Raw genomic sequence first — 57,671 nt, forward strand, 5'->3', positions numbered from 1 at the left:
CCATCAATGTGCCTGACACGATGAGTTCGCCAGCAAGCCGGCTCCTACACGTGTACAGCGCGCAGTCAGCCCACTCATTTGGACACCCATGGAATTCATCCGTACACGCATCGAAACCCAAGTCATGAGCATGACCGGTCTGGCCCTTGGGCAGCTGGATATGGAGAACCCCAAGGGCGATCCTGGACTGTTCGGGCCGAAGGCGGTGTGCTGGCAGGTGCATGGCGACTTTCCCAGCATGCTCATTGGCGGGATCTGCGCGCTGATGCTGCAGATGCTCCATCCGCGTGTGCTGGCCGGCGTCTGGGATCACTCGAACTTTCGCGAAGACATGCTCGGCCGACTGCGACGCACGGGCCAGTTCATTTCCGGCACGACTTTCGGCTCGACCCACGACGCCAACTGGCTGATCGACAAGGTGCGCCACATTCATTCGAAGGTCAGCGGCGTCGCGCCGGACGGCAGCAGCTACACCGCTGATGATCCTGAGTTGCTGACCTGGGTGCATGTCGCTGAAGTCAGCAGCTTCATGGCCGCGCATCTGCGTTATCTCAATCCTGAGCTGTCGCGCGAGGATCAGGACCGGTATTACGCCGAAACCGCCATCGTCGCCGCGCGTCTTGGTGCGCGTGACATCCCCTGCTCAGCGGCTGAAATTGACGACTATTTGCAGCGAATGCGTGCGCAATTGCTGTGTGATGAGCGTACGCGGGAGGTGCATCGTATTCTGCGTAGCGCCCCGGCGCCGAGCCGTCTGGCCAAACCGATGGGCAATCTGATGATGCAGGCCGGGATCGAGCTGCTGCCTGAGTGGGCCAGCGGGATGTTCGATATTCGGATGACGAACTTCAGGCGCTCAATGATTCGCCGCGGGGTGAACCGCACCGCGCCGATTTTGCGCTGGGCCGTGCGCAATGCATCGGTGCATCGGGCCAGACGGAGGATGGGGATTGCCTGAATCTCGCTGTGGGAGCGAATTTATTCGCCAGAGGCCAGTACAGCCGATACGAATCCGTCGCCCATGCCGTCGTCTCGCGAATGAATTCGCTCTTATAGGGTTCGCTGCTCTGCTCTCTTAGGTCCAACACAATTCCTCTGTGGGAGCGAATTTGTTCGCGAGAGGCCAGTACAACCAATACGAATCCGTCGCCCGTGCCGTCGTCTCGCGAATGAATTCGCTCTTATAGGTTTCGCTGCTCTGCTCTCTTAGGTCCAACACAATTCCTCTATGGGAGCGAATTTATTCGCCAGAGGCCAGTACAGCCAATACGAATCCGTCGCCCATACCGTCGTCTCGCGAATGAATTCGCTCCCATAGGGTCAGTGTCGTTCTTATAGAGTCGGCGCTGCGCCTGCATGCAAAACGACAAAGGGCTTAAATTACCACCGTCATTCATGCCACCATGTGCGCCCTTGATTCTGCTACCCCGGACCTACGCCCTCTTCATCTTCTGACCCGGTCCCGGCGCGCAAACCAAAAAAAGTGAGGATTCGTACCATGCAAGACGTCGTAATCGTTGCCGCTACCCGCACCGCGGTCGGCAGTTTCCAGGGTTCGCTGGCGAATATTCCTGCTGTCGATCTCGGCGCTGCGGTTATCCGCCAACTGCTGGCGCAGACCGGTCTGGACCCTGCACAGGTGGACGAAGTGATCATGGGACAAGTGCTCACCGCCGGGGCGGGGCAGAATCCTGCGCGTCAGGCGTCGATCAAGGCCGGGCTGCCATTCGCTGTGCCTGCGATGACCTTGAACAAGGTCTGCGGCTCGGGTCTCAAGGCGCTGCATCTGGGCACTCAGGCGATCCGCTGCGGCGACGCCGAGGTGATCATTGCTGGCGGCCAGGAAAGCATGAGCCTGGCGAATTACGTGCTGCCGGGCGCGCGCACCGGTCTGCGTATGGGCAACGCGACCATGGTCGACACCATGATCAGTGACGGCCTATGGGATTCCTTCAACGATTACCACATGGGCATCACCGCCGAGAACTTGTCGGAAAAGTACGAGATCAGCCGTGAAGCGCAGGATGCCTTTGCTGCCGCCTCCCAACAGAAAGCCAGCGCGGCCATCGAAGCCGGGCGCTTCGCCGACGAAATTACCCCGATCCTGATTCCACAGCGCAAAGGCGATCCGATTTCCTTCGCCACTGACGAGCAGCCGCGGGCAGGCACCACTGCCGAATCGCTCGCCAAGCTCAAGCCTGCGTTCAAGAAAGACGGCACCGTGACGGCCGGTAACGCGTCGTCGCTGAACGACGGCGCGGCGGCGGTGATTCTGATGAGCGCCAAGAAGGCCGAGGAACTGGGCTTGCCGGTGCTGGCGCGCATCGCGGCCTACGCCAACGCAGGTGTCGACCCGGCGATCATGGGCATCGGCCCGGTCAGCGCGACACGTCGTTGCCTGGACAAGGCTGGCTGGTCGCTGGACGATCTGGACCTGATCGAAGCCAACGAAGCCTTCGCCGCGCAATCGCTATCGGTGGCAAAAGACCTGGGTTGGGACATGGCGAAGGTCAACGTCAACGGCGGCGCCATCGCCATCGGACACCCGATCGGCGCATCGGGCTGCCGCGTGCTGGTGACCCTGCTACACGAAATGATCAAGCGCGACGCGAAGAAAGGCCTGGCAACTCTGTGCATTGGCGGCGGCCAAGGTGTGGCGCTGGCGTTGGCGCGGTAATTTCCCCTACGCCTTGATCGTTCCCACGCTCCGCGTGGTAACGGAGGCCCAGGACGCTCTGCGTTTGCTGATGATGACGCGGAGCATCACGGGCAACATTCCCATGCGAAGCGTGGGAACGATAAAAATACAGGCGGCATGCCACGCGCGTGGAAAACGATCGTGATTGTTCCGACGCTCCGCGTGGCAACGGAGCCCAGGACGCTCTGCATCTGATATTGATGACGCAGAGCGGGGAACGATCAAAGGCTGCGCCCGGCGCAACGTCTGGAACCACCATCACACCGCCTCCTACCTTACTGATAAACTCGCACGCCTTTATTCCTGCCCCAAGGCGCCGAGCATGTCTTCCTTGAATCAGGCGCTCAGCGTCGCCCTCGACAATCGCCAATCCCTGCTAGCCGAACTGCACGCCCAAGGCACGGATTGTTATCGCCTGTTCCACGGTAGTCAGGAAGGCGCGAGCGGTTTGACCGTCGACCGCTACGGTCCGCAACTTCTGGTACAAAGTTTCCACAGCAGCCTTGACCGCGACGCGCTGCTGGCTCTGCACGCCGCCATCAACGCACGCCTAGGCCTTGATCTGATGCTGGTTTACAACGACCGATCCCACGGCAATTCCCGGATTGATCGCACCGACGCCGTCTATAAAGCCGACGAAGCCGCGCTGCAAGATCTGATCGGCCACGAATGGGGCCTGAACTACCGGGTTCGCGGACGTCATGCCGGGCAGGACCCGTTGCTGTTTCTCGACCTGCGCAATGCGCGCGGCTGGGTTAAGGACCATGCCAAGGGCAAAAGCGTGCTCAACCTGTTCGCCTATACCTGCGGCGTTGGCCTTAGCGCCGCAGCAGGCGGTGCGCGCGAGGTGTGTAATCTGGATTTCGCCGAAGGCAACCTCGCGGTGGGCCGTGAAAACGGCGAACTGAACCGGCAACTGCCACAAATGCAGTTCATCCAGTCCGACTATTTCCCGGCAATTCGCCAATTGGCGGGTCTGCCCATTGCCTCCCGCCGCGGCCAGAAACTTCCGAGCTACGCGCGCCTCGACCAGCGTCAGTTCGATCTGGTTCTGCTCGATCCACCCGCCTGGGCCAAGAGCGCGTTCGGCACTGTCGATTTGCTGCGCGACTATCAAAGCCTACTGAAGCCGGCGCTGCTGACCACTGCCGAAGATGGCGTGCTGATCTGCTGCAACAACCTGGCAAAGGTCAGCATGGATGACTGGCGCGATCAGGTATTGCGTTGCGCGAGCAAGATCGGCCGGCCTGTTCGCGACTGTCAGGTGCTCACACCCGGTGCCGACTTTCCGTCGATGGACCAGCAGCCCCCGCTCAAGACCTTGATCTTGCAACTTTGATCACGCACCGGCTGCAAGGAAGTTTCCTACAAGCATTAAGGCGAGCGACTTCGGAACCAGATTGACGTGCCATACTCAAAGGCACCTCACAACGAGAGAGTTGGCGACCTACATGCCCAAAGGATTGAAACGCGCCATCGGCGCCTTGCTGGCCGTCTTCGCAATTTACAGCTTGCTTGGATTCCTAATCCTGCCGGGCATTGCGCTGCGTGTGATCAACCAACAGCTGGCAAATTACGCCACGGTTCCGGCAAAACTCGACCGTCTCGAACTCAATCCCTACAGTCTGAAAGTGACGCTGTGGGGCCTGAACATCGGCGCACCTGGCAAGGAGCAGATCGCTTTCGAACGGCTTTACGCCAATCTGCAGATCGACAGCCTGTGGACCAAAGCCCTGCATCTTGAGTCGGTGGAGTTGAACAAGCCCAAGACCGAGCTGCTGTTTTCCAAGGACGGCAAGCTCAACCTGGCCGGGCTGTTCAAGCTGCCACCGAGCGAGCCGGCCAAGCCTGACGAACCGCCTAGCAAACCGTTCCCGCTGCGTATCGACGAAATCAAACTCGCTGACGGTTATGTGCACTTCCAGGATTTACGCCCCAGCGAGCCGATCGAGTTTCTCTACGACACACTTAATTTCGAGCTGAAAAACCTCAGCACACTCCCCGAAGACAACGCCGACATGACATTGGTGGCGGCAGGCCCGGAAGGCGGCCAGATCGACTGGGTTGGGCGCATCAGTCTCGTGCCGATCACCTCCGAAGGCACCCTGAAAGTCACTGACGGCAAGATGAAAGTCTGGTGGCCCTATGTGCGCGACGCCCTGCCGTTGGTGCTCAAGGATGGCGTGCTCAACCTCAATACCCATTACAAACTGAATCTGGCAAAAGAAACCGAACTGTTGCTGGACAACACGTCCCTCAAGGTCGCGCCCTTCGCCATCGACGCGCCGGATGGTCGACCCCTGGTGCGCCTGAACAATCTCGAAGTCAGCGAGACGTCCATCGACCTTGCCAAGCAGTTGGTTACTGTAGGAAAGATCCGCAGTCAAGGTTTGGAAACCTGGGCCGCTCGCGAAGCCGATGGCGAGCTGGACTGGCAGAAATTGTTCGCCAGTCAGCCATCCAAATCCGAACAGAAAAAAGCCGACGTCGAGAAACAGCAACCCGCCACCGCATCCGGTGCTGAAGCCAATGCAAGCAAAGAGTCGGCAGCGCCGAGCAAGCCTTGGCAGGTCCTGCTGCGTGATACCCAGCTACGCGATTACCGGGTACATCTAGCGGACAAGGTGCCCAAAGAACCTGTGGCGCTGGAGGTCGGCCCGCTCAATCTGGACCTGACCCACTTCGACAGCCTCAACAAGTCGCCTTTCAATCTCAAGCTCGACACCGGCTTGGGCAAGCAGGGCAAGCTGACGGCCGAAGGCGAGGTCAATCTTGCGCCGGTGAGCGCCAAACTCAATGTCACCACTCGCGACATCGACCTGCGTATGGCTCAGTCCTACGTCACGCCGTTCATTCGCCTGGAAGTGCGCAGCGGGATGCTCAACACCGACCTCGCTGTTGACCTGAAGAGCACCGAGCCACTGGCACTGGGCATCACCGGCAAGGCCCAGGTCGATCAGTTGCACACGCTCGACACGCTCAAATCGCGGGACTTCGTGAAATGGCAGCGGTTGAATGTCGACGGCCTGAACTTCCAGCTCGGCGACAGTCTTAGCATCGCCACCATCAATATCGACCAGCCCTACGCACGCTTCATCATCGCGAACGACCGCACCACCAACATTGATGACTTGCTGATACCGCAGCCAGCGGAGGGCGATTCTGCTGCGTCCAAAACAACCCCCAAAGCGAAAGCCGCCGCCGACAAACCGATGGGTATTCGTATCGGTGAAGTGAACATCAATAACGGCTCGGCCAACTTCGCGGACTTCAGCCTTACGCCCAACTTCGCAACGGCCGTGCAGCAACTCAACGGCAAGATAGGCACGCTGGACAATCGTCAGGACAAACCCGCCCCTGTGAATATTCAGGGCAAGGTCGATCGCTATGCGCCGGTCACCATCAAGGGCGCGCTCAATCCGTTCAACCCATTGGCCAGCCTGGACATCGCCACCAGTTTCCGCCGTGTCGAACTAACGACGCTGACTCCCTATTCCGGCAAGTTCGCCGGTTATCGCATTCGCAAGGGTCGGTTGAATCTGGACCTGCATTACCTGATCACCAAAGGCCAGTTGAAGGCTGAAAACAAGGTAGTGGTCGAGCAACTGCAGTTGGGTGAGAAGGTCGACAGCCCGGACGCCGTCAACCTGCCGTTAAAGCTGGCGATTGCCCTGCTCAAAGACGTCGATGGCAAGATTTCCATCGAGCTGCCCGTGACCGGCGATTTGAACAATCCGCAATTCAGCGTCATGCCGATTGTCTGGCAGACGTTGCGCAATCTGGTGGTCAGGGCCGCGGCTGCGCCGTTCAAGTTCATCGGTGGTTTGATCAGCGGCGGTGGCTCGGAAGATCTGGGCACTGTCGCATTCGCGCCGGGTTCGGATGACTTGAGCGGCGAGGCACAGGCCTCGCTGAACAAGCTGGCCGCAGCATTGAAAGAACGCCCTGCCCTGCGCCTGGAGATCGAAGGCACCAGCGCCGAAGCCAGCGACGGGCCGCTGATTGCCCAGCAACGGCTTGAACGCGAATACCAGAGCACCTACTACAAGATCCTCCAGCGTCGCGGCGACAAGGTCCCGGCTCAGGCAAGTGATCTGAAAGTGCCCGATGACGAAAAACCACCGATGCTCGAAGGAATTTACCGCACCCGCCTCAAGCAGCAACCACCAGCCGAATGGGTCGATCTGGGCAAAGAAGAACGCCAGAACAAGCTGCGCGAGGCGGTGCTCAAATCCTGGAGCTCCAGCGAGCTGTTGCTGCGTCAGTTGGGTCAGGCACGCGCCGGAAGTATCAAGGACTATCTGGTGGACAAAGGGCAATTAGCGGATGATCGCGTGTATTTCGTTGACGCGTCGCTCGGCCAACCGGAGAAAGACGGCCGCGTCATCAGCCCCCTGCATCTGGACAGCGAGTAACGACTTTTGAAGAGTGTATTCACCAGGACCGTAGCCATTCTCAGTCTGGCAGCGTTGAGTGGCCTGGTTCAGGCAGATACCTTGCGTTGCGGCAGTCAATTGATCAGCGTCGGCGACCGGATGTTCGAAGTGCAGCAGAAATGCGGCCAGCCGGTCAGCCAGGACATCGTCGGTTACAAGGAAACCGTCAATCATTTCCGGCAGGTCGATCAGGTCCAGGTTCAGGAATGGATCTACGGCCCGAACAGCGGGATGTATCAATACCTGAGGTTCGAAGGTGGGCGGTTGGTGCGGATTGATAGTAGGCGCGGAAACTGACACGAGCTCAGCTCCCGCCTATCACCCTAATCTATGGGGGTGAGCTTGTTCACCAAGGTGAAATCCAGAAGGTAAATCAGTGCTAAATGTACGCGCCTTTCGCGAGCGGGCTCGTCCCCGAGGCCCCTGAAACAATCTCAGAGCTGACGGAACTAGGCACAAGGCGTAAAATGGCACCTTTTGATAAGCGAAGAACTGCTTGAAATCCCGACTTACGGAAAAGGATGAGGGTAACGGCCTAAGCCCCATGACAGCCCAAAGCCTTCGAGAGACTGAAGCTTCGAGTGATTGCAGCGTCGATGTCGCAATAATGATGTGCACCTATAACGGTGCCGCTTACTTGGAGGAACAACTCGAATCATTTAATGGCCAATCCTTCGGGAATTGGACGCTGTACGTATCTGACGACGCATCCACTGATGCGACGCGTGACATTCTGGCCGATTATCAGCAGCGCTGGGGCGAGGAGCGGCTGAGGATATTCGACGGACCGCGCCAAGGCTTCGGAAAGAATTTCATCTCACTACTCAAGCGACCTGAAGTCCAGGCACGCTACTATGCGTTTAGCGATCAAGACGACGTATGGTTTACCGACAAGCTGGAGCGGGGCATTGATCGCCTTGAGCTGTTGACGAAAGAGACTCCAGCGATTTACGGCTCCAGGACACGCTTGACCGATGCCGTTGGCAACATCATTGGTTTCTCCCCCTTGTTTTCTCGACCGCCTTCCTTCCAGAACGCACTGGTTCAGAGCCTTGCAGGCGCCAACACCATGCTGATCAATCAGGCGGCTCGCGAAGTACTACTTCAGCTGCCAGATGATGCTGCTGTAGTTGCACATGACTGGCTAGCCTACATTCTGGTAACAGCCTGCGGGGGAGAGGCTGTCTACGACCCAGAACCGACGTTGGATTACCGTCAGCATGGCGGCAATCTCATCGGCGCAAACACGAGCTTCAAAGATCGTGTTACCCGCTTTCGAAAGATGCTTTCTGGCCGATTTGTCGAGTGGAATGATACAAACCTGCGGATTTTGAAGGTGATGACTCCCCTATTGACTCACGAAAGCCGAATTACCATCGGGCATTTTGAAGTTGGCCGTCGATCAGGCCTGCGAGGGCGACTCTGTGAGCTTCGTAAATCAGGGATTTATCGCCAAACAATCGAAGGCAATCTAAGTCTGTTCTTGGCAGCCTGCCTCGGACGGATCTGATCTGATCTGTGGCCTAGCGCATCTTCTAGTGATTAAAAAAGGATCGGTAGCGTGGGTCCGCTTTTCGCATACACCGCCCCGCGTATGACAACTCGGCCGCAGAATGCCCTCAGGGTTGGCTTATGTTAACGTGCAGGCCTTTATTTTCGCCCCCCCCGTGCCATGTGCAGGGAACAGTGGGAGCACCTTTATTTAAAAAAACGTTGCCAGTGAGAGCTCAGCGTTCCACGTCGCTGGATATCGGCGCCGCAAAAATAACTGCAGCACCAAACATTTTATGGGCCGGCCTTTTCGCAGAGGCCTTTCCAGCCGCCGCCATCGTCGGCAGTGGTCTGCATCTCGGAGAACCTGATAGATGAACGCAATACCCCTCGCCATCCCGGACGTTATCGTCTTCGAACCTAAAGTTTTCGGTGACGATCGGGGCTTTTTCTTTGAAAGCTTCAACCAGAAAGTCTTCAAAGAAGTGGTAGGCGGCTCAGCAGAGTTTGTTCAGGACAACCACTCCCGTTCTATCAAAGGCGTTTTGCGAGGCCTGCACTATCAAATCCAGCAGGCGCAAGGAAAGCTGGTCCGTGTAACTCATGGCGAAGTGTTCGATGTAGCCGTCGACTTGAGGAAAAGCTCCGACACGTTCGGCAAATGGGTCGGCATACGCCTCAGCGCCGAGAATAAAAAACAGCTGTGGATACCGCAAGGTTTTGCCCACGGCTTCGTCGTGCTGTCAGAAAGCGCCGAATTCTTATACAAAACAACTGACTACTGGGCGCCTGAACACGAGCGTAGCCTGGCTTGGAATGACCCGACTATCGCGATCGAATGGCCACTCAGCGAGCCACCTACCCTGTCCAGCAAGGATCAGAAAGCGGTTAGATTCGAAGATGCCGAGGTGTTCGCGTAGTGAATCCTCATTTATCTCCAGCTGCAGGCCCTTTGCGACTGGCAGCGAGCCTATGGAAGAACCGATCGTTAATTTCTCAAATGACTAAACGTGAAGTCATAGGCCGCTATCGCGGTTCGGTGATGGGACTCGCCTGGTCCTTCTTCAACCCAATCCTGATGCTTGCTGTTTATACCTTCGTTTTTTCCGAGATATTCAGTGCCCGCTGGGTAGGCGTCGATACTGGCAAAGGTGGCTTCGCTATCCTCCTGTTCGTAGGCATGATCGTGCACGGGCTTTTCGCGGAGTGTGCAAATCGGGCTCCCTCGCTGGTCATGAGCAACAGCAACTACGTCAAGAAAGTCGTGTTTCCGCTAGAGATTCTGCCCATCATCACCTTGGGTTCCGCTCTGTTCCACAGTTGCATCAGCCTGGTGGTCCTGCTAATCGCCCAAGTACTCATTGCGCACACGATGTATTGGACCGCCTTGCTGTTTCCTCTGATCCTGATGCCGCTCATTCTTGGCACTCTGGGCATTACCTGGTTCCTCGCATCGCTTGGCGTGTACCTGCGAGACGTCGGGCACGTGATTACCGTACTGACCACAGTACTACTATTTCTGTCACCGGTTCTTTATCCAGTGGCAGCCCTGCCTGAGGTCTACCGGCCATGGCTGCAAATGAACCCGCTTACATACATCATTGAAGAAAGCCGAAGCGTTTTGCTATTCGGAAATATGCCGCAGTGGGGCAGCCTCGGGATCGCCGTCCTGATTGGCCTGCTGGTCGCAGCACTGGGTTTCTGGTTTTTCCAAAAGACGCGTAAAGGATTCGCTGATGTCATCTGATAATCCGGTAATCAGCGTTAAAAACGTCTCGAAGTGCTTCTACACCTATGACAAGCCACACGATCGCCTGAAGCAGGCTTTTGTCCCAAGACTCCAGCGCCTGTTTGGTAAGCAAGCTACGACATATGGCAGGGAGTTCTGGGCGTTGCGTGACATCAGTTTCGATGTCAACAAAGGCGAAACGGTGGGTATTGTCGGGCGAAACGGCTCAGGCAAATCGACGTTACTTCAGATTATCTGCGGAACGCTGAACCCTACGCTGGGAGAAATCGAGACCCGAGGTCGCGTTGCCGCGCTGCTTGAGCTGGGCTCAGGTTTCAACCCCGAGTTCACGGGTCGGGAGAACGTCTATTTGAATGCCGCGGTGCTCGGCCTGACGCGGGATGAAGTCAATGATCGATTCGATGCGATCGCCGGGTTCGCCGATATCGGAGAGTTCCTGGATCAACCGGTCAAGGCCTACTCCAGTGGCATGGCTGTGCGCTTGGCGTTTGCAGTTCAAGCCCAAGTTGATCCGGAAATCCTTGTTGTCGACGAGGCACTTTCGGTAGGTGACGCTCGCTTCCAGGCTAAATGCTTCGAGCGCCTGCGCCAGCTGAAGGAAAACGGGACCAGCATCCTTTTGGTCACTCATTCCAGCGAGCAAGTTGTCACTCATTGCTCGCGCGCTATTTTGCTGGAACAAAGCAGGCTCGAGATGATTGGGGAGTCCCGCCCCGTCATCAACCGCTACACCGATCTGCTGTTCGGCCGAGACAAAAGCGCGACGACAGCAAAGAGCCTGGACCTCGCCGAAGCAGAGCGACTTGAGGCCGAACCTGCCGAGATAGACAAAATAACGTTGTGTTTTGACGCGGATGTCTATGCCAGCCGAATGGGTTACAACCCCCATGAATACCGCTGGGGTGATCAAGGCGCCACGTTACTTGACTTCCACATGAGCGCTTCGGGGCGAGAGTTCCCAAACAGCGTCGAGTCAGGAGAAGAGATCACTCTGACTCTGGCGATCAGCTTCAACAGGATGATCGTCAACCCTATCATCGGCTTTACGATCAAGACAAAGGAAGGCGTCACGGTTTACGGCACCAACTCCTACATGCTCGATTGCGACGGTGTAAGCCAGATCGGCCAGGCTGGCAGTCAGGCCAAGGCCTATTTAAAGTTCAAGAACTCACTCGCGACGGGGGACTACTTCATCTCCATCGGTATCGCCTCACGAGAGGGTGAAGAGATCGTCCCCCATGACAGACGTTATGATTCGATTCATTTCGTCGTAGAACCCACTCCGAAGCTCCTGGGTTTGATAGACCTTGGCGCCACCATGGAAATTGATCCGGTAAATGTTAATGCTTGAGCTCGACAAATATGGGTATACCCACGATGCAGAAACGGAGGTTTGGGTGCGTCCGGACTTCGCGGGCATCGCCTACAGCGACGGCGATAACGCGGAAAATGAGCTGGCTGAAATCATCCGGAACGCACAGGACGTATCGGTCCTGTCCGCCGAGCTACCGCAGTACTGCACTGACTGGGCAAAGCTCTATCACCTGAGCCCGAGTCGCGGAAATCTCTTTCGTCCGTTTGAGCATCTGCTCAAGGGGAAGTCTGTTCTTGAAATCGGTGCGGGTTGCGGCGCAATTAGCCGTTACCTCGGCGAAGTAGGCGCCGAGGTACTGTCCCTTGAAGGCAGCCCGCGCCGGGCCGCAATTGCCGCGAGCCGCAGCCGCGATCTGGACAACGTCACGGTACTGGCTGAGCGATTTGACGACTTCAAGATTGAGCAGCAGTTTGACGTTGTTACACTGATTGGCGTGCTTGAGTACGCCAGCATGTTCAGTGCTGACCCAGACCCAGCGTATGGAATGCTCAAGCGTATTCGCCAACTACTAAAACCCGATGGCCACTTGTTTATTGCCATTGAAAACCAGTTGGGTCTGAAATACTTCGCCGGTGCGCCAGAGGATCATCTAGGCATCGCCATGTATGGCATTGAAGGCCGCTATAGCCATGGTCAACCCAAAACCTTTGGCAAGAACGAACTGGAACAGCTTATTGCTCGCGCCGGGTTTGCCTCGTCAAACTTCCTGTCGCCGTATCCGGACTACAAGCTGCCTAACTCGCTAATCACCGAAAAAGGCTTCAATTGTTCCGACTTTGACGCAGCCGCCCTGGCATGGCAAAACACGCGCAAAGATCCTCAACTGCCAGCCCGCACCCATTTCAGCCTGGAAATGGCATGGCCAGTAGTGATCAACAACCATCTGGGCATGGAGCTAGCTAACTCTTTCCTGGTCGTAGCCACTGCTGCTCGCGAACAGATTATCTCGGAAGACGTACTTGCGTACCATTACAGCACCGGTCGCAAGGCGGAATATTGCAAAGAAGCCGTATTTGTTAAGACGTCAAACGGGATAGAGGTTCGATCGGCCAGGTTAGCTGGCGTGTCAGCGGCCGAGAATACTGTCAATTCCATCGGTGAAACCTTCAAGCATATTCTTTCGATGCGGCAAAATTACGCTGCCGGACGGGTGCTGAGCGCCGAGTTTCTAGAGGCGTCCCTCACCGAAAACTGGACGGTTGAAACCTTCATCCCCTTTTTCAAACGTTATCTGAACAGCCTCCAGCAACTCCTTGCCCTTGAAGGAGCGCCTACCGACGTTGATCGGTTAAGCCGCGTCCTGCCTGCGCGCTATCTTGACGCAGTGCCGCAGAACATTATTCTCGACCCCTCCGGCAACCCGCAGCTCATTGACATCGAATGGGAAATGATCGGAGGCGTTGAGCTAGGCCACCTTTTGATGCGCGGCCTGCTTTTGCTTATGGCCACCGCAACCCCCTTTAGCGCGAGCACCACGGCAATCAGCCGGAAGGATTTCATCACTCGGTTGCTGGCTAGCGCTGAACTGGCGATCAATGAGCAGGATCTCGAGCGCTACATGCAAGCTGAGGCATTTTTTCAGGAAAAGGTGTCCGGCCGCGATGCAAAAACTTTCCTGAACTGGTCGCCTGATGCCACGATCCCTATCGCCGGAAAACGTGGCGAGAAAGCGCCGAGGCTGGCGACCCTCTACTTCAGCGAAGAAGACGGCAGTTTTTCAGAGCGCCGCTCAGTGAGCCAACTCGCACGGGACGGCGAGCAGACGCTGGTCTTTGACATTCCTGCGCACCTGCCAGCAAAAGAAATCCGATTTGACCCGGTGAATGACTGCCAATCGTTTTCTATTAGCGCGATGAAACTGTATTCAGGAAAGGATCTGATATGGACATGGCAGGATTGTGCCAGCGCTCCCCTTAAGGCTATCGGGGCAATCACCATCGGGCGCCACGGAAGGAGCAGCGTCTCCATTGCTGTCCACGATGACCCATGGGTAATCATTCCCTACGAATTCTCCGCAGATACCAAGCGTTCTCAGTTGGCATTGCAGATTTCTTTTGCGCTGCTGACGGAGCTTGATGTGGCGCGCCTAATGGAAGAAGAATTCCAACGTCGCCTCGAAGATTCAACGCTTCAACTTCTGGAAAAAGATACGCAGATCCGCGATCTGAATGGGCAACTGCTGGACAAAGATACTCATATCCACAATTCGAATCTGCAGCTCGTGGACAAAGATACCCATATCCATAACTTGAACCTGCACATCATCGCTATGTATTCATCCACCAGCTGGAAACTATCTGCGCCGTTACGACGTTTCGCACGCGTCGCCCGACGAGCGAGACTGGCTTATGGGCTACTGCGCTCCATCATCCGAAGAGGCGGTGGCCTCGCCAGTACAGCAAAAAAAGCCCGTGCCGTATGGCAAGTTCACGGGCTCGCGGGCGTCATAGCACGTGCTCGCTGGGCCAACGGCGCAACCAATGATGCGTTCCCCGGCAAAGAAACCCGTGAAGTCATTGACCGTCATGACTACCAGAAGTGGGTCGAGTATTACGACACGTTATCCGAAACTTTGAGCCAGGCGATCACCGAAGAGATAACCACATGGGAAAAAAATCCGGTTATCTCCATCATTATGCCTGTGTATAACCCGCCGTTAGATTTGCTGCGCGAAGCGGTAGAAAGCGTGAGCGAACAGCTATACCCACATTGGGAACTATGTTTGGCGGACGATGCGTCTACGAAACTAGAAGTCATTGAATACCTTAGTTCGCTTGAAGCTCAAGACAAGCGCATCAAGGTGGTTTTCAGGAAGGAAAACGGCCATATCTCTCATGCGAGCAATTCGGCATTGAAGATCGCCAGCGGACAGTACGTTGCCCTCATGGATAACGACGACTTAATACCGAAGCACGCATTGTACTGGGTGGCTCGTACCATTAGGGATAATCCCAATGCCGGTATCATTTATTCCGACGAGGACAAAATTGATGCAAAGGGCATTCGAAGCTCGCCCTACTTCAAGTCCGACTGGAACGAATTCCTGTTTCGCTCACAAAACATGGTTTGCCACCTGGGCGTTTATCGTCGCGATCTAGTCGATGAAGTTGGTCAATTCAGAGCTGGATTCGAAGGGGCTCAGGACTACGACCTTGCCCTGCGCTGCGTCGACAAGCTTGAGCGCAATCAGATCATCCACATTCCCCGCGTCCTGTATCACTGGCGGATCCACCCTGGCAGCACGGCTATGGCCGGAGATGAAAAGCCTTATGCTGCCCTTGCCGGGGTCAAAGCTCTGGACGAACACTTGGAACGCAAAGGCAATATTGGTGCGACCGAATTGTTACCCATGGGCATGTATCGCGTGCATTACAACCTGCCAGAGTTTCTGCCACTCGTCACGTTGGTCATCCCAACCCGGAATGCCCATGCCCTGGTTAGGCAGTGCATCGACAGTATCAAGAAACTCACGACCTATCCCCGGTACGAAATCATTCTTGTAGACAATGGCTCGGACGAACCCGAATCGCTGAACTACTTCGCTGAGATTGGTCGAGAAGACAACGTCCGCGTATTGCGCGATGACGGGCCGTTCAACTACTCCGCCTTGAACAATAATGCGGTGAAACTCGCCAATGGCGAGCTGATCGGCCTTATTAATAACGACATAGAGGTCGTTACGCCGGGCTGGCTTGAAGAGATGGTATCAATCGCCCTACAACCCAAGGTAGGCGCGGTGGGCGCAAGATTGTGGTACCCAGACGATCGCCTGCAGCATGGCGGTGTAGTCGTTGGTGTAGGCGGCGTGGCGGGCCACTCACATAAATACCTTCCCAAAGGTGATTACGGCTACTTCTGCCGCGCCGCGTTGACCCAAGAGTTTTCCGCGGTCACTGCTGCGTGCCTGGTCATCAAAAAATCTATTTTCGAAGAAGTGAACGGACTGGACGAGGTAAACTTGAAGATCGCATTCAACGACGTCGACTTCTGTCTACGAGTCCAAGAAGCGGGCTACCTGAATGTCTGGACGCCTTTTGCCGAGCTGTACCATCATGAGTCCGCAACTCGAGGTCTTGAAGACACCCCCCAAAAGAAAGAGCGTTTCTCCAAAGAAGTGCTTTATGTGCAGTCGCGCTGGCCGCGGCTGCGTGATGACTATACGTACAATCCCAACCTTACATTAGATCATGAGGACTTTGGACTGGCTTGGCCGCCAAGGATTCAGAATTGAAAGGATGCTTGGTCAAGCCAACAGAGCAAAAGATACAATTCTAAAGGGACGGCGTTGTGCTTAACTCGAAAAAAACGGAAAACTACGGCTTATCCAGCAATGGCTATCAATGGTTACTGGCAGTTGTCTATTTGGCTGTAGTCGCGCTCTGGTCGGCGGGAATCGCATTCAATGACGCTCCAGATGAGTCTACTCATTTTTACCTGCTGGAATACCTTAACGCGTATCACGCTCTGCCAGCCCCGACCGAGCCCAGTCAAGCGTTTACCGGTTCAATTTCAGGTCATACCTGGCAACCGGGAGACTTCTGGTATCACGGCTTGCCTTTTCCTCATGTTTTAGGCGCAATTATCAGCTTACATAGCTTGAGCTGGCTGTTTCCAAGCGACCTGGCATACCTCGCCGCTCGGTCTTTTAACTGGATTTTAGCGGGTGTGTTCATTTGCGCGCTCTTTCGCATTTGCCGTACCGCAGGTATGTCAAATAGAATGGCAGCGCTGGGTGCAGCTATCGTTTGCGCCATTCCACAAGTCACTTTTGTCTTTTCCTACTTCAATAGTGACGCTTATGGGTTGGTTAGCGTCGCCTTGCTACTAAGCTCGCTACTTGGTTTCTTGAAAAGACAATCCGAGAAAAACGCGGCATTTTTGGGCGCCGCGTTGGGATTAATGTTCCTCGCCAAGTTATACCTATGGCCCGCTCTTGTATTTGTGCTTCTAATGCTTGCAGTTAACCAGTATCTGGAAAAGAGCATCTCTTGGAAGCGCGCCACAATATTGATTTTCACAGCTCTGGTCGTATCGACGCCGATGCTTCTGGTGACCTATACCACATATAACGAAATTTCAGGTATATCCGGGCAGATCGACTTCGTTGCTATGCATAAGTCTAATCCGGCGGCCGGGTACGGTACTTGCTACCTGAGGTGTGCTGATCAATTAATCAATCTACAAAACTTTGAATCCTGGATCACGCTCACATTGATGAGCTATTTCTCAACGACTGGATGGATGAACATATTCATTCCAGCAGTATACTATCTGATAGCCGCAGTGCTTTTCACGCTGCTACTGATAATCGCCACAGTGAAAACCATGTTTTCTTTCTCGGAAAACATCCGGCAGGTTTTCTTTCTGAAAAGACTGCTTCCTCTTATCATGATGTTAGGTCTGTTCCCTTCTATCATCGTACTTAGCCTGCTTGCGTCGCAGAACTCACTACCTCAGCCGCAGGGACGCTATCTTTTCGTAACCATACCATTCATAGCTCTACTAATAGCCGTGGCAACGTCGCGAAATGTGTTCGACGCCGACTCGACGAAGGGTCCAGAATCCCTGCAATCAAGCAATATTTCTCTAGCCGCTTTAACGGCAACCTTGATGTTTATGACTTGGACAAACGCCGTCTCTTGGCGCACTAACACGCTTACGTCCTCTAACTTTCCGAATTCGGCGATTGGTCAAGGTGCTATCAGCGCCTTGGAAAAAAGCGGCGTGCAGATAAATTCGGTGCCATCCACCCTTGGTGCCGAGCATTTTGCTGAGCGTCTATCGATAAAGGATAACGTTTTCTATCTGAAAGCCCTGCAGCCCACTTTTATTGGGGCAACAGGAAGCATCGATGATGCTAGGAAAACATCGGACGGCTTCTATTTGAGAGGTTGGAGCCTCCTCGAGCAGGCCAATGGTACCGCGCAGTACGTCATTGCTGTTGAAGCTGGAAAAGTCGTTGGGGCGCTTAAAATTGAACGCAAGCGGCCAGATGTCGCAGCGGCGCTGAACACGAAGTCGGCGCTTTTCAGTGGCTACGAAGGCTTTATTAATACTGCGTCGCTGTCCGACCGCTGCGGTATGAAGCTCTACACAGTCAGTTCAACCCTAGAAATTTTTGCGATGCCTGATGTGTGTCCTCTCCTCAGTCATTCATCTCACCAGTAACGGAGTCATTATGAACAACATCCCTCTCTTCTCCGCGGCGAAGGCAAATGCGGGACTTGACTTCACGGCATCAATAAAAGCGGTATTGGACAGTCACTGGTACGTTCTGGGCACCGAGGTTACGCGGTTCGAGGAGGAATTTGCCTCATATGTAGGCGTCGATCACTGCATTAGCGTTGCCAACGGATCTGATGCTCTCGAATTGGCACTCCGGGGGTTGGGCGTAGTCTCTGGTGACCGGGTTGCTACCGTTGCGAACGCGGGCTTCTACGGCAGTACAGCAATTCACGCCGTAGGGGCGACGCCGGTCTATGCTGATGTCGATCCGGTTACTTTAACTTTGTGTAAAGAATCGCTGTCCGCGGTGATCGCTGCGACACAGCCAGCGGTGATTATCATTACACACCTCTACGGCCAACTCGCCAATGTCGAAGAGATCGTGCAATTGGCGTCCGAAGCTGGCATTCCGGTGCTTGAGGACTGCGCTCAATCCCACGGAGCTCGACGCAATGGAAAGCAGGCCGGAAGCTTCGGCACCATAGGATGTTTCAGCTTCTATCCCACCAAAAATCTGGGTGCGCTTGGCGATGGCGGAGCAGTGGTGACCAGCGATGAGAAGCTTGCGACCCGTGTCCGCCAACTTCGGCAATACGGTTGGGAAAAAAAATATCAGGTCGCTCTCCCAGGCGGTAGAAACAGCCGTCTGGACGAAATCCAAGCGGCGATACTTCGTATCAAACTGCCCCTCCTGGACCGCTGGAACGAGCAGCGCCGGTCGATTGCGCAGCGTTACAATGCAGCGTTTGCCAAGCTGGACCTCGATCTACCTCCTTCGGTCGCCGAAGATTATGTAGCCCACCTTTATGTAGTGCGTGTTAAAGATCGAGCCGGATTCGCTGCTGCGCTAAAGGATAAGATGATCAGCACCGATATTCATTATCCAATCGCAGATCACAGGCAGGCAGCGTATGAAGCAGAGCAACAGTACGCTCTGCCCATCACTGAATACGCGTGCAAAACAGTCATTTCGTTGCCTTGCTTCCCAGGCCTTGGCGATGAAGAGGTCAACCGGGTCATCGACGCCGTGACGGCCTATTTTCTTAAGGAGATATGACTTTGCTTACGTTGGTCATCCCCGTTTATCGCAATGAAAGCAATCTGCCTGACTTACTCATAGCCGTGGGAAAACTAGATCAGAAGCTGGACGGTGAGCTGGAGGTGGTCTTTGTGGTAGACGGCAGCCCTGACCGTTCCTATGAAATTCTCAGGGAACAATTGCCCGTTCGCCCCCTCAGGTCAAAGCTGATTCTGCTGTCAAAAAACTTTGGCTCCTTCATGGCGATCCGCACGGGCTTGAAACATGGTAGTGGTGATCGATTTGCAGTCATGGCAGCGGATCTCCAGGAGCCACCTGAACTCGTCCTTGAGATGAACCAGGTGCTGCTGCGTCTCGACACCGACGTAGTCGTCGGCGTTCGTGAAGGACGCCAGGACCCGTGGGCCACCCGGACCGCATCAAGAATATTCTGGGGCCTCTATCGTCGTTATGTGATACCGGAAATCCCGCCTGGCGGAGTAGACATGTTCGCCTGTAACAAAGCTTTCAGGGACACATTGCTCACATTGGACGAGCGACACAGCTCGCTGATTGCACAAATTTTCTGGCTGGGTTACCGCCGAGAGGTCGTTACTTACTCCCGTCAGGAACGGGTCCACGGAACGTCGGCTTGGACACTGCGCAAAAAAGTCAACTATCTGATGGACAGTGTCTTCTCTTTCACTGACTTGCCGATCAGACTGCTCACCCGGGTCGGCGCCCTTGGATCGGCGTTGGCTGTTCTATTTGGGATGTTCACGGTGATTGCCAAACTGAACGGCATGATTGAAGTGCCGGGCTACGCGATGATCATGCTTGCGATCACCTTCTTAGGATGCCTGAACCTTCTAGGGCTAGGTATCGTGGGTTCATACGCATGGCGCACTTACGAGAATACAAAAAATCGGCCATTGGCAATACCAATGCGGGTAGAAGATTTTGGAGGTAGCCATGAGCAACACTAGGAATTTTTTCGTCCATAGCCATGCGCTTTGTGAATCAGCGAATATTGGTAAGGACACCCGAGTCTGGGCGTTCGCCCATATATTACCGGGAGCGATATTGGGCAGTGAATGCAATGTTTGCGATAACGTGTTTATCGAGAACGATGTAATCATTGGTGATCGAGTAACAATAAAATGTGGTGTACAAGTCTGGGATGGCATCACCATCGAAGATGACGTTTTTATTGGCCCGAATGCGACATTCACTAATGACCTGTTTCCACGCAGCAAGGTATACCCGCAAACCTTCGCGTGGACAATCATTCGAAAAGGGGCTTCGTTGGGTGCAAACTGTACCATCCTTCCTGGGTTGACCATTGGCATCAACGCGATGATCGGGGCCGGCGCGGTCGTGACCCGGTCTATTCCGCCGAATGCAATCGTTGTAGGCAATCCAGCTAAGATTATCGGCTATGTTGATGCAAAACCAGCGACGGTCGGTACTGAGCCGCAACAAAACCTCGGCCAAGAGGGGGTAATTGGAACATCGGTTCACGGCGTAACGCTGCACGGGATGAAAGAAGTGGCCGACATTCGCGGGAGTCTATCTGCAGGGGAATTTGAACGCTCTGTTCCATTCAAGTGCGAACGGTACTTTCTCGTCTACGATGTTCCTACAGCTGAAACCCGAGGCGAACACGCACATCGGGTCTGCCACCAGTTCCTCGTCGCGGTCAAAGGCTCTGTTCATGTCGTAGCAGACGATGGAGTGAATCGCGAAGAATTTGTACTGGATAGTCCAAATAAAGGCATCCACCTGCCGCCGATGACTTGGGGAATTCAATATCGCTATTCGCAGGATGCGGTACTTATGGTGTTTGCCTCGCACTACTACGATGCGGACGACTACATTCGTAACTACGACGAATTCAAGTCGCTCGTGAAAAGTGTCGACTAAGGCCCAGCAAACGATGATAGACGTCTCAAAATTATCAAAACTGCATCTTGGCCGATTCCTGATATCAGGCGGCTTTAATACCGCCCTGACTTACGGAATATATCTAGTCTTACTCACGTTCCTCACCTATAGAATCAGTTACACCATTTCATACCTAGCAGGAATTGTTCTCGCTTATGGTTTAAATAGATTTTTCGTTTTCAAAAGCCATCGCGGTTTAAAATCAGCCCTAATGTTACCACTCATTTACGCATTACAATATTTTCTAAGTTTGACAATTCTATGGTGGTGGGTTGAAAAAGTGCAATGGGATGATCGGATAGCCCCTTTAGCGGCCATTGCGATTACTTTGCCGATTACCTTCATGCTTTCGAAAATGGCGTTCTCAGAAAAAAGAACAGACGAAAGTAACGTTTAATCGCATTGGGCTAATCTTCATTTTGGTATTGCTTAAACCACCTAACCACGATCAATAGCGGAACGAACGTATGAGACCTTATAAAAACTGAACATGTTGCGAAACTACGCTCTGACGAGCGTGACGCAGTTCCGGCAATGTCGGCGCGCTCAGATCAGAGCGCTAACCTGACATTAGCCTGACCGAGAATAGAGAGCGCTGTTCTTTATCAACTTACACGATGTAGCCAAGCAGCAGCGCCGCGACATTGAAAAATCAGCGGACGCGCTGCTATAGCCTTATGTCAAAGAGCAGAAACTTCTACGTCGCCATGCTCCAACAGCCTTTTCAAGTACTGCCCATACCCAGTTTTTTTCAACTTATCCGCTTGAGCGCCAACCTGTTCCGCTGTTATCCAACCATTGGTATACGCAATCTCTTCAAGACAAGCCACTTTCCAACCCTGGCGCTGCTCAATGGTATGCACGAACTGGCTCGCCTCCAACAGCGACTCGTGTGTCCCAGTGTCCAACCAGGCAAACCCTCGGCCGAGCATTTGAACCGTCAGGCTTCTCTGTTCCAAGTACCTGCGGTTGACATCGGTGATTTCTAGTTCGCCCCGTTCAGATGGCTTGATAGCCTTGGCAATTTCAACAACCTGATTGTCATAGAAATAGAGACCGGTCACTGCGTAGCTCGATTTGGGGATAGCTGGTTTTTCTTCGATGCTCAGGGCGCGACCGGTTTCGTCAAACTCGACGACTCCAAAGCGTTCGGGGTCGCGGACGTGGTACCCAAACACCGTCGCGCCCTCGGTTTGTTCATTGGCAGCGCGAAGATTATCCGAGAAGTGCTGGCCATAAAAAATATTGTCACCCAGGATCAGGCAGCAAGGGTCTTTGCCGATGAACTCTTCGCCGATGATGAACGCCTGGGCGAGGCCGTCCGGGTTTGGCTGTTCTGCGTAAGTCAACTCGACACCATAATGGCTGCCGTCGCCCAGTAGTTTTTGAAAGCACGGAAGGTCTTCAGGCGTGGAGATGACTAGAATTTCGCGCATGCCGGCCAGCATCAGCACCGACAGCGGATAAAAAATCATTGGTTTGTCGTAAATCGGGAGCATCTGCTTCGAAACCCCCAGCGTTAGGGGGTGCAGACGCGTCCCGGAACCGCCGGCCAGAATAATTCCCTTACGGTTGGTCATGTTCATGTGTTCAGGGCTTCCATAAGCATTCGGGTTACACCACTTTGCCAATCAGGCAAGTGTAGAGAGAAAGAGTCACGTAGCTTTTCCGTCGCAAGGCGAGAATTCAACGGACGGCTGGCGGGTGTAGGGTATTCGGTGGTCGCGACAGGGTTGATCGTCTTTACGGCCAGCAGTTCACCCTTGGATTGAGCGAAGTCGATAACGTAAGTGGCGTAGGCATGCCATGACGTTTCCCCCGCTGGCGCCAAATGGTAAATACCACAAAGCTCGGGGTTGATCAGCGCTTGTTGCAACGCGGCCACTGCGGTATCCGCCAGGAGATCGGCGCCAGTGGGCACCCCAATCTGATCTGCAATCACATTGAGAGTAGTCCGATCCTTGGCGAGCCGCAGCATGGTCTTCGCAAAGTTATTACCTCTTGCAGCGTAAACCCAACTGGTGCGAAAGATCAGGTGCTTGCACCCAGCTGCTACGATCAGTTGCTCGCCTTCCAGCTTGGTGGCGCCGTAGTAATTGACTGGAGAGACTGCGTCGCTTTCCTTCCAGGCATTTGTGCCAGTGCCGTCGAAGACATAGTCGGTTGAGTAATGCACAAGTATCGCGTCAAGACGCTTCGCCTCCTCAGCCATTACCTGACTCGCCATGGCGTTGACTATATGAGCGAGCTCGCGCTCGGTCTCGGCCTTGTCCACGGCTGTATACGCGGCGGCATTGACAATGACATTCGGCGCGACGCTATGGATGGCCTCGCGAAGCCCGACAAGGTCCGATAGATCACCGACGAGTGTGCCGTAAGCGGTTGAAACCGGATGCCGATCAAGGGCGATGACTTCGCCCAGCACGCTAAGCGCGCGTTGCAACTCCCATCCAACCTGACCATTCTTACCGAGTAGAAGAATCTTCATGCCTTGTCGGCACGTGCTGCATAGTTCGTATCGATCCACTGCTGGTAGCTGCCGCTCTTCACACGGGCAACCCATTCAGGATTTGCCAGGTACCACTGCACGGTTTTGCGAATGCCCGACTCGAACGTCTCTTCCGGTACCCAGCCCAGTTCGCGCTGGATCTTGCTTGCATCGATCGCATAACGCAGGTCGTGGCCCGGGCGGTCCTCGACATAGGTCAGCAAGTCGACATGGGGCCTATGCGCGGAGTCAGGCCGCAGCTCGTCGAGCAAGGCACATACGGTGCGAACCACTTCGATGTTCTGCTTCTCGTTGTGGCCGCCGATGTTATAAGTCTCGCCTACTTCGCCTGCGGTCACGACCTTGTAGAGCGCACGGGCATGGTCTTCTACAAACAGCCAGTCGCGGATCTGGTCACCTTTGCCATAGATCGGCAGTGGTTTGCCCTCCAGCGCAGTGAGAATCACCAGCGGAATCAGCTTCTCGGGGAAGTGAAACGGGCCGTAGTTGTTTGAGCAGTTAGTGACGAGGGTTGGCAGGCCGTAGGTACGAGCCCAAGCCCGCACAAGGTGATCGGAACTGGCCTTGCTCGCGGAGTACGGAGAGCTTGGTTGGTATGGAGTGGTTTCAGTAAACAGGTCTTCCGGCCCCTCCAGGTCACCATAGACTTCGTCGGTTGAGATATGGTGGAAACGGAACGCGGACCTGCGCGCCTCGTCGAGTGTCGACCAATAGCTGCGCGCGGCTTCCAGCAACATGTAGGTGCCGAAGATGTTGGTCTGGATGAATTCGGACGGACCGCTGATAGAGCGATCGACGTGGGATTCGGCAGCCAGGTGCATTACTGCATCAGGCTGGTGCTCGCGGAACACGCGATCGAGCTGTTCGCGATTGCAGATATCGACATGCTCGAACGCGTAACGCTCGCTCTGATCAATTGTCTGCAGAGACTCGAGGTTGCCCGCATAAGTGAGCTTGTCTAAATTGACGACCGAGTCATCGGTATTGGAAATGATGTGACGTACTACAGCTGAACCAATGAAGCCAGCACCGCCTGTAACTAAAATCTTCACTAACTTTTTTACCTTGAAGGTCTGATAGAGCGCCAAGGCTTCGCCCTATCCATGGGTACGGCGGCCGGTCGCAAAACCGGTCGCCAGACATCGCTCGCCTTGCACCATCCGAAACCGAGGCAATATCAAGCGGCGAAACGGAGGCCGACTTTACATCGAAAATCCGTCGTTCCATAAAGAAAATTGTTACCTCTAGACCCTGCATCAGGCTTGATTGTCCTTCAACCGGTGCGGCGGGAAAGCAATGCAAGTGGCGTCCTCGAATGCATGCGAAGGACCGACCGCTGAAAATTCGGTGGTCGTACCCGCCTCTTCGTGAAGAACCTTATCCCTTGGTGGCTTATTGACCGTCGAGTCAAGCGCTTACCTTGGATCGGCACCCGCGACGATGGGGGCCACCGATGATTCAAATCCTGAACTGCTTCACCAACCCACCCAGTCGATTCCCTAATTCCGTCAGGCTACGCGCGGTGTGGGCGCCGCTGTGGGCGTCGTCGGCAACGGTGTCCACGGCTTGGGCGATCTGGGTGATGCTGCGGCTGATCTCTTCGGCGACAGCAGTCTGCTCTTCGGCAGCGCTGGCGATCTGCGCGTTCATGTCATTGATGGTTTCGATCAACTGCCCGATGGCGTCCAATGACGTGCCCGCCTCGTTCGCCAGTTCACCGGTGGTCTTGCCGGTATCGCTGGAACGAGTCATCGCCACCACCGCTTCCTGAGCGCCGCGCTGCAGTGAACTGATCATGTCATGGATTTCCTGGGTGCTTTGCTGCGTGCGACTGGCCAGGGCACGAACCTCGTCGGCCACCACCGCAAACCCACGACCAGCATCCCCTGCCCGCGCCGCCTCGATGGCCGCGTTGAGTGCCAGCAAATTGGTCTGCTCGGCGACCGAACGAATCACGTCCACGACCGTGGCGATGTTCTGTACGTCCTGACGCAGATGGTCGAGCGACGAGCTGCTCTCGCCGATTTCACCGATCAGCGCGTGAATGCTGTCGATGCTTTTGTTCACCACGGTTTTCGCATCCAGCCCCACGTCGCTGGTCTTGCGTGCTGCTTGCGAAGCGCCTTGAGCACTGATCGACACCTGATGCGCTGCCGAGGACATCTCGTGAATGGCGGTCGCGACCTGATCGGTCTCCTGACGCTGGCGGCCCATCGCTTGCTCGGACCGTTGCGCCTGGGTGGACATGTCATTAACCAGACCGTTGAGCTGCCCGGTCATTTCAGCGATCTGCCGCACCAGGCCGTGGATCTTCTCGACGAACAGATTGAAGGATTTGGCCAGTGCGCCCAATTCGTCATTGCTGGTTTCAGGCAGACGGCGGGTCAGGTCACCGTCACCGGCGGCGATGTCGTCCAGGTTCTGCTTGATCACCAGCACCGGTTTGACCAGCCCGTTGCCGAGGAACACCGCTATCAGCGCGACGATGATCAGCAGCACAGCGACGATGGCCACGATCAGCGCCGCCGAGGAGCTGATGCGGTTCTGCGTGGTGGCGGCCACGGCTTCGACTTGCTGGTCGATGTCGTCCAGATTGGCCTGGGTGCCGAATGCCAGATCCCACTTCTGCAGGTAGTTGGTGTAGCCCAGTTTCGGGATCGGCTTGTCGCTGCCGGGCGTCGGCCAGTCATAGCGGAAGAAATGGGTGCCGTCTTTGGCTTTATCCACCAGCCCACGAATCACGAAAACGCCATTGGCATCCTTGGCGTCGGAGAAGTTCTTGCCGATGTCCAGATCCTTGTTGGCCCAGAACACACGCACGTATTGCGAGTTGTAGCCGAAGAAGTAACTGGCTTTGTCGTATTGCAAGCCCTTGAGCACTTGCAGCGCCCGATCACGGGCTTCCATATCGCCCGGTGCGGAGGCGTCGTAGATCGGCTTGATCGCCGCTTCGCCGATCTGCTGGTAGTTCTTCAGCGACAGTTTGCGCTCGTCAAGCAGCAGCGCCCGGGTCTGTTCGACTTCCTGAGCCGCCAGCTTTTGCAGGACGAGCCAGGTGCTGCAACTGATAACCGCTGCCAGTAACAGGCTTGGAATGATGGCAAGGAGAATGACCTTGCGGCGTAGGTTCAACGTCACGACGATTTCCTTGTATGCAGGAAGGATCATTTTGTCGTTAAAAATGATCGGCAGTTGTTGTAGATCGGTGGTCCGTGAACGACAGGTGTAACTAGCCGTATCGCGGGTTTGGCCCATATCTTTAGGCGTGGATGGAGAAAATTACGACCGGAAATACGTCAGCGCGCCATCCTCCGATGGAACTTTTCCAAAAAACAGCTGTATCCAAAACATTTACGAGCCCCGCGTCAGACGATAAGATCATTTTGACATCACTCGATAGTACCGGTGCACGGATAGCTGTGGACGCGGGAGCGGGTGAACTCCCCTACCTTTCAAGGATGCAGTAGATGTTCAAACATGGCGTGCTCGTAATCTCCCTCGCGGCGTTCATCACTGGATGCCAATCCACTGGCGAGGAAAACCAGGCGGATGTATTCGACTCCAGCCAGGTGAACTCTCAGCAAGAAGCTAAAACCGTAAAAATCATTTCGGTATCCCCCGCCAAAATCAAAGTCTCCAACGAGCGCAATCGTCAAGCGGCGACCCTGGTCGGAGGTGTACTTGGCCTGGCAGCCGGCGGAGCACTCGGCGCGACTAAAAATCGTGACACAGCATTAGTCGGTGGAGTTGCTGGCGGCGCTGCAGGTGCATTGGCCGGTTCAATGGTCAACGACACCACACTTGTTCCTGGAGTACTTATTGGCTACTCGGAAGAGGGCAAGATTTTCACGTCCGCTCAGGTCGGCAAGATCTGTGAATTCAAGGCTGGCGAAATCTCCCTCATGGTTAAAACCCTGAAAAACGAAACGCGTATTCAGCCCAACGCCGCCTGCCCTGAACTTTCCAAGAACTGAGATCGCCAATGAACTACAGATATCTGTGCTTGGTGCTGGGATTTGTCGCGGGTCCGATCATGGCCCAGAACCAATTCGAACAGCTGCATGAAATCGAAGTCCAGCAAAAGCAGATTGAGGCCGCACAACAGGAGAAGCAGAGGCAACTTGTAGCTGCCCAGCAGGCCCAGGAGAAGCGAGCGTACGAAGCAGAGCGCGCACGCCAGCAAGCCCAACAGCAGGCCTACCAACGTCAGCAGCAAGCTGCAGCTCAAAAAGCGAGCGAGCAAGCCCAGGCAGCACGCGCAGCCCAGCAGGCTGAACAGAGGCATTTGCAGGATCGAAGTGAAAGGTTTGAGGACGAAGACCGGGCGCTAGCGCTTGAAGAGCGCCGGATCAAACTTGATGCGATGAAGGCACGGGCGGCACGCACGAATGATTTCGTCGACGCAGAGCTGAAAGACAGCGCTGCGCGGTCGGATGTCATTCAGTCCCAAGCCGACGCTACGCGCAACATCAGTTCCGGCGCGAAATCATTGATGGAAAGCACCGGAGACGCGGAAGTCAACAGGTCGAATAAACTGTTCGGAAATTGACAGGCACCGAGCCGATTGGGGTTTAACGCCCCGTCGGCTCGGCTTGTTCTTCGCGTCACACTCCCGCCCGATTCTGCATAGACCACTCTGGTCTATGACACTCCAGGAAAATAGTCAGCCTTGTCATACGGCAAGCTTTTCGACATTCAAAGTGCTTGGGTCCCCGGATCGATACGAGGAGACGGGTTAGTCTAAACGGCAGTTTATAGCCCGGATGGAGTAGAAGCTGTCGCCATTACATAAATGAGGAATCGATATTGACGGAAAAAGATCTTCGATGACGACGGTGTCCTGAATGTAACCAATCGACGTTTAAGCACCGGAACATACAGATTGCCAATGGCATGAAGGGCGAACGACGTCTTGATAAATCCAACCTGTCCAAATTCGCACTGGATGGCGGACTCTGGCAGAGCTAATTGTTTCTCCCATCACCCCTCTGGCCGCGGCGTGCCCGCTTTTCCGAAGTTCATCGCACTCCCTACAAAGGCCTCAGCCTCAAGGGCGCATATCTTCCTGATAAAATTCCGCACAGATTCGGGCCGGGCACCGGCTCCTCGAAACTCGTCACTAATGCTCCGGACACCCACTCATGATAGGCTCCGCGTCCTGATTCTTCAGTGCAAGCCGCCTATCGGGCAGCCAACGACGCCTGAAAATACCCAATTTATTAAGAGTTGCACCCATGCTTGAAGTGGAAAACGTCTGCAAAGAGTTCAAGCTCTACAGCAGACCCTGGCACCGGCTCAAGGAAATTGTCCTGCGCCGCAGTTTCCATCGCACTCATCGCGCTCTGGACAACATTACTTTCCGCGTCGCAAGCGGGGAGACACTGGGCATTCTCGGCCGCAATGGTGCCGGAAAGTCGACCCTTCTAAAAATGCTCAACGGCGTACTGCTGCCTGATGCCGGGCACATAAAGATTTCCGGCAGGGTCACCGGCTTGCTCGAACTGGGCACCGGTTTCGATCCAAACCTCAGCGGCCTGCAAAATATCGTCGGCAATGGTTTGCTCCTGGGCATGACTCGCCAGCAGATCGACGAACGCCGCGACGCCATTGTCGAGTTCTCCGAGCTGGGTCCCTTCATTCATGAGCCGATCCGCACGTACTCGTCCGGCATGAACATGCGTTTGGCGTTTTCCATCGCGATCCATGCAGACCCCGACACCTTTCTGATCGATGAGGCCCTTTCGGTGGGAGACGGACACTTCCAGCAAAAGTGCATGCGCCGCATCAAGGAGTTTCGGGCCAAGGGTGGCTCGATCATCTTCGTGTCCCATGACCTGAACGCGGTGAAAATGATCTGTGACCGCGCGATTGTGCTCAGTGGCGGCAAAGTGGTCGCCGATGGCCACCCCGAAGATGCAGTGAACATCTACAACCAGCTGCTCGGCGCTGACGACGAAGACTACAGCGAACGTCGTCATATCGAAGAACACGGTTACGGCTCCCGGCAAGCCTATATGGAGAATGTCACCTTCATTGGCGAGAACTCCCAGAGCACGGTTCTGGCAAGCGGAGACAAGGGCCTCCTCGACGTGACGATCGCCGCCGACCACGACCTGCAAGACATATCACTGGGCCTGATGGTCCGGGATCGTTTCGGCCAGGACATCTTCGGCACCAACAGCCATTACCTGAAGTTCCCGATCGTCATGAAGGCGGGCGAGCGCCAGACCCTGCGCTATCGTTTCCCGATGCGCCTGGCGCCTGGCAAGTACACCATCACTCTGGCGTTGCACGATGGCGCCGATCACACCACCAACTGCTACCACTGGCACGATAACGCCATCGGCTTTGAAGTCGCCGGCATCACCGGGACCTTCTTTGGCGGCATCTGCGATCTGGCGCCTACGCTGGAACGCCTGTCCGCCCCTACCGAGACCATTGACGGAACCGTAAGCAATGCTGATACCCAATAACCCTGACCTCGACTTCCAGGAACTCAACCGCCGAATTGAAGCAGAGGTTCAGCGTTATAAGCTGGACACCCGCGAGCGCCCAATGCCGGCATTCGACCCGTCGCCAGCGCAGGTCTTCGACCGGCCATATCGATGGATGGAGCTGATCCAGCTGGACGACGAGCCTCTGCTGTTGGCAGCCTACCCAAGCCTGCTGGGGCGCAAGGCTGAGCGCAGCGAAATCCAGCAAGGGCTGCATAAGCTGCGTTCCGGCTACGATAAATTCGAAGTGCTCGCCGGTCTGCGCTATTCGCCGGAAGGTATTGCTCATGGCGCCGAAGTCCACGGTCTGCGCAAAGCCAAGCTCAAGAACACCCTGCGCCGCATCCCGGTGGTCGGCAAGCTGCTGCTGAGCGCGTACGCCTTAGCGTCCATCGAGCCGCGTAGCCGCTATTACGTCGCACGCATGGATTTGCTGACCCGTCAGCACAAGCTGCAAAACGAAGGCCTGGTTCACCAGCGCGACCTGTTCGAAAACCAGCAGCGCCAGCTTCAGGTTCAGCAACTGCACCTGGATGAACTCAATGGCTACCTGCAAGCCCAACAACGCGCGCTGGAAGATCAAAACGTAGCCCATGGCCAACAAACCGAATACATCAAACGCCTGGAGGCCGAGCTCGACCAGCAACGCCTTGTTCAGCAGGAACTGCGAGCACGCCTGGGCCATCTGGAACGCGCACCGCGTTCGGTAGCAGCCGCGGTCGCGTCGGAGTCGACCGTGGTCGCCACGCAACCGGCGGCGTCGAATCTGGTGCCGAGCAGCATTCCGGACAGCTTCTACCTGGCTTTCGAAAACCGCTTCCGTGGCGACGCCCAAACCATTCGTGAACGTCAGTCATATTACCTTCCGATCCTGGAAAACATCGAGCCGCTCAATGCAGGCCTGCCACTAGTAGATATCGGCTGTGGCCGCGGCGAATGGCTGAACATGCTGCCTGACAATTACGCCCGGATCGGTATCGACCTCAATTCAATGAATGTCGAGGCCTGTCACGAACAAGGCCTGAAGGCCGTGCAGCAGGATGCACTGGTCTGGTTGGCCGAACAGGAAGAAAACAGCGTTGCTGCCGTTTCTGCGTTCCATGTGATCGAGCATTTGAGTTTCGAGCAGTTCAACATCCTGCTGGATCAGTGCCAGCGTGTCCTGGCGCCGGGCGGCACGATTATTTTCGAAACGCCCAACCCGGAAAATATCATCAGCGCTGCAACCCACTTCCATACCGACCCGACGCATATTCACCCGCTGCCGCCGGCGTTCACAGAATTCCTGGTCGAATTCAAAGGTTTTGAAAACGTCGAGATTCATCGCCTGAATCCAATCCCTCGTGAGTACGCGCTCACCGAAGACAGCGAAGTGGCTCGTCGCTGTGATGCATTGTTTTACGGCCCGCAGGATTATGCGGTCACGGCTCGCAAGGGCCAGCTATGACCAACAAGCGTATCGATCAATTTGCAGCAACGGTCGCAGCGGGAGATGGAGTTACCAACGGTTTACTGTTCACGCGCAGCCTGCTGCGCGATCTGGGCTTTGAGTCCGACATCTACAGCTTCGCCATCCCCGATCAAATGGCCGGACAGATATTGCCTGCGCGTACCTTTCATTCGTCGCAATGCGACCTGCTGATGTATCACCATTCCATGGGGCATGATCATGGATCATGGTTGTTGAAGCAGGCGTGCAAAAAAGCCATGGTCTATCACAACATCACGCCGCCGGAATTCTTTCCAGAGGGAGGAGGCTTGCGCCGCTACGCCGAGCTTGGGCTGGAGCAACTGCGCGAATGGCGTGACGAATTCATCCACGCGCTAGCCGACTCCCCACTTAACGAAAGCGAGTTGGTGGAGGCCGGTTACACGCGCAGCAAGACCCTGCCGTTGCTGGTTGACACCCGCCGTCTGGAAGGCACCAAGAGCCAGCCGGAGTTCATGCGCCAGCGGCCGGTGGGCACCCGGTTTTACCTCGCCGTAGGCCGGCTCGCCGAGAACAAGCGTCAATACCTGCTGATCGAAGCCTTTTACCATCTGTTGCAGAACCAGCGAGGTACCGAACAGCCGCCCCAGCGCCTGATCATTGTCGGCGGCACGACCAGCGAGGCCTACGCGCGTGGTCTGCAATTGCATGTTCGCAACCTGGGCTTGGAAGAAAACGTGTTGCTGGTGGGCAAATGCTCCGAAGCCGAACTGCGCTGGTTGTACCAGAACGCCCATCAATACTGGTGCGCCAGTGCTCACGAAGGTTTCTGCATGCCACTGCTGGAAGCGAACTATGCATCGCTTCCCGTGGTCACACAGGCTCGCTCGAACATCCCCGATACGCTGGGAGAAGGTGGATTGCTGTTGGAGAGCGATGATCCGGTGGACTTCGCCATGGCGGCGCACTTCCTCAATTCGGAACCGGGCCTGTATGAGGCGATGGTTGCCGCAGGCCATCGAAACCTGCTGCGCTACGAGCGTGAAAACCTGCGCAAAGCGCTGGCCATTTGGCTGGAGCAGCTTGACCTGATTTCTCCAGTGAAGGAGTAAGACATCGTGCCACGCCTACTGCTGACAGGGGCCAACGGATTCGTTGGCAAAATCCTCACCGGCCGCTTGAAAACCGCCGGTTACGAAGTGGTCGCATTGGGCGGCAATGTCAGTCCTGCGCCTAGCATGGCCGACGAATACCTCAACTGCGATATCCGTGATGCGGGCGCACTGGCACAAGCGATTGCCAGTGCCCAACCAACGCATATCGTCCATCTGGCGGCGATTTCTCACGTGCCGACCAGCTTCAAGGAACCCCTTCTGACTTGGCAGACCAACGTGATCGGCAGCATGAACCTGCTCGAAGCGATTCGGCGGCACGCGCCGAATGCCTTCACGCTGTTCCCCAGTTCCTCGGAAGTATACGGCGCAGCCTTCAAGTCGGGCATCGCAGTGAGCGAAGACACCCTGCCCCAGCCGCTGAATCCCTACGCGGCCAGCAAGGTCGCAGCCGAATATGCGTTCCGTGAATACTTTCGCCAGGACTTGGACGGCGTGATTGCCCGCCCTTTCAACCATATCGGGGCCCAGCAAAGTCCCGATTTCGTCACCGCCTCATTTGCCCGTCAGATCGCGTTGATCGAAGCGGGTCAGCAAACACCGGTGCTCAAGGTCGGCAATCTGGACGCCATTCGCGATTTCCTCGACGTTGAAGATGTCTGCGATGCCTATATCCAGCTGCTCGATCTGGCAGGTCAACCCGGGCATCCGCTATGCCTTAACATCGCCAGTGGACGGTCGCGCAAAATCCGCGACGTGCTCGACTTGATGCTGCAGCAAAGCCATGTCCCGATCAGTGTGAAACAGGACCCGGAGCGGCTGCGCCCGTCCGACATCCCGATCGCGGTCGGCAACAATACGCTGCTCAAGCAAACCACGGGATGGCAGCCAGCAATTGCCCTGGAGACAACTCTTAGTAGGTTGTTGGATTATTGGCGCGATCAGGTCAAGACACAGCCTTGAACCACTTCGCCGCCCGTGTCCGGACAACTGCGGCGTCGTTGCCCTTCGCATGATCCTTTGATTTGAGTACGACAACACATGGAAATTGGTTTGGGCTGCACCGTTTGGGCCTCTGGCGAGCGCGCCGGACACCTTGACGGCATTGGCACTTATTCGCGCGCGCTGTGGCAAGGGCTTGACGATATCGCGGCAAACCAGGCGGATTTGCACATCAAACCGTATGCGTTTGGTCGAGACCTGCCGACACTAGCGTGCGGCCAACCTGAACAACTGGCGTCTCGCTTTCCGGTGCATGCGCTGCTCAGCGGTTTTCTCAGGCTGCCGCTGCGCAACTCGTCAGCGATCCGCAAGAATGTCGACCTCTTTCACGCGCCTGACCACCACATCCCGCGTATCGCGGGGGTGCGGACCATTGCGAGTGTCATGGACGTCATCCCGATGTTGCACCCGGAGTGGATCAAGAACGATCTGCGCAGCCTGAAAAGCTGGCTATTCAACGTGGCTATCCGGCAGTCGGACCACATCATCACCATTTCCGAATTCAGCAAGCTGGACATGGTCCAGCACCTCGGCGTGCATCCTGAGCGCATCAGCGTGACGCCTTTGGGAGTCGAGCCGGTGTACTTCGAGCGCATCAACAGTGAAACACGCAATGCCGTGCTGAAGAAACATGGCCTCAGGCCCGGTTTCTTCCTGTTCGTCGGCACCCTGCAGCCGCGCAAGAACCTGCCACGCATTCTGCAGGCCTTCGAGCAACTGCCTGCCGATGTGCGCAAGGAGCACCCGCTCGTGATCGTCGGCCGTGATGGCTGGAACAACGAAGACCTGTTGCCAAAACTGCACGAATTGGAACAACGCGGCGAAGGACGTTGGCTGAGCTACCTGCCGCAGTCGGATGTCATGGCGCTGCTGCAAAGCGCGACCGCCCTGACCTTCCCGTCCTTGTATGAAGGCTTCGGCCTACCAGTGATCGAAGCATTCGCTGCGCGCTGCCCGGTGATTGCGTCTAACAGCACCTCGTTACCCGAGGTCGCGGGCGACGCCGCTTGGCTGGTCGAACCTTACGAAGTCGACAGCATTAGCGAAGCCATGCAGGCGCTGCTCGACAAGTCGGCCTTGCGCGAAGAGAAAATCGAACTGGGCGTTGCCCGCGCACGGCAATACACCTGGCACGAATGCGCCCGGCAGACGCTTGAGGTTTATCGAAAAGTGTTGGGGCGGTAACCACTTCATAGCCAACGCGGGTGACTCCGCCCGGTGCAACCGTAATCAACCCACAGCCGATGCTTTTGATTCTATCCGGCGTAGGAGCTGCCGGGTGGCGCTCCACCTTGCCAGTGACCTGACGCAGAGACAGTAAAATCAGCTCCACGGGTGTGCCTGACGCGCAGTGAGCAGAGGTTTTACTGCAATACCTCGCACATCGTTAGCAACTATCTTTGGCGCAATGCCACTAATCGCCCCGAAAGCCAATGATTTGACCGGCTGAACCGTAACCCGCCGTCGAGTCAGCCAGTCGTCGGCGCTCAAGATAAACCCCGAGCGGTAATGTCGATTTGCCTCACCTGAACCTATACTCTGCGTGTTCAGATATTGTCCTACAAAAACATTCTGCATTTTTCTGCCGTCGTCCTGTAACCCAGGTGCCAGATAAGGAATATCCCATGCCGTCGCCGTCACAGTCCTACCCCTACATCGACCTGTCCGCCCCCCTGAATTACTCCGAAAACGCCAACGAAGACATCGATACCTACACCGCTTACATCGATATCTCGGGCAATCTGGCCCATTACCAGTGGGTGATGAATCAGGTAGGCGAGAACGTCTGGACCGCATCTCTTAATTCGCCAAGTGATCCGGCGGACGTGATTCAGCTCTCGATTCCGACAGGGTATGCAGTAGATGGCTATTCGCTCGCGATTACCGGCTCACAGGTCAACCAGTCCGCCATCTTTGACTTTGGATCGAACAACGGAAACATGTTCGACGACAACCGTCCATTGAGCAGTTTCAGCAGCCCGAACGTGGTCGGCGCGGGGCTGTACAGCATAACGATCGGCAGCGGGGCGAACGTTCTCGAGTACACCCTTCAACTGAACATGATCAAGGTCAACGAAGCACCGACCACTACAGAGGATGCGCTCTACCCGACCTTCTATACCGGCGGCGCGGCGGTTGATCTGTTCGACAACGTGGTGGTCAGCAATGAAGCCAACCAACATATCACCCAGTTCAGCCTGTTGGTGGATGGTGTCGCGGCAACGGACGACGAATTCCTCACCATTGGCGGTACCGATATTCACCTGTCGATAGACCAATCTGGCAACTTGGGTAGTAGCGGCGTTACCTTCACCACCGCCGATAGCAATGGATCGATCCTGGTCAGCCTGACGATGCCGGCCAACACTACAGCGGCAACCGTGCAGACGCTGCTGGATGGCATGACCTACAAAAACACCAGCGTCAGCCCGACGCTAGGCGAACGCGGCATTTCACTGGTCAGCATCAGTGATGACGGTGGCACCGCCAAAACGGGTCAGGACACTGGCGTTCCCTACGACTACACCTCAGTAACGGTTGCCGCCCCCGCCAACGCAGCGCCCATCGTGACCACCGATAGCGGCAGTGCGGCGTTTATTGAAAGCGGCCAAGGCGAGTCCGTACCGGTGGCGATTGCCCCCGGCATCATTGTGACGGACAGCGACAACAGCACGTTGGCCAAGGCGACCGTGACCATCAGCGGCAACTTCGTCAGTAATCAGGATATGCTGCTGTTCACTTCCAATTCCGCAACGACGGGCGATATCAGCGCCTCCTATGCCGTCAGTACCGGAGTGCTGGAGCTAAGCTCGGGAGGTGGCGCGAACCTTGCGCAATGGCAAGCAGCGTTGAGTTCGATCACGTACACCAACCTGTCGAACAATCCGGATACCGGTACGCGGACCATTACCTATGTGGTCAACGACGGCACTTCAGACAGCATCGCCGCCACGCGTGACGTCACGGTGCAGGCTACCAACAATGCGCCGGTGGTCGAGACTACCGGCGGTACGACGCTGTTCATCGAAGGCAATAATGTCACCTCGATGCCCGTGATCATCGACAACGGGGTAACGCTGAGTGACGCAGACAACGCCACACTGAGCAAGGTGTCGGTCAGCATTACCGACAACGTCAATTTCAGCGAAGACGTTCTTTCGTTCGCCAACAACGGCACCACGATGGGCAACATCACCGCCACCTACAACGCCGGTACAGGCGTCATGGAACTGACCTCACTCAATGCAACCGCCACACTCGCACAATGGCAGGCGGCTCTGCGCTCGGTAACTTACACCGATACGTCCGAGAACCCGGATCCCGCCACACGCACCATCAGCTTCCTGGCCAACGACGGCACGACAGACAGCGCCGTCAGCAGTAAATCCGTGTCCGTCATCAGTATCAATGACACTCCGCTGGCGACCACCAGCGGCGGTGCGACGGAGTTTATCGAAAGCGCCACCGGAACGTCCCTTCCGGTGGTCGTGGACAGCAGCATCACTTTGACCGATGTCGACAACACCACCCTTGCGTCGGCTGAAGTGAGCATCACCAATCATTTCAACAGTGCTCAGGATTCGCTGTCGTTCACCAACGATTCGGCAACCATGGGTAACATCAGCGCGAGCTACAACGCATCAACGGGGCGGATGGAACTCACCTCCGCCAGCGCGACAGCCACCCTCGCGCAATGGCAAGCCGCCCTGCGTTCGGTGACCTACACCGACTCCTCCGACAACCCTGACACCAGCGACCGCACGATTACCTTTACCGTCAATGACGGCAGCATCAACAGCATTGCGGCACAGAAAGTCGTCACGGTCACCGCGACCAACGACGCCCCCGTGGTGAGCACCTCAGGAGGCACGGTGGCTTTCACTGCAGGCAATAACGCGGCCGCAACCCCCGTGGTGGTTGACAGCGGCCTGGCCGTGAGTGACCCGGACAGCACGACCTTCGCGAGCGCCAAAGTGGCAATTACCGTGGGTTTCAATGCTGCCGAAGACGTGCTTGCGTTCGAGAACACCAGCTCCATGTTGTTCGGTAACCTCTCCGGAAACTACGACCCAACGAGCGGCGAACTGACGCTGATCTCCACCTCCGGCGTGGCGAGCCTTGCCCAATGGCAGGCCGCGTTGAACGCGGTTACCTATACCGACACCGCAATCACCCCGGACACAACGACCCGGACCATCAGCTTTACGGTCAACGATGGCACGTACGACAGCGCAACGGTCATCAAGCAGGTGACGGTGGCAGCACTCGACAACTCGCCGGTTCTCACTGTAAGCCCTGGTGATACCTCGTTTACCGAAGGCAGGAATGCGCCCTCGATTCCTGTCATCGTCGACAGCGGCGTGACAGTGGCGGATTTGGACAGCAGCGGTCTGGCCAGTGCCACCGTCACCATCAGCAATCCCAGCGCCGGGGATTTGCTGAACCTTTCCAGCGATCCCGCGACCATTGGCGACATCACGTCTGCTTACAACCCAACCACGGGCACCTTGACGCTCGCTTCCGCTGGTTCGGCAACGCTGGCTCAATGGCAGGCGGCGCTGCGCAGCGTCACCTACAGCACTGACTCCGAAACGCCGATTGACGGCCCGCGCACCGTCAGTTTTGTTATCAACGACGGCACCAGCAGCAGCGCGGCACTCACCAAAACTGTCGTGGTGGCCAGTGTCAACGACAAGCCCGATGTGTCCTTCGCGGCAGCCACGCAAAACCTTCGCCAAGACACGGCGCTGGTCTTCAACTCCGCCAACCACAACCTGATCACCGTCAGCGATGTAGATGCCGGTAGCAGTGAGGTGCTGGTAACGCTGGCTGCGGCTCATGGACTGCTGACACTGGGAAGCACTTCCGAGGTCGTTTTCGCGGGCGACGGCACCAGCCTCGTAACCGTGACGGGCACCCTGACCGCGATCAACGAGGCGTTGAACGGCTTGAAATTCACACCGACAACAGGCTTCACCGGTAGCGCGTCGATCGACGTGTCGATCAATGACCAAGGCGAGAGCAACGGCATTTCGGATCCGCAAACGGCCGACAAATCAGTAGCGATCACTGTCACAGCCCCACCGACTACGCCGGTCAATCCACCCGTGACGGTCGATGGCGTACCGGTCACCGCCACTCAAGTGACGCTGCCGAACGGCGAAACCGGCAGCAGCATCTCGGTCGGATTGGTCACCAGCTCCCGCCAGGACAGCACCGGCGACGCGAGCACCGCCGACATCGATCTGGTCGGCAGCGGTTCGTCCGCTTCGCTTATCGCCAAGCTGCCGGTGGGTTATGGCCTATCCGCCGTGGGTGGTGCGATCAAAACCGTGGGCAACAGCGCCGAAACGCTCAAAGCGGCGATCGATGCCGCCACGGCGAGTACCGATCAGGCGCACCAGAACGTCAACGGTCAGAACTTCCTCGACAAACTCGCGGACGGCTCGTCGCTGCTGGTCCACACCATCACGCCGGTGACCGCCTCGACCGCGCCAACTCAACCTCTGCAGTTGGATGGCGCCGGTAGTTCGCAACTCACCGCGCTGGTCATCGATGCCACGCAGATGAATGGCAAAGGGTCGTTAGCACTTAGCAACGTCGACTTTGCCGCTATCGTTGGTCAGACCACCGTGCAAGGCAACACCGCCGGACAGACCTTAACCGGAGACGATGCCAACCAGAGCTTTATCGTCAACGCCAGCAACAGCTTTGTGTTTGCAGGCGGTGGTCAAGATACCCTGCAGATCACCTCCTTCGCGTCGGCCAACGATACCGTCCTGCAAGGCGGCCAGGGCAATGACACGGTGCAGTTCAGCGGCGATCGGTCGCTGTATAACGTCGAACAGCATGGCGGGTTTACCATCGTCAGCAGCAAGGATGATCCGAACCAGCAGGTGAAGGTTGTCAACGTCGAGGGTCTGAGCTTCGCCGATGGCGCGGTCTCGGTACCGACCGACACCCAGCAAACGACCCTGGCAGCGCTGTATGAAGGGTTGTTAGGTCGTCAGGCGGATGTGGCCGGTTTCGATTACTGGACGCAGCAACCGCTGAGCATTGGCGGAATCGGGTTGTCGATCCTGAACTCCACCGAAGCCGGTGCGAAGGCATTGAACGGCGACGTCAGCCACGACATCGCGGCGCTGTATACGGCGTTCTTTGGCCGCACCGTCGACACCGAGGGCTTGGCGTACTGGACCGAACAGGTCCAGCAAGGGCAGCTCAACTTCGTGCAGGTCGCCGACAGCCTGCTCACTTCCACCGAAATGACCGGCCACAACAAAGCCCCGGCGACATGGGACTTCACGGTGTGACGCAATAAAAAAGAGCAGCTCCTGGGCTGCCCTTTTTTCACGTGGGATCGTTTGCATTTGATTCCACCCAAAGGCCTAGCAATCAGCTTGCCGGCGGCAGCGACCGTAAATCGCCACCGCCGCCAAGCCGGACTACTACAGAAAACCATATCAGCTTAAAGGGTGGGATAACTGTCAGATTAATTATGAACAGCACTGCACTTGGCGAACTCAGGCTTCACCCAACTTACCAACTGCTGCATATATAAAGTTCGAGATTCTGCATTCAAGTGATAGTTCGTGTCGAAGAAGCGATCCATCGGATACATCGTCTCGAGCGGAGTCCCGATATAATTCAATCCGTTTGCACGAGCCTGATCCGGTAGCGCCTTGTAATAACGCAACTCGCGTCCCTGATGATAGGCAGGCCGGTCGAGCATCGGCGGTGGCACGAACAGCGCGCAACCTCCGGCGGCGGTCACTTGATCTGCCAACGCTTTCCAACTCGCCCAATTGGCATTCCAGCGGTGGGCCTGAGCGCCATAGGTCTCGACCTCGGATTGCTGCACCAACTCACGCATCCACACTTGCTGTTGCACAGCTTCGCTGTGCAGCTGATCGCCGCGCTGATCGAGGTTCTGCGGCCCGTACAGCCCGCTCACCGCAAAGCCATCTGGCAGCCCTCGATACCCGCTCAATACCCTGGACAACGGCGTCAGCCACAACACTTGAGCCAGTTGCGCGGTGTTCACGTCGATGTGGCGGAAACCCGGGTTTTCCCACCAGTAATCGAGGAATGGATAGTTGATCGAATAGCGCCCGTGATACATCGGGTACTCGACCGGCAGCAATACCCAGTCACCCGGTTTGATGGCCTGCCGAGCGTAATTCTGAATGTACGGCGGAAGTACCCCGGCGTTGACGCCAAGGTTGACCACCGGGCGCCCGACGGCCTGCTCGAGCATCCCCGAATCGATCCCGAACATCGCGGCGGAACCGGCGACGACCACCAGCTTGGGTTGCGTGATCGAATCGGCAATCGCCAGTTTCTGCGCGTAGGCCTTTTCGATCCATTGCGTGGTGGGCACCGGGCGCCCGGCTTGGCCCACCAGCAGTAACGACCAGAGCCCGACCACCAGCGCCAGCCCCAACACCAGGCCCAGCAGAAAACGGTTCGCGAGAAAGACTGGCCTCATCGTCGACCTCAGAAGTTGAAATACAGGAACGCGCGGTCCGGCGCGCCGGCCAGTGCCTTGAGCACCAGAAACAGCCCCACCGCTACCAGCACGCCACGACCCAATGGCCCGAGCATCAAGCTCAAACGGCGGCTGGTCGGTGCCGTCAGTGTCAGCGCCAGCAAGGCTACGCAGACCACCGGCAAACTCTTGTCGATGTGCATGGCGGCCACTTCGGTCAGCAGGGTCGCCAGGTCGAATGACCGACTCCAGCGCCAGTCGGCCAGCCCTTCGAACATGTGCAGGCTGGTGGTCAGCGAGTCGGCGCGGAACGGAATCCACGCCAGCATCACCACCAACAGCGTCAGTGCCACCGCCAATGGCTTTGGCAAGCGCCAACTGCTCAGGTGCCGCCAATAGTGATTGATCACCAGCAGCAGCCCATGAATGCCGCCCCAGAGAATGAATTGCCACCCCGCGCCGTGCCACAAGCCGCCCAGCAGCATGGTGATCAGCAGGTTGCCGTTGGCGCGCAGACGCCCTTTGCGATTACCGCCCAGCGGGATGTAGAGATAGTCGCGCAGAAAGCTCGACAACGTGATGTGCCAGCGCCGCCAGAACTCGACGATCGATGCGCTTTTATAAGGAGAGCGGAAGTTGGCCGGCAGCTTGATGCCGAACATCAGCCCCAGCCCGACAGCCATGTCGGCGTAACCGGAGAAGTCGAAGTACAGCTGCAAGCCGTAACTCAAACCCGCGAGCAGGACTTCAGGCGCACTTAGCGCTGCGCCACTCTGCGCGGTATTGAACAGCGTCGCCACGCCAGGGGCCAGGGGGTCGGCCAACAGGGCTTTCTTGATCAGGCCCAGCGTCAGCAACGACAGCCCCACTTGCCAGGGCAGCGGCCGGCTCAACCAGCCTCTGGCGATCTGCGGAAACAGCCAGCGCGCGTGAACGATGGGGCCGGCGATCAACTGCGGGAAAAAGCACACGAAAAAGCTGTACTGCAAAACGCTGCCGGTGCTTTTCAGGCGCCCTTGATAAAGGTCGACGTGCCAGGCGATTTTCTGGAAGGTGAAGAACGAAATACCCAGCGGCAGAATGATGTGCCAACTGGCGGCGGACGGAAGAAAGCCGAAGAAAAAGCCGGCGTATTTGAAGTAGCCGAGCACCACCAGGTTGAACGCCACAGCGACGGTCAGCCACAGTTTTGCCTGCGGCCCGCCTCGTCGTCGGACTTGCAGTTTGCCCAGCACGAAGTTGACCACGATCAGGACCAGCAACAGCCCCAGGTAGCGCCAGCTCCACATGCCGTAGAACACCAGCGAGCTAATGACCAGCATCGTCAGGGCGACCCGTTCCAGCTGCCTCGCGCGCAGGATCACGAACAGCAGGTAAACCGTCGGAAAGAACCCGAGAAGAAAGGCGTAGGAGCTGAAGATCATAAGGACGACATGTCGGGCGTTACATTATTGTTTTCGGGCATCTACCAAACGCAGTAACACCGCATTTCTGTAGGAGCCGGTTTGCTAGCGAACCGTGTTCCGGGCAAAACAGATTCGCCGGATGTTCCGACGCATTCGCCAGCAAGCCGGCTCCTACAGTTCGAGGTTTGCCGCCAATTCCCCTAAAGCCGCAATCCCAGTAGGAGCGGCTTGCTGGCGAACCCATTCCAGGCAATACCCCACACCGGATGTACCCCTATAGGAAGTCGCGAATATCCCGTTCCAGCTTGCGGCCCACGAAGATGGCGACCGCCAGCAACGCCAGCGAGAACACCACCAGCACGCCAATCGACAGCAGATGTGGTGTCTCGCCCGTGATCAGCGCCGCGCGATAAGCCAGTACCAAGTGATAGAACGGGTTAAGCGCCACCAGCTGCTGAATGAACCCTGGCAGGATGTTCGCCACGTATACGATCGGCGTCAGCCAGAACCACAGCTGCACGACCACACCGACGATTTGCCCGATGTCACGCATGAACACCGACAGAATCGCGCAGGTGATGCCCAGCGCGTAGGCCAGCAATTGCTGGCACAGGAAAATCGGAATCCACCACAGCAGTGACCAGGTGAAGTGAAAGTCGATGGCGATCAGGAAGATCATGAAAAAGCCGGTCGCGATAAGGTAATGGACGGTTTCGCTGAGCACCACGTACACCGGCAGGGTCCAGAGCGACATACGCACTTTGCCGATGAGATGGGCCTTGTCGTGGAAGACCTGGGTGATACGGCTCAAGGTGGCGGCGAAGCAATTCCAGGCCAGCAATCCGCTGACCAGGTAAACGCTGTAGCCCCAGCGACCCAGGTCCTGGCCGAGGCCACCCAGGCGCATGCCCATGATGTTGGAGAACACCAGGGTGAAAATGAGGATGTTGATCAGCGGCAGGATGAAGGTCCAGGCGGCACCAAGCATCGAAGCAGAATGACGGTCAATCAGATCCTGGCGGGTGAAGTTGACGATCAGGTTCCAGTTCATTCAAGCAATCCGGTACATAAAGAAGGGCCAGAGGATACGCACTCTGCGCCTATTAAAAAACCCGCCTTTTGAGGGGCGGGTTTTTTGAGATCAGCCTGCGATGAGCCGAAGCTCATCGCAGTTATCAAACACGGGGCAATTAAGCTACGTGGCTGATAGCGCCGTTCGCGAAGGTGACCTGCGAAACATCAGTTACGCCGGTCAGTTCGATGATTGCCACTTTGTCTGCAGTGCTAGCAGTCAGAGTGTTGTTAGTTACAGTAGTGTTGCCCTCAGCAGCAGTCTCGATCACAGCTTTAACGTTGCCGGAGGTAGCGTCTTTGAAGAAGAACACTTCCAGAGCGCTGTTGTTAGCACCGTGGATACCAGTGGAATCCAAGGTAGCTGCAGTGTTCAGAGTGTAGCCATCACCCAGGTACAGCGAATCTTTACCAGTTTCCAGATTCACAGCGCCGTCCGAGGTGGTTACTTTGCCAGTAGCGAAGTAGAACACGTCAGCTTTATCGGTGACAGCGCCGGAGGCGGTCAGAGTAGTACCGTTGTCGCCCAGGGCGTGCAGCGTACTGAAGCCAGCAAGCTTAGCGTTCGCGTCAGTTTGAGCATCCAAAGTAGCTTGGTATGCGTCAGTGATTGCTTTGTAGGACGACGCCAGGCTGTCCAGCGAAGTCGATGCGTCCAAGTTGGCTTTAGCAGTCAGTTCTGCGTTGAAAGCAGACTTGTATGTATTGCCTTCGGCCGTATTCAGCGCATTGCTAGCAGTGGTCAGAGTATCTTGAGCTTTCGTGTAAGCAAGTTGCTGAGCTGCCAGACTGCCAACGGAACTGAACTGGGTCACGCCGGAGAAATCAGCAGTGATTTTGGTAACAGTAGCAGCTGGAGTAGCCTTGTTAGCCAGAGCGTCGTACAGAGCTTGAGCCTGGTCATTAACATCAGTAACGGTAGCGGTATCAACACCAGCATCGGCCAGTGCTTTTGTCCACACGTCGGCGCTGCCAGCTTGGCTGCCGTAAGCGGCCAGAGTAGCGACGGCCAAGTCAGCATCAGTACCTTTCGGGGCAGTAATGGCAGCGGCGTCAGTAGTTGCTTTCTCGAAAGCAGTGATCTTGTCGATCGAAGCGTTATCGCTAGTGGTCAGAGCGGAACGTGCGTCGACCAGAGCCTTGGCAGTAACAGCCTCTTCGCCAGTCAGTTGCAGAGTGGTCTTGTTGCCCAGGCTAGCGCGAGCATTAGCGAGGTCACCATTCAGCTCAGCAGAGATGGCCACATAGCCAGCATCGTCTTTGACGGTCTGAGTTTGATCCGCCAGTACTTTGTTGGCTGCAGTCAGAGTCACCAATTGCTTCTCGATAGCCAGAACATCGGCTGCTTTGGAAGACGAGGAGGTGAAGTCATTAACGGCAGCGTTCGCAGCGAAAGATACTTTCAGAGCAGCTACAGCCTCAGGGACTGCGATGCCGCTCAGCGTACCGTCGCTCAGATGGCCGACAGCAGTGGTCACGCTAGCGGAAGTATCATTGACACCAGAGATGATCGATTTAGCATCAGCTGCGGCATAGTTGTCACCAGCAGTAGAGGTGTAAACCTCCGAAACCAGAACCTTGTTAGCGATCACTTTTGCGTCGGTAGCGCTAGCGCCAGCGATGAAAGCAGTCAGCAGTTGGTCGACATTGACCGAAGCACCACCACCAGTCGACCAGTAAGCGAGACCAGCAGCATCTGGAGCACGACCGAACAGGTTGTTGTAAATCTTAACAACGGTGTCGTTACGGGACAGGCCAGCGTACGCATCAGTGTACTCAGGCTGCTCGTTAACGAAGTTAGAGCGCAGGTTTTCCAGAGTCAGTGTTGGTTCGTCACCGTTCAGCTCGTTCAACCAGTAGTCCAGACCAGCCTTGTCGGCAGCGCGGCCCAGGTAAGCGACATACAGTTGTTGTACTTGTGCAGAAGTGGTAGCCATTACGTTTTCATCTCCAATATGAGTCGATATCGACACTCAGGCATCCGTTCGGATAGAAGGCCCGTCGGCCTCAGCCTGTTGCCACGTCCCAGCGGGCCGTGGCCCCCTTTATGGGAAGTCGGCGTTCATTCGCCAACCCTGCCGTCCGCTACTGACCCAAGCTCTTTTTTCAAAGCCCTTCAGACAGATAACTGACGATTGCGCGCCGATCATACATGTCAAAATAGCGGCGAAACAATAGCCGTGATCCATCTTTTTTATGAAAGTCCATAGGCCTTTCTAGATTGGGTCAGTAGGAAGTTTCGTTATTTACCGTAGCCTAAAGTTCCATGAATTTACGCCGATATTGCACGCAACACATTGTTCAGACGGGCGGATACGGCATTCCAGCCATGATTTTTCAGCCAGATTTCCTGCTTCGCGCGGGGCGAAGCGTCTAGTTCAGCCCTTATGCCATCAGATAGCGACTGGCTATCCGTACCAGGCAGGAATGTAACGGCATCGGACACATCCTCAAAAATGGACAAGGGCGTGCAGAGAACCGGACGACCGGTACTCAGCCCCCACCGAACCGCTGCACTGGAAGATTCCTGAGTGTGCTGGTAGGGGAAAACTATGGCGTTCGCCATGCCCAGCCAGGCCAACGACTCCTCGTCCGAGAGATAGTCGGTGATCAGTGTCACTCGTCCGGATAAATCCGATTGCGCGATACGTTGACGGCAGGTTTCGGCCAATTCGGCCGAGGCCGGAACTGGGTATTGAGCGTTGACCAGCAACAGGTGCAGCGACTTGTCCTTCTGCGCCAGCATCGCGAAGGCTTCGATCAATTCCGGTGTGCCTTTGTGGGGCAGCAGGAAACCGTAGCTGGCGATGATGGTCTTGCCTTCCAGCTTCGCAGCCAGTTGACGCGGCCCCGGAGCAGGTGGCGGCGTGTCAATGACGCCGTGGGGGAACATCAGCAGGTTGTCGTTGAGGCCGAAATCCTTGAGACGATTGAGGTCACCAGCGCTGTGCACCAACAGACGCGCGCAGCCGGCCAGCGATTCACGCATATCGCGCAACGTCTTCAATTCTTCGCCGTGCTTCACGTCTGCAGTGGAGTGGAATACCACCAGCGTACGAATGCCGCGACCATGAGCCCAGTCGAGAAAAGTCGCGAACGGCTGAATTCCAAAAAATGAGAAGTTGAACTGAATCAACAGGGTATCGACCCCGGATTTTTCAACGGCGGTTCTCAGGCGCTCCAGATTATCGGTGGGACCCGCCGTCCAGCAGCGTTCGACATGCTCTTGATCGCCCGCGGTGAGGATTGCGTCATCGTTGGCAAATACTTGGCATTCCTGCCCAAACGCAGGCTCCAGCAGCTTGGTGCTGTAGGTCGCGATGCCGCAAGCGCTGTTCCAGGTGGTGACGCTGCCGAGCTTGGGCGCTTTCTTCAGCAACGGCTGTTGTTGGGCAAGATTGATGGCCTCGGCGCTGGCCTTGGCCACCTCCGACCACGTGAAACGGCTGCGAATCAGGGCTTCGGCGGCTTCGACGCGCTTGGCAGCGAATGCCGGCAGTTTGTTCTTTTTCCAGGCCTCGTGGAAGTCGCTCAGAATGCTAGCCAGATGCTCGGAACTGGGTTCGAACCAGACCGACGCGCTGGCTTCCAGGTGAGTGCGCGCTCGCTCGTAGCGGTAGTCAATAAGCCAGGCGGTGTCCGGCGAGCAGAAGTCAGACTGCCCGCCCTGCCCTGTCGTCACGACTGGCAGCTTGTGCAGCATGGCTTCGGCCAGTGGCAGGCCGAAACCTTCGCCACGGGATGGCGCGATCAGCACATCACCCAGGGTGTACAGCGCTCGCATGGCGGAATCCGGCAGATCCTGAATGATCAGCTCGACCGCAGGCGCGCCAGGCAACGCCGATGCCCAGTCTTTCACCTGTTGCGCGATATCGTGGTGGGGATTGGGGAAGGTCTTGATGATCAAGACCACTGCGTCGTCGGCAGTGAAGGCCTGCCCATAAGCCTTGAGCAACACGTCCACGCCCTTGCGCGGGAAGCACGAAGACACATGCAGCAGCTTGAGGCGCTCGGGGGTGACTTTGGGCATCGGCGGCAATGCCGAGGCATCGATGTCGGCACGCAGAATGTGATCGGCGCCCAGGCCCACGGTAATGATTGGCGCCGTCACGCCGTTGTCCACCAAGGTGCGGGTAACCCAGCTAGACATGCTGGTGATCAGATGCGCCTGGTGATTGAAGTCGTGGCAGAAGGCTTGCGGCAGGCAGGACTCTTCCCAGCCATAGCACGACACCACGTTGAAATCGCCGGTCATGTCACTGACACGAGGCGGGTACATCAAGCGCAGCACGTTGTTGGCCGGACGCTCGCCCCGGTCATGCAAGGCCGCGCAGTCGGGATTGGCTTCAAGGAACGCCGGATCGACCGGAATCGGCCCCGGCCCCTCGGTGGCACGCAAGCCCACGCCATGACCGTTTCTGGACAGGGCGCGCCCCAGCTCGCGGTTCACCAGCGCCAGGCTGTAGGTGCTATCGAATGGCCCTTCGATACGGTAATCGACGTTGATCTGCGGCATACGCTTTTCGAAGCTGTATTGCGGCAGATCGATGTCGAAACGGGTGAGGAACGCGCTCAGACGATCATATAGATGCTGATAGGCGAACTCGTGCAGACGCTCGGCACCGCGACGCTTGAGATGACGACGCAGCGCGGGGTTTTCCATCAACTGCGCGATGGTGGCAGCAACCACCTGTGGCTCATCGTTGTCCAGCAGCAGACCTGCGCCATTGAGGGTATGGGCGACATTGCTCGACGGCGCGTCGTAGGCCAATACTGGCAGGTCATGGGCCATGGCCTCGATCAACGGCATGCCGAAGCCTTCGTGATGACTAAGGGATACGAACAAGTCGCTACGGCTGTACAGGGAATTCAGGGTGTCGTCGTCGACCTTGCCGGTGAGGCTGACGAAGGCTCCAATGCCCAGGTCATCGATACGCTTCTGAATCTGCTCTTTGTAGTCCATCACCGTGAAGCCGCCCACCAGATACAGGTGCAGCGGCACGTGGGAACGACGCAGCAATTGAGCGAATGCCTCGACTAGGCCGAGCTGGTTCTTGTGCGGCATGATGCGGCCGACGAACAGCAGCGTGAATGGACGCGGCAGGTCGTTGCGTTTGATCGCATGAGGCTCGATGCGCTCAAGGTCGACCAGCAGCGGGATCTCGGTCGAGTTCTCCGTGGAGTAACCTCGCTGCAGCAACTCCTGCAGGTTCTGCTGGGAGTCGGCGATGCTGCCGGTCAGCCACTGCCTCCAAGTGTCGACCTGCTCCCAGCCATGAGCCAGCATGGGTTGAATGGCGTGGTCTGGCGGGAACAGCTCGCCAGGGGTGATGTTGTGGAAGACCATGAATTTGCGTTCGGGTAAATCGCGCAACCAGCCTTCGACCGGGTTGCCGATCCCGTGGTGAACCAGCAACGCATCAGCGCTGCCTGGCTGGTAGTCATCCATACTCAGGACGTCGCCCTGCATTTGCTCGTTGGGCTTGATGCAATAAATGTCCGAATTGACGCCCGCCTGCCGAAGCAGTTTGCGAGTTAGCAGCATGCCGTTGCTGATGCCATCGCCGACGCTGACGCTGATGGCGAATTGATGAATAGTAACCTGTGCTTCATTCTGCATGGAGGTGCCCGGGATGAAGGTAAAAATAAAAACGCGATTATCGGCCACTGAAAAAAAGAATGGCAGTGCTATGTTGGGGCGCGATTCGCGGGTGGCAGAACTTAGCTCATGCGCTGTGGACGCCGGCGGCTGGCGGAAACTGCACTGACACGTCCTCCGTAGCAGTTCGACTTGTCGGCGTTGACACGCCTGAAATCGCAACTGCCGGCAAGCCGGCTACTACAAAGACGGTGCGCAGCAGTAGATCGAGGGGGTTATCGGTTCATTACCGCTCAAGCCCGTCCACCTAACCTACAGGTATAAAAAAGGGCCGCGTATAAACGCGACCCCTCTATATATAAAGCCGGATTACAGCCCGGTTATCCGCTGTCGATCATGCTGCGTCGCAGGCGAATCAGAACGATTTGCCGGTCTTCACACGCTCGAGGTCGCTCTTGACCATCAGATCACACAGCTGCTCCAGCGTGGTTCTGGCTTCCCAGCCGAGCACGCGCTTGGCTTTTTCTGGGTCGCCGATCAGCAGTTCCACTTCGGCCGGACGGTAGAACTTCGGGTTGACCTGAATAACGGTCTTGCCGGTGTTGGTGTCGATACCGTGTTCGTTGTCGGCGCTGCCTTTCCATTCCAGATCGATGTTCACGGCCTTGAATGCCATGGACACGAAATCACGAACGGTTTCAGTGCGGTTGGTGGCCAGAACGAAGGTGTCCGGCTCATCGGCCTGCAGCATGCGCCACATACCTTCGACGTACTCCTTGGCGAAACCCCAGTCGCGCTTGGCGTCCATGTTGCCCAGTTCGAGCACGTCCTGCAGGCCCAGCGAGATGCGCGCGACCGCGTCGGTGATCTTGCGAGTGACGAACTCTTTACCGCGCAGTGGCGATTCGTGATTGAACAGGATGCCGCTGGAACCGAAGATCCCGTAGGACTCGCGATAGTTGATGGTCATCCAGTGGGCGTAGAGCTTGGCGACGCCGTAAGGGCTGCGCGGATAGAAGTCAGTGGCTTCGGTCTGTGGAACCTGCTGAACCTTGCCGAACATCTCGGAAGTCGACGCTTGGTAAAAGCGAATCTTCGGATTGACGATGCGGATGGCTTCCAACAGGTTGACTGCGCCGATGCCGGTGATTTCGGCGGTGGTCACCGGTTGCTCGAACGAAACACCTACGAAACTCTGGGCCGCCAGGTTGTAGATCTCGGAAGGCTCGGCCTTCTGCAGCAGGCGAATACTTGCGCCCAGGTCGGTCAGGTCATGCTCGACCAGCTCAAGGTTGGGGTGATTCAACGCGCCTACTTCTTCAAGGCGCCAAAAGTTTACCGAACTGGTACGACGATATGTGCCGTAGACCTTGTAGCCCTTTTCGAGAAGCAACTGGGTGAGATAAGCGCCATCCTGTCCGGTGATGCCCGTGATGATCACTGATTTGCTGGGTGCATTCATTGCTTCATGTTCCGCTGTGGGACAGAGTCCGTTTTACTGTTGTTACTCAACCACACGTTTACGCTGTCAACACTTTCCTCGGAAAGTTTGCCAGCCCAACGGTTGAGGATGAACAGGTTCGTGATGAAGTCGTATTGAGTCTTGAGCAAGTCGCGACGAGCCTTGAACTCGTTCTGCGTCGCGGTCAGGACATCCACAGCATTCACTACCCCATAAGAAAACGCTTTATCTGCCGCAATACTGGATTGCTCGGCCGAGCTCAGGGCGTTTCGATTGGCGCGTATTTTTTCGACACTGGAATCCGCGGTCAAGTAAGCATTCGTGGTTTCTTTCACCACTTGCCGACGAGTGGCCTCCATTTGCTCCTCCGCGGTGATCTGGTCCTGATAAAGACCACGCACGCGCGCGGAGGTTGAGCCGCCACTATAGATCGGAATCTGAACATTGACGCCGGCAACATAGCTGTCGGTTCTTGGCGCCAGGGCGTTGTTATAGCCTTCGTTGGTGTTTTGCGCGCTGAGGTTAAGGCTGACGGTTGGATAGTGCCCACCCTTGCCCCCACGCAACGCGGCTTCAGCGGCTTCGACGGCATGTTGGCTGGCGAGAAGCTGAGGGTTGTTGACCGTCGCCAGTTGAACCCAACTGTCGAGGCTTTCAGCCGAGACTTTCAACTCGACGTCATCACGAACACGACTCAAACGTTCGGTTACCGGACGGCCAATGATTTCCGACAAGGCAGCGCGGGTCACCCGAACTTGGTTGCGGGCATCAACTTCCTGGGCTGCAAGCGAATCGACTCGCGCCTGGATATCCAGCTTGTCGGTAATCATCGCCAATTGTTTAGCGTACAGCGCATTGACCCGATCGAGGTTTTTCTGGGTCGCGCGCAGTTCGGCCTGCACCAGTTCAAGCTCGTCGTCTGCCGCTAAAGCGGCGAAGTAACGCTGCGCCAGGTCCACTGTCGCTTCGGCCTGGGCTTCCTTGGATTCTTCACCTGCCTGATTGGCCAGGCTCTTGAACTTTTCGTAGTTCTCCCAGGCAGCCTTGTTGTAAATGTGCTGACTGAGCTGGATGCCGTAGTTCTCGCTGCTGTAGGACTGAACGATCTGTACGTTTTCCTGGTGAATGCGGTTCTTTCCCGCAGAAATATTCACCTGTGGCAGCAAGCCGCCGAAGGCTTCGCGCTGCTGCTCCTTGCTCGATTGGGCGCGGGAATATGAAGCGAGGACCCGAGGGTCCTCCAGACGCGATTCATGATAAAGCTGCATCAGGTCAGCGGAATAGCTCTTCGCGCTGACGCTGGTCGCCGGCGGCTTGGGCTTCGATGGTTCGGCGGTTTTCGGCTCAGCGGCTTGTACTTGCAGCGCCAGCATTCCCAACATCAGGCATGGAAACAGACGCACAATTACTCCTCGATCATCGATTGCGAGATAGCGTTACGCGCAGGCTGCAGCAGGTATTGCAGCATGGTGCGCTCGCCGGTCTTCACCAGAACGTCTGCAGGCATACCCACCAGCAGTTTGCGATCGCCCAACTTGTGAGCACCGGCCTCAGTCACTTTGACTCGGGCCAGGTAGTATGGCTGGCCTGTCTTCTCATTAGTCAGGCGGTCAGCAGAAACGCTGGTCACCACGCCTTCGATTACTGGTGTGGTAGCGCTGTTAAAGGCGCTGAAGCGGATGTCAGCGAATTTGCCGATGGCAACCCGGTTGATGTCTTGCGGCGGAACCTGCGACTCGACGACCAAATCGGAAACCGAAGGCACGATATCCAACAACGGCGTTGCCTGGCGCACGACACCGCCGATGGTGTGAACGGTCATGCCGATGACCATACCGTCATCGGGCGCGCGAATGACGATGCGCGTCAGACGGTCAGCCAAGGCAGCGGTCTTCTCTTGCAGGTCGTAGGCCTTGGTCTGGACTTCGGCCAACTGCTTGGCGACGTCGGAGTTGAAGTCCTTATTGATTTGCAGGATCTGCAATTGGGTTTCGTTGATCTGCAAACGGGTCTTGGTAATGGTCGAACGATGGTCCGCTACTTCCGACTTCAGCATGTCCAGCTTGCGCTGCTGCTCAAGCATGCGCTGCTTGTCGACGAAGCCTTGAGCCAGCAGAGCACGCAGATCACCAATCTCGCCAGTGTAGGAGCCTTCAAGATTGGTCTTGGTACCAATCATGTCGTCAGTGCCTTTGATCTGCTGATTGAGCTGACCGATGCGTTCCTGCAATACCGAAATCTGCCCCAGACGCGCGCCGCGACGAGCGTTGAATACCTGGGTTTCGCCAGTGCGCGCTTCGATGCCACGCGGGGTATCGGCTTCGGCCATGGAGCCAAAGTTGATCGCTGGCAGATCGTCGCGTTCGGCGATCAGACGTGCTTCCATCGCCTTGGCAGCGATCAGCTGGTTATGGTTCATGTCGTATTCGGCGCGCAATTGCGCGTCGTCGAGCACGATAAGAGGATCGCCTTTCTTGACGATGTCACCGTCGTGCACCAGCACATCTTTAACGATGCCGCCTTCCAGATGCTGAACGGTCTTGCGGTAAGCCTGCACGGTGACGACACCTGGCGCATAGACCGCGCCGTCAATCGGCGCGAATGCTGCCCAACCGCCGAAAATGCCGAAGGTCACGAGCAAGATGCCGAAACCCAGGCGACGGGTCTTGTTGTCCGAAACAGGTAAATCCGAGAAGTTATCGGGTTGAATACTGAGCGTGCGGGTCATCGATATCTTCCTGTCAGGCGCGAGCTGTCGCGCCTGTGCCAACCTGGGCTTTTTGTTGAGCGGCGATCTGTTGCTTGTTCAACTCTTCCATCACCTGATCGCGCGGGCCGTACATGCTGATGCCGCCAGCGCTCATGACCAACAGGCGGTCGAGCTGAGACAGAATCGTGGTGCGGTGGGTGATGACGAAGATGGTCGCACCGGTCTGCTTCAACTCTAGAATGGCTGCCGCCAGAGCGCGCTCGCCGACCTCGTCGAGGTTGGAGTTCGGCTCGTCGAGCAGAATCAGGCGTGGTGAACCGTAAATGGCACGGGCCAGCCCGACACGCTGACGCTGGCCGCCGGAGAGGTTGACGCCGTCGCTGCCGATAACAGTGTCGTAGCCCTCGGGCAATTGCAGGATCATCTCGTGAACGCCTGCGGTCTTGGCAGCCTTGACCACCAGTTCAGGGTCAACGTCGGCAAAACGCGCGATGTTTTCGCTGATGCTGCCTTCGAACAATTCAATGTCCTGAGGCAGGTAGCCCAGATGCGGACCCAATTCGTGCTTGTCCCAGTTGGCGATATCGGCCCCATCGAGGCGAACTACGCCATGCTGCGGCGCCCAGACGCCCATGAGGGCGCGGGCCAGTGTCGACTTACCCGACGCGCTCGGGCCAATGATGCCAACGACTGCACCGGCAGGTACGGCAAAGCTGATGCCGCGAATGATCGGTGTCTTCGAACCCGGTGCGCCGACAATCAGGTTGTCGACGAGAATGTTGCCCTGCGGAACCGGCAGCGACATGCGCTCTGGCTCGGCTTTCTGCTTGTCGAGGATGTCGTTCAGGCGGTCGTATTGCGAACGCGCAGCAATGAATCCTTTCCAGCTACCAATGATCAGATCGATCGGCGCCAGCGCACGTCCCAGCAGAACGGAACCGGCAATCACCAGTCCAGGGCTGATTTCGTGGTTGACCGCCAGGTATGCGCCCAGGCCCAGGATCAGGGACTGAATCAGCATCCGGAAGGTCTTGGAGATGGAACTGATAATGCCGCCCTTGTCGCTGGCATGGGATTGCAACAGCAGCACGTTGCGCTGACGACGGCTCCACCGCTCGATCAGCGTGTTGAGCATGCCCATCGACTCGATGACTTCGGCATTACGCAGATTTTTGGTGGTATAGAGCGTCGCGGCGATGTTTTCCTTGTTCGCCTGACCCAACGCCTTGCCGGTGAAGCGTTCGTTGAGGAACGCCAGAATCAGCAGAACGATTGCACTGGCGATGGCTACCCAGCCGTACCACGGGTGAAACATGAACATCACCGCGACGTAGATCGGCAGCCACGGGGCATCGAAAAAAGCGAACAGGCCGTTGCCCGTCATGAACTGACGCAGCCCGGTGAGGTCATTAAGCGACTGAGCAGAAGCGTCCATACCGCCGGTGCTCAAAGCGCGTTTGAAGCTGGCTTTGTACACATCGCGACTGAGCATTACGTCGAGACGGGTGCTGACACGCACCATGATCCGCGAGCGAATCCACTCCAGCGAACCCATGGTCACGACCAGAATGGTCATGATCAATGTGAGCATGGCCAGCGTTGTCAGGTTGCCGCTGGTTACGACCCGACCGTAGACCTGCAGCATATAAAAGGTAGGAACCAGCATCAGCGCATTGACGAACAAGCTAAAAAAGCCGACCGATATGAAGCTGCTCCTGCAAGACTTCAAAGCAGACTGCAAGCTGTTTTCATGTGTGCTGCGCATAATTTTGAATACTGCCAGAGTGGGTATCGGGAAAAGCGCGGGAGTGTACCATCGCCACTACGGGTGATAAATGAAAAGGTTGTCAGGTTTGTAGGCCTTTGACCCGCCGTTTGTAGGGCGTTTCGTTGACGGTTTTAGGTTTTTTACGTCGCAACTGGAGCAAAGTCTCAAATCCGGCTTGCAGTCCAGACCCTGTAGAAATGGGCTCGACAGCGGCGCCAGCGGATCCAATTGTCGGCATCGTCAAAAAACCGGTCATTAATTGAGTCTGACGTTGCCTTCTCGCTGAGAGAGAAAGGCATGCGACAAACGGTTTGCCCAAATTTTCACCGAATAACTGCCATTATCGGATTTTGGCACCTTCTGATTAGACGATATCCGCGTTATTGCCACGGCACCGGATCACCAAACAACCGCCCCTGCACCCCCTCGATCCCCATCTCGGCAATCACCTGACGCTCACCCTCGGTTTCGACTCTTTCGGCGATCAAGGGCAGGTCAATGCTGTGGGCCGCGCGCTGTACGGCTTCGATGAACAGGCGTTTGTGGCTTTCTTCGTCGATGGTGCGGATGTAGCTGCCATCGATTTTCAGATAGGCAAGGCCCAGGTGCGCGAGGTTGCCGATCATGCTGAAGCGCCCGCCAAAGCGTTGCACGGCCAGATTGAAACCGGCGGACTGCAGACGACGGGTCAGCTGTTCGAGAACCGCTTGCTCGGGCAGCTGCTCTTCGCCGATCTCGATGGTCAGTTTGCCGCCGAGCTTGGGATGCTGACGCAACGTATCGAACACTTGATTCAACACCACGGGGTCCCTGAGGGTGGCGGCCGACAGGTTCAAGGCCAGCGGCTGACCGTGGGTGTCGAGATGTCGGAACACCAGCTGGAGCATCAGCAGGTCAAGGCGGCTAGACCAGCCGAAACGCTCGATCCACGGCAGGAATCGCCCCGCTGGAATGGCTTGCCCCTGGTCATTGACCAGTCGCGACAGCGCTTTGTGATGCAGCACCCGAGTGGTGTCCCGAGCCATCAGCACCGGCTGGAAAAACAACTGGAAGCCGCCGTTGGTCAGTGCCTGATCAAGCAAACGGCGCCAGGTGTGTTGATCGTCAGCGACGCGGGTGACTTCGCCATTTTCAACGTAACTCCACTGCTCGCCCTGGGCTTCTGCCTGCGACAGTGCCTGGTCCGCAAGGCCGAGCAGGGTCAGCGGCGCTTCGCCCGGCGTATACGGGGCCATGCCCATGTGAGCGACCGGAGACACATCGGAAGCGCCCGACGCGCTCAGCGTTTTGAGGCCCTGCTCCAGATCGTGGGCCAGCTCCACGGCTTCTTCTCGGGCCATGCCAGGCGCCAGTACCGCGAATTCGCCACCTCGTGAGCGGCTGATGAGGTTGCGGACCTTCGGGTACTTTTCGCATTGTCCGAGCAACACTTGCGCCACCGCGATCAACAACGCGTCTGTGCGTTTGCCTCCCAGACGAAGGTTCAGGCCAGCCAGGTCCTGAACACGCAACAGCAGCAGATGGCCTGGGAGATGTTCTTCCTGATTGCTGACGTGAGCTTTGAGCTGCATGTCGAAATAACGCCGGTTGAACAGGCCGGTCAGGCTGTCCTGATAGGACTCGATCCGGAGTTTTTCGCTGCGCTCGGCGCTCTCCTTAAACAGCGCCTTGAGCTTCTCGACCATCTGGTTCATGGCCTGAACCACTCGCCGCAGCTCTGGCGTGCGCGGCAGTTCCGGGAGGGTCAGGAACTCCCGACGGCCTATGGCCTGAGACTGCGCGACCATGTAATCCAGAGGCTTCAGCTGACGACGCAGCAGCAACGCCCCGAGAACCGCGCTCACCACGCCACACAACACCAGCCAGCCAAGGCTGCCCAACGCGCTCTGCCACAGCTTCGCCAGCGCGAACATCGGATGGCTAACCACCTCAACCCGCGCCGCCTGCTGCCAACCGCGACTGACAATTGCCTCGCCCCCTGCCGGCTCCAATCCGATGGCATCGATGAACCACTGCGGCACGCCTTGATTATCCGGCGTGGCGCTGCGCTCGACGACCACGCCATCGCTCCCCAGGTCCACCACACGAATGCTGCCGTAATAACCACTGTCGAAAATCGACGTGACCATCAACTCAACCATCGCCGGATCGTCGATGTTATTGGTCAACGACAACGCCAGCGATGTGGCGGCATCCTGTGCGTGGGAGCGCAGTTGATTGACGTACTGCGCCCGCGAACTTTCCAGGCTGATGGCAAAGCTGCCGGCGAACGCGACCACCAAAAACAGACAGATAGCAATCCACAGCTGTTTGAACAGAGACATCAGTGCTCCTAATTCTCGGGCTCGGTCGGGAAGCCTTCGTCGGCCATTTTCTTCAACACATCCTGCCAACGGGACAGACGCTTGGTGTCGCCCACTTTCTTATTGCCCTGCGCGCCCGGCAGCCACAGCCCTTGGGCATTGAAGGAATAGACCGGCAACAGGTCCGGTCGCTCGCTGGCGGGCTTGATCTCGTCGATCAGGCTGTCGAGCACTAAGGGCATCGCGTTCGGGCTCGGATAATAGGTCAGGACCATATGCGCGCGGTTCAGGCGCAGCGCCTTGACGTAAGTGATCAGCAGTTTTTCGCTTGGAACGCCCAGTCGACGCAGGCTGAAATACTTGGCGATGGCGTAGTCTTC

General features: G+C 56.6%; 38 protein-coding genes (1 of these 38 running past the window's edge). 23 read left to right on the forward strand and 15 right to left on the reverse strand.

Translation table 11 applies throughout. The annotated features are described in order from the left end of the window. Positions 1 to 88: 88 nt before the first annotated feature. The 15 genes from ACRER8_RS24775 (at position 89) to ACRER8_RS24845 (ending at position 21,334) form a co-directional block, all read left to right on the forward strand. Positions 89 to 958, forward strand: a complete 870-nt coding sequence (locus ACRER8_RS24775; protein WP_431748807.1) for an oxygenase MpaB family protein — start codon at positions 89 to 91, stop codon at positions 956 to 958. 540 nt (positions 959 to 1,498) lie between these two features. After that, positions 1,499 to 2,677 carry an acetyl-CoA C-acetyltransferase gene (locus tag ACRER8_RS24780; protein WP_431748808.1) on the forward strand — a complete coding sequence of 393 codons (1,179 nt, stop codon included), beginning with the start codon at positions 1,499 to 1,501 and terminating at the stop codon, positions 2,675 to 2,677. A 343-nt stretch (positions 2,678 to 3,020) separates the two neighbouring features. Beyond that, positions 3,021 to 4,037 (forward strand): class I SAM-dependent rRNA methyltransferase, encoded by a 1,017-nt coding sequence (locus ACRER8_RS24785; RefSeq protein WP_431748809.1) that lies wholly within the window; start codon positions 3,021 to 3,023, stop codon positions 4,035 to 4,037. Positions 4,038 to 4,149: 112 nt separating this feature from the next. Beyond that, complete coding sequence (locus ACRER8_RS24790; protein ID WP_431748810.1) at positions 4,150 to 7,113, forward strand: DUF748 domain-containing protein; 2,964 nt, start codon at positions 4,150 to 4,152, stop codon at positions 7,111 to 7,113. A 6-nt stretch (positions 7,114 to 7,119) separates the two neighbouring features. After that, positions 7,120 to 7,431 carry a DUF2845 domain-containing protein gene (locus tag ACRER8_RS24795; protein WP_431748811.1) on the forward strand — a complete coding sequence of 104 codons (312 nt, stop codon included), beginning with the start codon at positions 7,120 to 7,122 and terminating at the stop codon, positions 7,429 to 7,431. 247 nt (positions 7,432 to 7,678) lie between these two features. Next, complete coding sequence (locus ACRER8_RS24800) at positions 7,679 to 8,644, forward strand: glycosyltransferase family 2 protein (protein ID WP_431748812.1); 966 nt, start codon at positions 7,679 to 7,681, stop codon at positions 8,642 to 8,644. Positions 8,645 to 8,999: 355 nt separating this feature from the next. Then, positions 9,000 to 9,545: a dTDP-4-dehydrorhamnose 3,5-epimerase gene (gene rfbC, locus ACRER8_RS24805; RefSeq protein ID WP_431748813.1), complete on the forward strand. Its 546-nt coding sequence runs from the start codon at positions 9,000 to 9,002 to the stop codon at positions 9,543 to 9,545. Then, a complete protein-coding gene (locus ACRER8_RS24810) occupies positions 9,545 to 10,372 on the forward strand; it encodes an ABC transporter permease (RefSeq protein WP_431748814.1) in 828 nt (275 codons plus the stop codon). The genes rfbC and ACRER8_RS24810 overlap by 1 nt, the downstream gene beginning before the upstream one ends. Next, positions 10,362 to 11,726, forward strand: a complete 1,365-nt coding sequence (locus ACRER8_RS24815) for an ABC transporter ATP-binding protein (protein ID WP_431748815.1) — start codon at positions 10,362 to 10,364, stop codon at positions 11,724 to 11,726. Before ACRER8_RS24810 ends, ACRER8_RS24815 begins: the two co-directional genes overlap by 11 nt. After that, positions 11,719 to 15,981, forward strand: coding sequence for a glycosyltransferase (locus ACRER8_RS24820; RefSeq protein ID WP_431748816.1), 4,263 nt, complete (start codon positions 11,719 to 11,721; stop codon positions 15,979 to 15,981). The genes ACRER8_RS24815 and ACRER8_RS24820 overlap by 8 nt, the downstream gene beginning before the upstream one ends. A gap of 56 nt (positions 15,982 to 16,037) precedes the next feature. Beyond that, the gene (locus ACRER8_RS24825; RefSeq protein ID WP_431748817.1) at positions 16,038 to 17,918 is read left to right on the forward strand and encodes a glycosyltransferase family 39 protein; all 1,881 of its coding nucleotides are present in this window, start codon (positions 16,038 to 16,040) and stop codon (positions 17,916 to 17,918) included. Between the two features lie 10 nt (positions 17,919 to 17,928). After that, positions 17,929 to 19,032 carry a DegT/DnrJ/EryC1/StrS family aminotransferase gene (locus ACRER8_RS24830; RefSeq protein ID WP_431748818.1) on the forward strand — a complete coding sequence of 368 codons (1,104 nt, stop codon included), beginning with the start codon at positions 17,929 to 17,931 and terminating at the stop codon, positions 19,030 to 19,032. After that, positions 19,029 to 19,979 carry a glycosyltransferase family 2 protein gene (locus tag ACRER8_RS24835; RefSeq protein WP_431748819.1) on the forward strand — a complete coding sequence of 317 codons (951 nt, stop codon included), beginning with the start codon at positions 19,029 to 19,031 and terminating at the stop codon, positions 19,977 to 19,979. The genes ACRER8_RS24830 and ACRER8_RS24835 overlap by 4 nt, the downstream gene beginning before the upstream one ends. Next, positions 19,966 to 20,916, forward strand: a complete 951-nt coding sequence (locus ACRER8_RS24840; RefSeq protein ID WP_431748820.1) for a WxcM-like domain-containing protein — start codon at positions 19,966 to 19,968, stop codon at positions 20,914 to 20,916. Before ACRER8_RS24835 ends, ACRER8_RS24840 begins: the two co-directional genes overlap by 14 nt. 13 nt (positions 20,917 to 20,929) lie before the next feature. After that, the gene (locus ACRER8_RS24845; RefSeq protein WP_431748821.1) at positions 20,930 to 21,334 is read left to right on the forward strand and encodes a GtrA family protein; all 405 of its coding nucleotides are present in this window, start codon (positions 20,930 to 20,932) and stop codon (positions 21,332 to 21,334) included. 283 nt (positions 21,335 to 21,617) lie between these two features. Here ACRER8_RS24845 and rfbA read toward each other — a convergent pair whose 3' ends face one another. From rfbA to ACRER8_RS24865, 4 genes are all read right to left on the reverse strand, one after another. Further along, positions 21,618 to 22,523 carry a glucose-1-phosphate thymidylyltransferase RfbA gene (gene rfbA / locus ACRER8_RS24850; RefSeq protein WP_431748822.1) on the reverse strand — a complete coding sequence of 302 codons (906 nt, stop codon included), beginning with the start codon at positions 22,521 to 22,523 and terminating at the stop codon, positions 21,618 to 21,620. After that, on the reverse strand, positions 22,520 to 23,425 hold the full coding sequence (gene rfbD / locus ACRER8_RS24855) for a dTDP-4-dehydrorhamnose reductase (protein ID WP_431748823.1): 906 nt from the start codon (positions 23,423 to 23,425) through the stop codon (positions 22,520 to 22,522). Before rfbD ends, rfbA begins: the two co-directional genes overlap by 4 nt. Beyond that, a complete protein-coding gene (gene rfbB / locus ACRER8_RS24860) occupies positions 23,422 to 24,498 on the reverse strand; it encodes a dTDP-glucose 4,6-dehydratase (RefSeq protein ID WP_431748857.1) in 1,077 nt (358 codons plus the stop codon). Before rfbB ends, rfbD begins: the two co-directional genes overlap by 4 nt. A gap of 406 nt (positions 24,499 to 24,904) precedes the next feature. Then, complete coding sequence (locus ACRER8_RS24865; RefSeq protein ID WP_431748824.1) at positions 24,905 to 26,584, reverse strand: methyl-accepting chemotaxis protein; 1,680 nt, start codon at positions 26,582 to 26,584, stop codon at positions 24,905 to 24,907. Between the two features lie 329 nt (positions 26,585 to 26,913). On the opposite strand from ACRER8_RS24865, the gene ACRER8_RS24870 reads away from it, so the two are divergent. The 8 genes from ACRER8_RS24870 to ACRER8_RS24905 all read left to right on the forward strand — a co-directional run bounded on the left by ACRER8_RS24870 (position 26,914) and on the right by ACRER8_RS24905 (position 39,797). Continuing rightward, the gene (locus ACRER8_RS24870) at positions 26,914 to 27,420 is read left to right on the forward strand and encodes a hypothetical protein (RefSeq protein WP_431748825.1); all 507 of its coding nucleotides are present in this window, start codon (positions 26,914 to 26,916) and stop codon (positions 27,418 to 27,420) included. A gap of 8 nt (positions 27,421 to 27,428) precedes the next feature. Beyond that, positions 27,429 to 27,995 carry a DUF5384 family protein gene (locus tag ACRER8_RS24875; RefSeq protein WP_431748826.1) on the forward strand — a complete coding sequence of 189 codons (567 nt, stop codon included), beginning with the start codon at positions 27,429 to 27,431 and terminating at the stop codon, positions 27,993 to 27,995. A 685-nt stretch (positions 27,996 to 28,680) separates the two neighbouring features. Continuing rightward, positions 28,681 to 29,919 (forward strand): ABC transporter ATP-binding protein, encoded by a 1,239-nt coding sequence (locus ACRER8_RS24880; protein WP_431748827.1) that lies wholly within the window; start codon positions 28,681 to 28,683, stop codon positions 29,917 to 29,919. Further along, positions 29,903 to 31,387 carry a class I SAM-dependent methyltransferase gene (locus ACRER8_RS24885; protein ID WP_431748828.1) on the forward strand — a complete coding sequence of 495 codons (1,485 nt, stop codon included), beginning with the start codon at positions 29,903 to 29,905 and terminating at the stop codon, positions 31,385 to 31,387. The genes ACRER8_RS24880 and ACRER8_RS24885 overlap by 17 nt, the downstream gene beginning before the upstream one ends. Further along, entirely contained in the window at positions 31,384 to 32,481 is a 1,098-nt protein-coding gene (locus ACRER8_RS24890) for a glycosyltransferase (protein ID WP_431748829.1), read from the forward strand. Before ACRER8_RS24885 ends, ACRER8_RS24890 begins: the two co-directional genes overlap by 4 nt. A gap of 6 nt (positions 32,482 to 32,487) precedes the next feature. Then, complete coding sequence (locus tag ACRER8_RS24895) at positions 32,488 to 33,444, forward strand: GDP-mannose 4,6-dehydratase (protein WP_431748830.1); 957 nt, start codon at positions 32,488 to 32,490, stop codon at positions 33,442 to 33,444. Between the two features lie 78 nt (positions 33,445 to 33,522). Beyond that, the gene (locus tag ACRER8_RS24900; RefSeq protein WP_431748831.1) at positions 33,523 to 34,668 is read left to right on the forward strand and encodes a glycosyltransferase family 4 protein; all 1,146 of its coding nucleotides are present in this window, start codon (positions 33,523 to 33,525) and stop codon (positions 34,666 to 34,668) included. 440 nt (positions 34,669 to 35,108) lie between these two features. Beyond that, positions 35,109 to 39,797: a DUF4214 domain-containing protein gene (locus ACRER8_RS24905; RefSeq protein WP_431748832.1), complete on the forward strand. Its 4,689-nt coding sequence runs from the start codon at positions 35,109 to 35,111 to the stop codon at positions 39,795 to 39,797. A gap of 179 nt (positions 39,798 to 39,976) precedes the next feature. Here ACRER8_RS24905 and ACRER8_RS24910 read toward each other — a convergent pair whose 3' ends face one another. From ACRER8_RS24910 to lapG, 11 genes are all read right to left on the reverse strand, one after another. Beyond that, on the reverse strand, positions 39,977 to 40,972 hold the full coding sequence (locus tag ACRER8_RS24910; RefSeq protein WP_431748833.1) for a hypothetical protein: 996 nt from the start codon (positions 40,970 to 40,972) through the stop codon (positions 39,977 to 39,979). An 8-nt stretch (positions 40,973 to 40,980) separates the two neighbouring features. Further along, a complete protein-coding gene (locus ACRER8_RS24915; RefSeq protein WP_431748834.1) occupies positions 40,981 to 42,396 on the reverse strand; it encodes an MBOAT family O-acyltransferase in 1,416 nt (471 codons plus the stop codon). Positions 42,397 to 42,652: 256 nt separating this feature from the next. Beyond that, entirely contained in the window at positions 42,653 to 43,429 is a 777-nt protein-coding gene (locus ACRER8_RS24920) for an ABC transporter permease (protein ID WP_431748835.1), read from the reverse strand. Positions 43,430 to 43,568: 139 nt separating this feature from the next. Continuing rightward, complete coding sequence (locus ACRER8_RS24925; RefSeq protein ID WP_431748836.1) at positions 43,569 to 45,422, reverse strand: DUF4214 domain-containing protein; 1,854 nt, start codon at positions 45,420 to 45,422, stop codon at positions 43,569 to 43,571. Between the two features lie 299 nt (positions 45,423 to 45,721). Continuing rightward, a complete protein-coding gene (locus ACRER8_RS24930) occupies positions 45,722 to 49,069 on the reverse strand; it encodes a glycosyltransferase family 4 protein (protein WP_431748837.1) in 3,348 nt (1,115 codons plus the stop codon). A 394-nt stretch (positions 49,070 to 49,463) separates the two neighbouring features. Continuing rightward, positions 49,464 to 50,510: a GDP-mannose 4,6-dehydratase gene (gene gmd / locus ACRER8_RS24935; protein ID WP_431748838.1), complete on the reverse strand. Its 1,047-nt coding sequence runs from the start codon at positions 50,508 to 50,510 to the stop codon at positions 49,464 to 49,466. Continuing rightward, a complete protein-coding gene (locus tag ACRER8_RS24940) occupies positions 50,507 to 51,883 on the reverse strand; it encodes a TolC family outer membrane protein (protein ID WP_431748858.1) in 1,377 nt (458 codons plus the stop codon). The genes gmd and ACRER8_RS24940 overlap by 4 nt, the downstream gene beginning before the upstream one ends. Before the next feature lie 32 nt (positions 51,884 to 51,915). Continuing rightward, on the reverse strand, positions 51,916 to 53,238 hold the full coding sequence (locus ACRER8_RS24945) for an HlyD family type I secretion periplasmic adaptor subunit (RefSeq protein WP_431748839.1): 1,323 nt from the start codon (positions 53,236 to 53,238) through the stop codon (positions 51,916 to 51,918). A gap of 13 nt (positions 53,239 to 53,251) precedes the next feature. Beyond that, positions 53,252 to 54,985, reverse strand: coding sequence for a type I secretion system permease/ATPase (locus ACRER8_RS24950; protein ID WP_431748840.1), 1,734 nt, complete (start codon positions 54,983 to 54,985; stop codon positions 53,252 to 53,254). Positions 54,986 to 55,368: 383 nt separating this feature from the next. Further along, on the reverse strand, positions 55,369 to 57,312 hold the full coding sequence (lapD, locus tag ACRER8_RS24955) for a cyclic di-GMP receptor LapD (protein ID WP_431748841.1): 1,944 nt from the start codon (positions 57,310 to 57,312) through the stop codon (positions 55,369 to 55,371). Between the two features lie 8 nt (positions 57,313 to 57,320). After that, positions 57,321 to 57,671, reverse strand: the 3' portion of a protein-coding gene (lapG, locus tag ACRER8_RS24960; protein WP_431748842.1) for a cysteine protease LapG. 345 nt of this gene lie beyond the right edge of the window; only the last 351 of its 696 coding nucleotides appear in the window; the start codon falls outside the window, past its right edge; it ends in the stop codon at positions 57,321 to 57,323.

It is taken from the genome of Pseudomonas sp., from assembly GCF_050739935.1.
GTDB lineage: Bacteria > Pseudomonadota > Gammaproteobacteria > Pseudomonadales > Pseudomonadaceae > Aquipseudomonas.

What these genes read in the sequence shown, in the direction of transcription:
- ACRER8_RS24930 (WP_431748837.1), bottom strand. Translation starts at nt 49,069, where the DNA reads ATGCAGAATGAAGCACAGGTTACTATTCATCAATTCGCCATCAGCGTC.
- ACRER8_RS24885 (WP_431748828.1), top strand. Translation starts at nt 29,903, where the DNA reads ATGCTGATACCCAATAACCCTGACCTCGACTTCCAGGAACTCAACCGC.
- ACRER8_RS24880 (WP_431748827.1), top strand. Translation starts at nt 28,681, where the DNA reads ATGCTTGAAGTGGAAAACGTCTGCAAAGAGTTCAAGCTCTACAGCAGA.
- ACRER8_RS24815 (WP_431748815.1), top strand. Translation starts at nt 10,362, where the DNA reads ATGTCATCTGATAATCCGGTAATCAGCGTTAAAAACGTCTCGAAGTGC.
- ACRER8_RS24945 (WP_431748839.1), bottom strand. Translation starts at nt 53,238, where the DNA reads ATGACCCGCACGCTCAGTATTCAACCCGATAACTTCTCGGATTTACCT.
- ACRER8_RS24915 (WP_431748834.1), bottom strand. Translation starts at nt 42,396, where the DNA reads ATGATCTTCAGCTCCTACGCCTTTCTTCTCGGGTTCTTTCCGACGGTT.
- ACRER8_RS24870 (WP_431748825.1), top strand. Translation starts at nt 26,914, where the DNA reads ATGTTCAAACATGGCGTGCTCGTAATCTCCCTCGCGGCGTTCATCACT.
- ACRER8_RS24775 (WP_431748807.1), top strand. Translation starts at nt 89, where the DNA reads ATGGAATTCATCCGTACACGCATCGAAACCCAAGTCATGAGCATGACC.
- ACRER8_RS24785 (WP_431748809.1), top strand. Translation starts at nt 3,021, where the DNA reads ATGTCTTCCTTGAATCAGGCGCTCAGCGTCGCCCTCGACAATCGCCAA.
- rfbD (WP_431748823.1), bottom strand. Translation starts at nt 23,425, where the DNA reads ATGAAGATTCTTCTACTCGGTAAGAATGGTCAGGTTGGATGGGAGTTG.
- ACRER8_RS24830 (WP_431748818.1), top strand. Translation starts at nt 17,929, where the DNA reads ATGAACAACATCCCTCTCTTCTCCGCGGCGAAGGCAAATGCGGGACTT.
- rfbC (WP_431748813.1), top strand. Translation starts at nt 9,000, where the DNA reads ATGAACGCAATACCCCTCGCCATCCCGGACGTTATCGTCTTCGAACCT.
- ACRER8_RS24840 (WP_431748820.1), top strand. Translation starts at nt 19,966, where the DNA reads ATGAGCAACACTAGGAATTTTTTCGTCCATAGCCATGCGCTTTGTGAA.
- ACRER8_RS24900 (WP_431748831.1), top strand. Translation starts at nt 33,523, where the DNA reads ATGGAAATTGGTTTGGGCTGCACCGTTTGGGCCTCTGGCGAGCGCGCC.
- ACRER8_RS24875 (WP_431748826.1), top strand. Translation starts at nt 27,429, where the DNA reads ATGAACTACAGATATCTGTGCTTGGTGCTGGGATTTGTCGCGGGTCCG.
- ACRER8_RS24950 (WP_431748840.1), bottom strand. Translation starts at nt 54,985, where the DNA reads ATGCGCAGCACACATGAAAACAGCTTGCAGTCTGCTTTGAAGTCTTGC.
- ACRER8_RS24920 (WP_431748835.1), bottom strand. Translation starts at nt 43,429, where the DNA reads ATGAACTGGAACCTGATCGTCAACTTCACCCGCCAGGATCTGATTGAC.
- rfbA (WP_431748822.1), bottom strand. Translation starts at nt 22,523, where the DNA reads ATGAACATGACCAACCGTAAGGGAATTATTCTGGCCGGCGGTTCCGGG.
- ACRER8_RS24910 (WP_431748833.1), bottom strand. Translation starts at nt 40,972, where the DNA reads ATGAGGCCAGTCTTTCTCGCGAACCGTTTTCTGCTGGGCCTGGTGTTG.
- gmd (WP_431748838.1), bottom strand. Translation starts at nt 50,510, where the DNA reads ATGAATGCACCCAGCAAATCAGTGATCATCACGGGCATCACCGGACAG.
- lapD (WP_431748841.1), bottom strand. Translation starts at nt 57,312, where the DNA reads ATGTCTCTGTTCAAACAGCTGTGGATTGCTATCTGTCTGTTTTTGGTG.
- ACRER8_RS24780 (WP_431748808.1), top strand. Translation starts at nt 1,499, where the DNA reads ATGCAAGACGTCGTAATCGTTGCCGCTACCCGCACCGCGGTCGGCAGT.
- ACRER8_RS24890 (WP_431748829.1), top strand. Translation starts at nt 31,384, where the DNA reads ATGACCAACAAGCGTATCGATCAATTTGCAGCAACGGTCGCAGCGGGA.
- ACRER8_RS24940 (WP_431748858.1), bottom strand. Translation starts at nt 51,883, where the DNA reads ATGCTGGCGCTGCAAGTACAAGCCGCTGAGCCGAAAACCGCCGAACCA.
- ACRER8_RS24835 (WP_431748819.1), top strand. Translation starts at nt 19,029, where the DNA reads ATGACTTTGCTTACGTTGGTCATCCCCGTTTATCGCAATGAAAGCAAT.
- ACRER8_RS24800 (WP_431748812.1), top strand. Translation starts at nt 7,679, where the DNA reads ATGACAGCCCAAAGCCTTCGAGAGACTGAAGCTTCGAGTGATTGCAGC.
- ACRER8_RS24905 (WP_431748832.1), top strand. Translation starts at nt 35,109, where the DNA reads ATGCCGTCGCCGTCACAGTCCTACCCCTACATCGACCTGTCCGCCCCC.
- ACRER8_RS24845 (WP_431748821.1), top strand. Translation starts at nt 20,930, where the DNA reads ATGATAGACGTCTCAAAATTATCAAAACTGCATCTTGGCCGATTCCTG.
- ACRER8_RS24790 (WP_431748810.1), top strand. Translation starts at nt 4,150, where the DNA reads ATGCCCAAAGGATTGAAACGCGCCATCGGCGCCTTGCTGGCCGTCTTC.
- ACRER8_RS24820 (WP_431748816.1), top strand. Translation starts at nt 11,719, where the DNA reads ATGCTTGAGCTCGACAAATATGGGTATACCCACGATGCAGAAACGGAG.